Annotated in this window: 53 protein-coding genes and 4 tRNA genes (2 of these 57 only partly in view); 20 read left to right on the forward strand and 37 right to left on the reverse strand. The window is 67.6% G+C overall.

Annotated elements, in window-relative coordinates; genetic code table 11:
• The 4 genes from AB0H50_RS28805 to AB0H50_RS28820 form a co-directional block, all read left to right on the forward strand.
• Positions 1–249: the 3' portion of a MerR family transcriptional regulator gene (locus AB0H50_RS28805; protein WP_357458601.1), read on the forward strand. The gene continues 207 nt to the left of window position 1, outside the view; the window shows 249 of its 456 coding nt (coding positions 208–456); its start codon lies beyond the left edge, outside the window; the stop codon is at positions 247–249.
• Positions 246–1265 (forward strand): aldo/keto reductase, encoded by a 1020-nt coding sequence (locus tag AB0H50_RS28810; protein WP_357458604.1) that lies wholly within the window; start codon positions 246–248, stop codon positions 1263–1265. The genes AB0H50_RS28805 and AB0H50_RS28810 overlap by 4 nt, the downstream gene beginning before the upstream one ends.
• 126 nt (positions 1266–1391) lie before the next feature.
• Positions 1392–2174, forward strand: coding sequence for a GNAT family N-acetyltransferase (locus tag AB0H50_RS28815; protein WP_357458607.1), 783 nt, complete (start codon positions 1392–1394; stop codon positions 2172–2174).
• A 200-nt stretch (positions 2175–2374) separates the two neighbouring features.
• Positions 2375–3379: a pirin family protein gene (locus AB0H50_RS28820; protein WP_357458610.1), complete on the forward strand. Its 1005-nt coding sequence runs from the start codon at positions 2375–2377 to the stop codon at positions 3377–3379.
• A 54-nt stretch (positions 3380–3433) separates the two neighbouring features.
• On the opposite strand, the gene AB0H50_RS28825 is transcribed toward AB0H50_RS28820, so the two are convergent.
• Together AB0H50_RS28825 and AB0H50_RS28830 are read right to left on the reverse strand one after the other, a co-directional pair.
• A complete protein-coding gene (locus tag AB0H50_RS28825) occupies positions 3434–3913 on the reverse strand; it encodes an SRPBCC family protein (protein ID WP_357458613.1) in 480 nt (159 codons plus the stop codon).
• Complete coding sequence (locus tag AB0H50_RS28830; protein WP_357458616.1) at positions 3910–4242, reverse strand: metalloregulator ArsR/SmtB family transcription factor; 333 nt, start codon at positions 4240–4242, stop codon at positions 3910–3912. Before AB0H50_RS28830 ends, AB0H50_RS28825 begins: the two co-directional genes overlap by 4 nt.
• 121 nt (positions 4243–4363) lie before the next feature.
• Between AB0H50_RS28830 and AB0H50_RS28835 the strand changes: the two genes are divergently transcribed.
• Positions 4364–4834: a PaaI family thioesterase gene (locus AB0H50_RS28835; RefSeq protein WP_357458619.1), complete on the forward strand. Its 471-nt coding sequence runs from the start codon at positions 4364–4366 to the stop codon at positions 4832–4834.
• Positions 4835–4862: 28 nt separating this feature from the next.
• Here the strand turns inward: AB0H50_RS28835 and AB0H50_RS28840 are convergent, their stop codons facing one another.
• Positions 4863–5873 (reverse strand): aldo/keto reductase, encoded by a 1011-nt coding sequence (locus AB0H50_RS28840; RefSeq protein ID WP_357458622.1) that lies wholly within the window; start codon positions 5871–5873, stop codon positions 4863–4865.
• Positions 5874–5973: 100 nt separating this feature from the next.
• On the opposite strand from AB0H50_RS28840, the gene AB0H50_RS28845 reads away from it, so the two are divergent.
• A complete protein-coding gene (locus AB0H50_RS28845; RefSeq protein WP_357458625.1) occupies positions 5974–6834 on the forward strand; it encodes a helix-turn-helix transcriptional regulator in 861 nt (286 codons plus the stop codon).
• A gap of 1 nt (position 6835) precedes the next feature.
• Here AB0H50_RS28845 and AB0H50_RS28850 read toward each other — a convergent pair whose 3' ends face one another.
• The 17 genes from AB0H50_RS28850 to rplJ all read right to left on the reverse strand — a co-directional run bounded on the left by AB0H50_RS28850 (position 6836) and on the right by rplJ (position 29793).
• Positions 6836–7483: a hypothetical protein gene (locus AB0H50_RS28850; RefSeq protein ID WP_357458628.1), complete on the reverse strand. Its 648-nt coding sequence runs from the start codon at positions 7481–7483 to the stop codon at positions 6836–6838.
• 434 nt (positions 7484–7917) lie between these two features.
• Positions 7918–8592, reverse strand: coding sequence for a hypothetical protein (locus AB0H50_RS28855; protein WP_357458630.1), 675 nt, complete (start codon positions 8590–8592; stop codon positions 7918–7920).
• Between the two features lie 506 nt (positions 8593–9098).
• A complete protein-coding gene (locus tag AB0H50_RS28860; protein ID WP_357458632.1) occupies positions 9099–13052 on the reverse strand; it encodes a DNA-directed RNA polymerase subunit beta' in 3954 nt (1317 codons plus the stop codon).
• Between the two features lie 110 nt (positions 13053–13162).
• Complete coding sequence (locus tag AB0H50_RS28865) at positions 13163–16654, reverse strand: DNA-directed RNA polymerase subunit beta (RefSeq protein ID WP_357458634.1); 3492 nt, start codon at positions 16652–16654, stop codon at positions 13163–13165.
• A 455-nt stretch (positions 16655–17109) separates the two neighbouring features.
• On the reverse strand, positions 17110–17784 hold the full coding sequence (locus AB0H50_RS28870; RefSeq protein WP_357458637.1) for a hypothetical protein: 675 nt from the start codon (positions 17782–17784) through the stop codon (positions 17110–17112).
• On the reverse strand, positions 17781–18443 hold the full coding sequence (locus AB0H50_RS28875; RefSeq protein WP_357458639.1) for a hypothetical protein: 663 nt from the start codon (positions 18441–18443) through the stop codon (positions 17781–17783). The genes AB0H50_RS28870 and AB0H50_RS28875 overlap by 4 nt, the downstream gene beginning before the upstream one ends.
• A gap of 30 nt (positions 18444–18473) precedes the next feature.
• Entirely contained in the window at positions 18474–19715 is a 1242-nt protein-coding gene (locus AB0H50_RS28880) for an MlaD family protein (protein WP_357458641.1), read from the reverse strand.
• Positions 19712–20977 (reverse strand): MCE family protein, encoded by a 1266-nt coding sequence (locus AB0H50_RS28885; protein WP_357458643.1) that lies wholly within the window; start codon positions 20975–20977, stop codon positions 19712–19714. The genes AB0H50_RS28880 and AB0H50_RS28885 overlap by 4 nt, the downstream gene beginning before the upstream one ends.
• Positions 20974–22245: an MCE family protein gene (locus tag AB0H50_RS28890; RefSeq protein ID WP_357458646.1), complete on the reverse strand. Its 1272-nt coding sequence runs from the start codon at positions 22243–22245 to the stop codon at positions 20974–20976. The genes AB0H50_RS28885 and AB0H50_RS28890 overlap by 4 nt, the downstream gene beginning before the upstream one ends.
• A 1-nt stretch (position 22246) precedes the next feature.
• Positions 22247–23257, reverse strand: a complete 1011-nt coding sequence (locus AB0H50_RS28895; RefSeq protein WP_357458649.1) for an MCE family protein — start codon at positions 23255–23257, stop codon at positions 22247–22249.
• Positions 23257–24333 carry an MCE family protein gene (locus tag AB0H50_RS28900; protein WP_357458651.1) on the reverse strand — a complete coding sequence of 359 codons (1077 nt, stop codon included), beginning with the start codon at positions 24331–24333 and terminating at the stop codon, positions 23257–23259. The genes AB0H50_RS28895 and AB0H50_RS28900 overlap by 1 nt, the downstream gene beginning before the upstream one ends.
• On the reverse strand, positions 24330–25682 hold the full coding sequence (locus AB0H50_RS28905) for an MCE family protein (RefSeq protein ID WP_357458654.1): 1353 nt from the start codon (positions 25680–25682) through the stop codon (positions 24330–24332). The genes AB0H50_RS28900 and AB0H50_RS28905 overlap by 4 nt, the downstream gene beginning before the upstream one ends.
• A 141-nt stretch (positions 25683–25823) precedes the next feature.
• A complete protein-coding gene (locus AB0H50_RS28910; protein ID WP_357458656.1) occupies positions 25824–26690 on the reverse strand; it encodes an ABC transporter permease in 867 nt (288 codons plus the stop codon).
• 3 nt (positions 26691–26693) lie between these two features.
• Positions 26694–27401: an ABC transporter permease gene (locus tag AB0H50_RS28915; RefSeq protein ID WP_245668275.1), complete on the reverse strand. Its 708-nt coding sequence runs from the start codon at positions 27399–27401 to the stop codon at positions 26694–26696.
• 96 nt (positions 27402–27497) lie between these two features.
• Positions 27498–28574, reverse strand: coding sequence for an ABC transporter ATP-binding protein (locus tag AB0H50_RS28920; RefSeq protein ID WP_357458658.1), 1077 nt, complete (start codon positions 28572–28574; stop codon positions 27498–27500).
• 244 nt (positions 28575–28818) lie between these two features.
• The gene (gene rplL / locus AB0H50_RS28925; RefSeq protein WP_040798782.1) at positions 28819–29199 is read right to left on the reverse strand and encodes a 50S ribosomal protein L7/L12; all 381 of its coding nucleotides are present in this window, start codon (positions 29197–29199) and stop codon (positions 28819–28821) included.
• A gap of 60 nt (positions 29200–29259) precedes the next feature.
• On the reverse strand, positions 29260–29793 hold the full coding sequence (gene rplJ, locus AB0H50_RS28930) for a 50S ribosomal protein L10 (RefSeq protein WP_067791433.1): 534 nt from the start codon (positions 29791–29793) through the stop codon (positions 29260–29262).
• Between the two features lie 449 nt (positions 29794–30242).
• Between rplJ and AB0H50_RS28935 the strand changes: the two genes are divergently transcribed.
• Positions 30243–31865, forward strand: coding sequence for an MFS transporter (locus AB0H50_RS28935; protein ID WP_357458661.1), 1623 nt, complete (start codon positions 30243–30245; stop codon positions 31863–31865).
• A gap of 56 nt (positions 31866–31921) precedes the next feature.
• On the opposite strand, the gene AB0H50_RS28940 is transcribed toward AB0H50_RS28935, so the two are convergent.
• From AB0H50_RS28940 to AB0H50_RS28990, 11 genes are all read right to left on the reverse strand, one after another.
• The gene (locus AB0H50_RS28940) at positions 31922–32572 is read right to left on the reverse strand and encodes an NADPH-dependent FMN reductase (RefSeq protein ID WP_357458663.1); all 651 of its coding nucleotides are present in this window, start codon (positions 32570–32572) and stop codon (positions 31922–31924) included.
• A 143-nt stretch (positions 32573–32715) separates the two neighbouring features.
• Positions 32716–33429: a 50S ribosomal protein L1 gene (gene rplA / locus AB0H50_RS28945; protein WP_357458665.1), complete on the reverse strand. Its 714-nt coding sequence runs from the start codon at positions 33427–33429 to the stop codon at positions 32716–32718.
• Between the two features lie 110 nt (positions 33430–33539).
• Positions 33540–33974 carry a 50S ribosomal protein L11 gene (gene rplK / locus AB0H50_RS28950; RefSeq protein WP_357458668.1) on the reverse strand — a complete coding sequence of 145 codons (435 nt, stop codon included), beginning with the start codon at positions 33972–33974 and terminating at the stop codon, positions 33540–33542.
• Positions 33975–34225: 251 nt separating this feature from the next.
• Positions 34226–34948 carry a transcription termination/antitermination protein NusG gene (nusG, locus tag AB0H50_RS28955; protein ID WP_357458872.1) on the reverse strand — a complete coding sequence of 241 codons (723 nt, stop codon included), beginning with the start codon at positions 34946–34948 and terminating at the stop codon, positions 34226–34228.
• Between the two features lie 167 nt (positions 34949–35115).
• Entirely contained in the window at positions 35116–35514 is a 399-nt protein-coding gene (gene secE, locus AB0H50_RS28960; RefSeq protein WP_357458671.1) for a preprotein translocase subunit SecE, read from the reverse strand.
• Positions 35515–35613: 99 nt separating this feature from the next.
• Positions 35614–35686, reverse strand: a tRNA-Trp gene (locus AB0H50_RS28965).
• A 239-nt stretch (positions 35687–35925) separates the two neighbouring features.
• Positions 35926–36993: a fused (3R)-hydroxyacyl-ACP dehydratase subunits HadA/HadB gene (locus AB0H50_RS28970; RefSeq protein WP_357458875.1), complete on the reverse strand. Its 1068-nt coding sequence runs from the start codon at positions 36991–36993 to the stop codon at positions 35926–35928.
• Between the two features lie 188 nt (positions 36994–37181).
• Complete coding sequence (rpmG, locus tag AB0H50_RS28975) at positions 37182–37352, reverse strand: 50S ribosomal protein L33 (protein WP_011211653.1); 171 nt, start codon at positions 37350–37352, stop codon at positions 37182–37184.
• Positions 37353–37393: 41 nt separating this feature from the next.
• Positions 37394–37469: transfer RNA gene (locus AB0H50_RS28980), tRNA-Met, on the reverse strand.
• Between the two features lie 86 nt (positions 37470–37555).
• Positions 37556–37628 (reverse strand) — tRNA-Thr (locus AB0H50_RS28985).
• Between the two features lie 697 nt (positions 37629–38325).
• Positions 38326–38408, reverse strand: a tRNA-Tyr gene (locus AB0H50_RS28990).
• Positions 38409–38584: 176 nt separating this feature from the next.
• On the opposite strand from AB0H50_RS28990, the gene AB0H50_RS28995 reads away from it, so the two are divergent.
• The gene (locus AB0H50_RS28995) at positions 38585–39076 is read left to right on the forward strand and encodes a YajQ family cyclic di-GMP-binding protein (protein WP_357458674.1); all 492 of its coding nucleotides are present in this window, start codon (positions 38585–38587) and stop codon (positions 39074–39076) included.
• Between the two features lie 52 nt (positions 39077–39128).
• Here the strand turns inward: AB0H50_RS28995 and htpX are convergent, their stop codons facing one another.
• Both htpX and AB0H50_RS29005 read right to left on the reverse strand, forming a co-directional pair.
• Entirely contained in the window at positions 39129–40007 is an 879-nt protein-coding gene (gene htpX, locus AB0H50_RS29000) for a zinc metalloprotease HtpX (protein WP_357458677.1), read from the reverse strand.
• A 110-nt stretch (positions 40008–40117) separates the two neighbouring features.
• Positions 40118–41140, reverse strand: coding sequence for a polyprenyl synthetase family protein (locus AB0H50_RS29005; protein ID WP_357458680.1), 1023 nt, complete (start codon positions 41138–41140; stop codon positions 40118–40120).
• Positions 41141–41326: 186 nt separating this feature from the next.
• Here AB0H50_RS29005 and AB0H50_RS29010 point away from each other — a divergent pair, with 186 nt between their 5' ends.
• The 3 genes from AB0H50_RS29010 (at position 41327) to AB0H50_RS29020 (ending at position 43545) form a co-directional block, all read left to right on the forward strand.
• Entirely contained in the window at positions 41327–42598 is a 1272-nt protein-coding gene (locus AB0H50_RS29010) for a geranylgeranyl reductase family protein (protein ID WP_357458683.1), read from the forward strand.
• Positions 42599–42608: 10 nt separating this feature from the next.
• Positions 42609–43028 (forward strand): AraC family transcriptional regulator, encoded by a 420-nt coding sequence (locus AB0H50_RS29015; protein ID WP_357458686.1) that lies wholly within the window; start codon positions 42609–42611, stop codon positions 43026–43028.
• A 73-nt stretch (positions 43029–43101) separates the two neighbouring features.
• Positions 43102–43545 carry a VOC family protein gene (locus AB0H50_RS29020; RefSeq protein ID WP_357458688.1) on the forward strand — a complete coding sequence of 148 codons (444 nt, stop codon included), beginning with the start codon at positions 43102–43104 and terminating at the stop codon, positions 43543–43545.
• A gap of 57 nt (positions 43546–43602) precedes the next feature.
• Here AB0H50_RS29020 and AB0H50_RS29025 read toward each other — a convergent pair whose 3' ends face one another.
• Complete coding sequence (locus tag AB0H50_RS29025) at positions 43603–44109, reverse strand: DUF2505 domain-containing protein (RefSeq protein ID WP_357458691.1); 507 nt, start codon at positions 44107–44109, stop codon at positions 43603–43605.
• A 40-nt stretch (positions 44110–44149) separates the two neighbouring features.
• Between AB0H50_RS29025 and AB0H50_RS29030 the strand changes: the two genes are divergently transcribed.
• Positions 44150–44623 carry a DUF3592 domain-containing protein gene (locus tag AB0H50_RS29030; RefSeq protein WP_357458694.1) on the forward strand — a complete coding sequence of 158 codons (474 nt, stop codon included), beginning with the start codon at positions 44150–44152 and terminating at the stop codon, positions 44621–44623.
• On the opposite strand, the gene AB0H50_RS29035 is transcribed toward AB0H50_RS29030, so the two are convergent.
• Positions 44601–44966: a cupin domain-containing protein gene (locus tag AB0H50_RS29035; RefSeq protein WP_357458696.1), complete on the reverse strand. Its 366-nt coding sequence runs from the start codon at positions 44964–44966 to the stop codon at positions 44601–44603. The two genes, AB0H50_RS29030 and AB0H50_RS29035, sit on opposite strands and share 23 nt — an antisense overlap.
• 89 nt (positions 44967–45055) lie before the next feature.
• Between AB0H50_RS29035 and AB0H50_RS29040 the strand changes: the two genes are divergently transcribed.
• From AB0H50_RS29040 to AB0H50_RS29050, 3 genes are all read left to right on the forward strand, one after another.
• Positions 45056–45523, forward strand: coding sequence for a MarR family transcriptional regulator (locus tag AB0H50_RS29040; protein ID WP_357458698.1), 468 nt, complete (start codon positions 45056–45058; stop codon positions 45521–45523).
• A gap of 104 nt (positions 45524–45627) precedes the next feature.
• On the forward strand, positions 45628–46770 hold the full coding sequence (locus AB0H50_RS29045) for a glycosyltransferase family 1 protein (RefSeq protein ID WP_357458700.1): 1143 nt from the start codon (positions 45628–45630) through the stop codon (positions 46768–46770).
• An 89-nt stretch (positions 46771–46859) separates the two neighbouring features.
• The gene (locus AB0H50_RS29050) at positions 46860–47564 is read left to right on the forward strand and encodes a demethylmenaquinone methyltransferase (protein WP_357458703.1); all 705 of its coding nucleotides are present in this window, start codon (positions 46860–46862) and stop codon (positions 47562–47564) included.
• 219 nt (positions 47565–47783) lie between these two features.
• Here the strand turns inward: AB0H50_RS29050 and AB0H50_RS29055 are convergent, their stop codons facing one another.
• The gene (locus AB0H50_RS29055; protein WP_357458705.1) at positions 47784–48293 is read right to left on the reverse strand and encodes an SgcJ/EcaC family oxidoreductase; all 510 of its coding nucleotides are present in this window, start codon (positions 48291–48293) and stop codon (positions 47784–47786) included.
• A gap of 61 nt (positions 48294–48354) precedes the next feature.
• Between AB0H50_RS29055 and AB0H50_RS29060 the strand changes: the two genes are divergently transcribed.
• The 4 genes from AB0H50_RS29060 to AB0H50_RS29075 all read left to right on the forward strand — a co-directional run bounded on the left by AB0H50_RS29060 (position 48355) and on the right by AB0H50_RS29075 (position 54172).
• A complete protein-coding gene (locus tag AB0H50_RS29060) occupies positions 48355–48828 on the forward strand; it encodes a MarR family transcriptional regulator (protein ID WP_357458707.1) in 474 nt (157 codons plus the stop codon).
• A 121-nt stretch (positions 48829–48949) separates the two neighbouring features.
• A complete protein-coding gene (locus AB0H50_RS29065; protein ID WP_357458709.1) occupies positions 48950–53140 on the forward strand; it encodes a bifunctional nitrate reductase/sulfite reductase flavoprotein subunit alpha in 4191 nt (1396 codons plus the stop codon).
• A 218-nt stretch (positions 53141–53358) separates the two neighbouring features.
• Complete coding sequence (locus AB0H50_RS29070) at positions 53359–53829, forward strand: hypothetical protein (RefSeq protein WP_357458712.1); 471 nt, start codon at positions 53359–53361, stop codon at positions 53827–53829.
• 70 nt (positions 53830–53899) lie between these two features.
• Positions 53900–54172: a hypothetical protein gene (locus AB0H50_RS29075; protein ID WP_357458714.1), complete on the forward strand. Its 273-nt coding sequence runs from the start codon at positions 53900–53902 to the stop codon at positions 54170–54172.
• Between the two features lie 26 nt (positions 54173–54198).
• Here the strand turns inward: AB0H50_RS29075 and AB0H50_RS29080 are convergent, their stop codons facing one another.
• Positions 54199–55233: an aldo/keto reductase gene (locus tag AB0H50_RS29080; protein WP_357458878.1), complete on the reverse strand. Its 1035-nt coding sequence runs from the start codon at positions 55231–55233 to the stop codon at positions 54199–54201.
• A gap of 108 nt (positions 55234–55341) precedes the next feature.
• Here AB0H50_RS29080 and AB0H50_RS29085 point away from each other — a divergent pair, with 108 nt between their 5' ends.
• A protein-coding gene (locus tag AB0H50_RS29085; RefSeq protein ID WP_357458717.1) for a TetR/AcrR family transcriptional regulator crosses the window boundary here: on the forward strand, positions 55342–55650 show its 5' portion. Its footprint extends 318 nt past the window's final position; the window shows 309 of its 627 coding nt (coding positions 1–309); its start codon is at positions 55342–55344; the stop codon falls past the right edge of the window.

Consider the following 55650-nt stretch of genomic DNA (forward strand, 5'->3'; position numbering starts at 1 on the left):
CTCCGCACGACCGGGATGTCGGTCGCCGACATGCTCCGCTACGCGGAGTTGGTGCGCGCCGGTGACTCGACCTTCCCGGAGCGGCTCGCGATGTTCCGCGATACCCGCGCCGAGGTGCTCGCCAAGATCGCCGAACTGCAGAACACCGTGGCCGTGCTGGATTACAAGATCGCCATCTACGAAGGCAAATCCGCCGCGATCCAGTCGGCCGCGCTCACCACGGACGACAGCGAAGGGATCACGGCATGACCACGACCGACACGCTCCCCACCGCCGCTCTGGGCGCCGACGGCATCCAGGTCGGGACGCAGGGCTTGGGCTGCATGGGCATGAGCGAGTTCTACGGTCCTTCAGATCTCACCGAGTCGCGAGCGACTTTGGATCGGGCGCTGGAACTCGGCGTCACCCTGTTCGACACGGCCGATGTCTACGGCTCGGGCCACAACGAGGAATTCCTCGCCGATTTCGTGCGAGCCAACCGCGATCGGGTGGTGCTGGCCACCAAGTTCGGCATCGTCCGCAAGGCCGACGACCCCGCCTACCGCGGCATCGACAACTCCCCCGAGTACATCCGCTCCGCGGTGGACGCCAGCCTGCGCAGGCTGGGCATCGACGTCATCGACCTGTACTACATGCACCGCCGCGATGTGCACGTGCCGATCGAGGAAACCGTCGGCGTCATGGCCGAACTCGTCGCGGCGGGCAAGGTGCGCGCGCTCGGGCTCTCCGAGGTGACCGGTGCCGAGCTGCGCGCGGCGCACGCAGTGCACCCGATCGCCGCGGTGCAGTCGGAGTGGTCGCTGTTCTCCAGGGACGTGGAGAACACCGCGGTGCCCGCCGCCGCCGAACTCGGCGTCGCCTTCGTACCGTATTCGCCGCTCGGCCGCGGCTTCCTGACCGGATCCTTCGCGACGGCGGGCGAATTGGCCGACGCGAACGACTTCCGCAGGGTGATGCCGCGCTTCACCGGCGACAACGCGACACGCAACGCCGAACTGCTCGCCCCGGTGCGCGCCATCGCCGAGGCCCGTGGCGTGACGCCCGCGCAGGTCGCGCTGGCCTGGGTGCACAGCAGGGCGGCCGCGCACGGCCTGCCGGTGATCCCGATCCCGGGCACCCGCAGCCGCAAGCGGCTGGCCGAGAACGTGTCCGCCGCGACGCTCGCGCTGTCCGCCGACGATCTCGCGACCCTCGACCCGATCGCGGCGCAGGTGGCTGGAAACCGGTACGCGGACATGTCTTTCACCTCCGCGGGCCGGGAGTAGTCACACCCCGCCTGCGCGTCCGAGCCGGTCGGCAGCCTCCGCCGCCCGGCTCGGACGCGCAGGCGGGTAGCGTCACCCGTCACACAAGGGTGACACGTCAACCAGTTGCGACTACCATCCGTTCTCATGAACCCCGAGAATCGGGTGTGGGTCGACAAACAGACGCCCCGCGCCTACCGCGCCCTGCTCGCCACGGCGAAAGAGGTCAGGGCCGCCGCCGAGGCGGCCGGGCTCGATCGCAGGCTCGTCGAGCTGGTCAATCTCCGGGTTTCCCAGATCAACGGCTGTTCGCACTGCCTGGACGTCCACTACCGGGCCGCGCTGCGGGCAGGCGCCACCGAGCAGGAGATCGCGGTGCTGCCCGGCTGGCGCCGCGGCGGGCCATACTCGGCGCGCGACAGGGCCGCGCTGGCCATCGCCGAGGCCACCGCCGTTTTGCCGGACGAGGCGGCGCTCGAGCGTGAGTACGCTTTGGCACGAGAGCATTTGTCCGATGATCAGATGTCTACGGTCGTCTGGGTCGCGACCACCATCGGCGCGTTCAACCGCGTGTCGATCATGAGCAAGCACCCGGTGCGGGCGCACAAGGAGGAAGCAACCATGACCGATCTCGCGGAGACCAAGGTCGCGCGCAACGCCGAGCAGAACCGCTACGAGATCTACTACGGCGGCGAACTGGCCGGCTTCACCGAGTACGTCGAGCGCGACAACGACACCGATTTCGTCCACACCGAGATCGACAAGGCCTTCGGCGGCAAGGGTCTCGGCAGCACGCTCGCCAAGGAGGCACTGGACGACGTGGTCGCGCGCGGGCGCACCATCACCGCGCACTGCCCGTTCATCAAGGGCTTCGTCGACAAGCACCCGGAGTACGACCCGCACGTGGTCGGCAAGGGCATCCAGCGATGAACGCGCGAACCGGCCCCACCCTTTCCAGAACGAGCGAGGCGCAGGCATGAGCGAACGCAGTGAGCGAATCATGTGCCAGCGCGCATCGCGCATGCCGAAGCCGAGCGCCAGCGAGGCGCAGGCATGAGCGAACGCAGTGAGCGAATCATGTGCCAGCGTGCATCGCGCATGCCGGAGCCGAGCGTCAGCGAGGCGCAGGCATGAGCGATCTCGATCCGCATCCCGCGGAATCGGTGTGCCAGCCGACGCCGGGTCCCGGCCCGGTCGCCGAGCTCTACCCGGCGCGCGAGGTGCCGCTCGGCGGCGTGCGCGGGGTGTTCGTGGAACGGGTACTGCCGCAACGGGATCTGCCGACCGTCGGGGCCTGGTGCTTTCTCGATCATTTCGGCTCCCCGACGGTCACCAAGACCGGCGCGCCGCCGGATATCGATCCGCACCCGCATATCGGCTTGCAGACGGTGACCTGGCCGTTCGAGGGCCGTATCCGGCATCGGGACTCGGTGGGTTCCGACGTGGAGATCAACCCCGGCCAGCTGAACCTGATGACCTCCGGCCGCGGCATCGCGCATTCGGAGTACGGCGATCCGGACGCGCCCGCGGGTCACGGCCTGCAACTGTGGATCGCACTGCCCGGCCATCGCGCCGCAGTCGACCCGCATTTCGAGCAGCATCGCGACCTGCCGGTCTACGAGGACCACGGCGTGCGCGCCATCGTGCTGATCGGCTCCTTCGCGGGGTTGACCTCGCCCGCCACGGCCTACACGCCGATCGTGGGCGCCGATGTCCGGATCGATCCCGGCGCCGAGATCACCATTCCGCTGAACCCGGCCTTCGAGCACGCGTTGCTGGTGATCGAGGGCGAGCTCACCGCGGCCGACACCGAGGTGAAGCCGGGCCCGCTGCTCTATCTCGGCTCCGATCGGTCCGAACTACGGCTGGTCAGCGGCACCGGAGCGCATCTCGCGCTGATCGGCGGCGAGCCGTTCGGCGAGGAACTGGTGATGTGGTGGAACTTCGTGGGGCGCAGCCACGAAGAGATCGTCGCGGCCCGCGAGGATTGGGAGAACCGCCGGGTCGAGCGCTTCGCCCAGATCGCGGGACATCCGCCCGACCAACGCATTCCGGCCCCGCCGATGCCCGCGCTGCACCTGAAACCGCGCAAGCGGCGCATCGGCACGGATCGTTCCCCTGGACAAGCACTCTGAAATTACGCACCGCGCTGACCCCCGCTCCTCCGCGGGGGCCGCGGACGCCTCGGCTCAGGCAGACTTGGCGAGCAGTTCGTCCAGCGCTCGGTAGCTGGCATTGAGCCCTTCGGACATCCCGGACTGCAGCATGCCGTCGCGCTCCTGCGGCGTGTGGAACTGGCTGACGGTGACGACCTTGGTGCGGCCGTCGCCGAGGTCGACGAAGGTGGTGGCGTCGATGGCGACGTGGGCTGGCATGCCGTCCCATTCGAAGGACTGCACGATCCGCTCCTTCGGGGTGATCTCACGGAAGCGCCCCTCGAAGCCGTGCGGGCCGCCCTCCGAGTGGTCGACGAAGCGGTAGTGGCCGCCCTTGCGGAACTCCCAGCGCTCCACGTCGAAACGATTGCCCTGCGCCCACCACTGGACCAGCTGCTCGATCCGGCTGTAGGCGTTCCACACCCGGTCCAGCGGGGCGTCGAAGATCCGCTCGATGTGGATCTCCCGATCGACGGGGGTGGTGATGTCGGCATCGCGGGTTGTCGTGCTCATGTGTCTGGCTCCGTTCGTTCGAGGAATTCACCGAGACGGTCCATCCGGGCTTCCACCATCCGCCGATAACCCTGCAGCCACGCCACTTCGCGGTCGAAAACGTTGTCGCCGAGTCGGCAATACCTGACCCGGCCCCGCTTCTCCGTGACGACCATGCCCGCGTCCTCCAGCAACCGGATGTGCTTCTTGATGCCGGTGAGGGTCATCTCGAAACGCTCCGCCAGTTCGCTGACGGTCGCGGGCCCGCTGCCGAGGCGCTCGAGAATCCCACGCCGGGTGGGGTCCGCCAGCGCCCCGAACGAGGCGTCCAGGAAGTCATACTGAACCATCAGGTTCAGTATTGCGACACTGCTGCGCCCGAGTCAAGACCCGCGGAAATTCTGGACAAGCCCGCTTCGAGCCGATAAAAATGGAACACGTTTCAGTTACAGCGTCTCGGCAGGAGTTCGGATGGACAGCGCGACCATGGGTGATCTGGTGATGGCCGGATTCCAGAAGCTGGGGTTCATCCAATACGCCGGAATCGAGGGCGTGGAGTTCGACGCCGGACGCAATGTCGTGTCCATCGTCCCGCGCCGAGAACACCTCAACCACAACGGCGATCTGCACGCGGCCGTGCTCTTCGGCCTGGCCGAGACCGCAGCGATGGGCGCCGCCGTCTCGGGCATCGTCGACCTGATGGGCGAGACGTTCATCGTCGCCCGCGACGGACGGATCGAATACCTGGCGCGGGCCCAGGGCGCGTCGGGCCCTTTCCTCGCGACATCGGAATTCCCCGCGGGCACCGTCGAGCGCCTCCGCGCGGATATCGCGGGACGCGTCGCGGTGGAGCTCGAGGTGCCCGTCGAGATCGCGGACGGTTCGGGAAAGCCCGTTGCCGCGGCGACATTCACCGCGGTCATCCGGCCAAGCAGGACGTAGGCCGAGAGACGCTCATGCCCAACGGTTTTCACCGCTCGCTGTCCAGCATCTCCATTTGCACGGGCGCGTACCTCTCCCCTGCTACCTGATCCGCGGGCACTGCCGCCTCGATGCTCGCCAGTTCGTCGGCATCGAGCTGGATGTCGAGCGCGGCGAGCGCCTCCGTCCAGCGCTGCGTTCGGCGCGCGCCGATGATCGGCACGATGTCCGTGCCCCTGGTGAGCACCCAGGCGATCGCCAGCTGCGCGACCGAAACATCCTTGGCGGCCGCGATCTTCGCCAGCGCGTCGACCAATCGCAGGTTGCGCGTGAGGTTCTCGCCTTGGAAGCGGGGGCTGTGCGCTCGGAAGTCGTTCGCGCCGAAGCTGCCGCGGGTCCGCACGGTATCGCTGAGCAGGCCGCGCGACAGCACACCGTAGGCGGTGATGCCGATGCCGAGTTCCCTTGCGACGGGCAGTATCTCGGCTTCGATGCCGCGTGAGACGAGCGAGTACTCGATCTGCAGGTCGGCGATCGGGTGCACCGCGGCGGCGCGGCGCAGCGTGTCCGCGCCGACCTCGGACAGGCCGACGTGCCGGACGTAGCCCGCCTCCACCAGCTCGGCGATGGCGCCGACCGTGTCCTCGATCGGGACGGCGGGATCGAGCCGCGCGGGCCGGTAGATGTCGACATAGTCGACCCCGAGACGCTGCAACGTGTAGGTGAGGAAGTTGCGGAGCGCGACCGGGCGGTTGTCGACGCCGCCCCAGGTTCCGCCCGGCCCGCGCAGCGCGCCGAACTTCACGCTGAGCCGGATGTCCTCGCGGCGGAGGTCGGCGATGGCCCTGCCGATGAGTGCCTCATTGTGGCCGGAGCCGTAGAAGTCGCCGGTGTCGATGAGGTCGGCGCCCGAATCGAGGGCGGCGTGGATGGTGGCGATGGACTCGGCGTCGTCGGCCGCGCCGTACATGCCCGACATGCCCATGGCGCCGAGCCCGAGGCGGCCGACCGTGGGTCCGGTGGCGCCGAGCGTGGTCTTCTCGATCGTGGATTTCGTCATGTATCCACTCTGACCTGCACGTCCGGCGTCCGGCAGAGATCGCTTATCGGGGGATTGGCGATCCCTGGCCCGCCCGGCCGAAATCCGGGAAAGTGGAGTGATGGACCGTTCCGAGCTCGCCGATTTCCTGCGCCGCCGCCGCGAGCAGCTCACGCCCGCGGAAGTCGGCCTGCCGCCCGGCGTTCGCCGCCGCACCCCCGGGCTGCGCCGCGACGAGGTGGCGTTGCTGGCCGGGATGTCCACCGACTACTACACGCGGCTGGAGCAATCGCGCGGCCCACGGCCCTCCACTCAGGTGCTGGCGTCGCTGGCGCGGGCGCTGCGATTCAGCAACGACGAGCGCGACCACCTCTACCACCTGTGCGGGCACCAGCCGCCAGGCCCCGCGCTCGGCGACAAGCACGTCGGCCCCGGACTGCTGCACATGCTGGCCAAGCTCGACGACACCCCGGCGGCCGTGGTCACCGATCTGGGCGAGGTGCTCGTCCAGAACCGGATGCACACGCTGCTCGTCGGCGATCGCGCGGGCAGCCGGGGCCTGGACCGCCACTTCGCCTGGGGCTGGTTCGCCGACCCGTCCACCCGCGGGCTCTTCCCAGAGGAGGACTGGGATCGCCTGAGTCGTCAGCACGTCGCGGACCTGCGCGCCACCGCCGCCCGCCGCGCCGGGGACGCCGACGTCACCGAGTTCATCGGAGCGCTGCGCGCCGCGAGCGCCGAATTCGAGCGGCTGTGGACCGAACACGAGGTCGCGGTCCGGCTCTCGGACACCAAGCGCATCGCGCACCCCGTGGTCGGGCTGATCGACACCGTGTGCGAAACGCTGCTCACCCCGAACGCGGCGCAGCGTCTGCTGGTCTACCTGCCGCGGCCGGGGACCGACGCCGCCGAGAAGCTGGAGCTGTTGCGGGTCGTCGGGACGCAGGATCTCAGGCCCGCGCCCTCGACCGAGCGCCGGTGACTCAGGGCTGACCGGTGAGGTACGCCTGGGCCGCATCGATGGCGGGTTGACCACCCGCCTGGTAGAGCCCGGCGAACGCGCCGATCACGCCGCCGACGACCGTCGTGATCGGGACGGTGATGAAGTCGAGCACGAACAGCCCCAGCGGGAAGCCGACCAGGAAACCGATGCCCGCGCCGATCGCCGCGCCCGCCAGGATCTGCGGCATGGCCTTCTCGGCTTCGGCGAAGAAGCGCTCCTGCGAACTGATCTCACGCACCGGAGCGTCCGACATCGCGGCGGGCGCGAGGGTCAGCTCGGTGCCCGCCTCGTTCACGATCGGGGTGAGGTCGATGCTGTGACCCTCGATGTGCAGGGTCATCGGCAGGGCCGCGACGACCTGGCCGGTGCGGTCGGCGATGGTGACGATCCGGTCGTCGCCGACGAGGCCGAAGCGGCCTTCCTCGAGCGTGGTCACGGTGGACCGGCGGTCCTCGGAGACGGCGACGCGGTAGCCGATCTCGTGGAAGACGCCGCTCAGATTCAGCGCCGCCGCGGCCGCTGCGGTCTGCGCAGGCCGGTCCGCGGGTTCTGCGTGCACGACGCCCGCGCTGATTCCGGTGGCCGCCAGTGCCAGTAATGCCGTCGCCGTGATTCTGCCGATCCTCATCCTGTGCTTCCTGTCGCGCCGCCCGGTTCGCCATGTCCGGTTTGTCCGCCGACAACTTACCGGTCGCCGGGCGGCTTCAGAAGGGCGTCAAGGCAATTGGGTGTGATCTAACAATCTCGGTCGGTCGTGGAGTTCGGCGCTCGAGCGCTAGGGATAGCCCGCGAAGCAGCGGCGATCGTGGCCGGCCAGTCGGCGGTGAGCCCGGCGAAGACGGCGTGCTGCCAGTCGCGGGCGGCGGCAAGCGGCATTCGCCGCGGGCGGTGAGGGCGCAGCGCGATTCTTCGCCGAGCTCATGGAGTTGTGCGTCGGCGCGCCCACCGGTGCGATTCTTCGCCGATCTCACCTTCCGCGGGTGCCCATCGCAGCCGGTCGAAATCGTTGCCGCGCTTGGACGCCCGCGGCGAGGAGTGAGTCAGCGCGTTGTTCGCGATGGTTCACCCGGCCGCGCGCAGACGGACTTCGTTCACCAGGTGGAGCAGGGTGTCCAACGTCGCGGGTGGACCGGTCAGCCTTGCGAAGGCGAGGGTGTCGACAGGACCGTCGGCGTCGGCGGCGAAGGCGTAGGTCATCGCGACACGTAGCCTGGGCTCGCCGTCGATATCGGCCGGGAACTCGGTGAAGGCAGTCGCGGGATCGGTTGCACGCCAGCGCAATTCCGCGCCCATGAGTTCCGCACGGAAACCGGCCTGCTCGATATCGCCACAGGGTGCGAGACAGGAGTGCACGCCGATCCAGCCGCCCGCGCGGCTGCCGCCTCGTTCGTCGGCGCACGTCCACACCACGTCGGCCCGCAGCCGCTTGCTGCCGCCGATGCATCCCCAAGTCTCCGGAACGTCGAAGTCGAACGGCATGCCGCGCAGACCACGCATGGAACTGAGGCGGGCATCCGGTCCGTACGTCCGACCGGCCACCGGTCCCGGCGCACCGTCACGCACCAGACGCACCGCGTTCCGCCGTGGCAACTCCCGCTGGAGCGCGGCCGGAATCCCCTGCGGCGGCGGTCCGATCACCGACGTGACCGGCCCCGCACCGGGCTTCTCGCCTTGCCCCTCCGCCTCCCACAACGCGGCCGTCCCCACGCAGAACAGAACCGACACAACCAAACTCACCAGCGCCCCCGACGCCGTCCTTCCGCGCACGGCCCCCCGCCGCCCCCGACTCCATCTCAACGCACTGCCATCCACGAACGCGCCCCCTTACGCACACTCAGCCGTCCGGGCCGCCCCGACACCGAACCAGCGCCAAGCCGTGCCACATCCTAACTGCACCAACCTATTTCAGGCACGACATCGAAAATCACACTTGGCCGCCCAGGCCACCTTCTCGCCGTGCACCGCCATTCCCGTCAACGAACCACTACGCCACCACGACCCACATCCCGGGTCTTCGCAGACCGTCCATACACCTCACAGAGACTGCACGGCCTGCGAGGCGTATAGACGGTCTGCGAAGTCAGCGTGGCCGACCGGCTGTGGTTGCGTCTGCCACGGAGGTGGCCATCCGGCGCGGCCAGGCTCGATCTGTGGCTCGAACACAGCACCTTTCCTTGAATGCCTGACAAAACGGCCCCCGCTCCGGGAGGAGCGGGGGCCGAATGCCTATCGGTGCCTACCGATTACCGGTAGTCGCTGAAACCGTAGTCGTCCAGCGGGACCGCGGCGCCGGTGGTGGCGCCGAAGCTGTCCGGGCTGTAGTAGGTGTCGTCGTAGGACGGCACCGCGTACGCCGCGGCACGAGCCTCTTCGGTCGGCTGCACCTGGATGTTCCGGTAGCGGTTGATGCCGGTACCGGCCGGGATCAGCTTGCCGATGATCACGTTCTCCTTGAGGCCGATGAGCTTGTCGGAGCGGCAGTTGATCGCCGCGTCCGTCAGGACTCGAGTGGTCTCCTGGAAGGACGCCGCCGACAGCCACGAATCGGTGGCCAGCGATGCCTTGGTGATACCCATCAGCACCGGACGACCCGAGGCGGGCTCGCCGCCCTCGGAGACGACGCGACGGTTCGAGGACTCGAACTCGGAACGCTCGGTGAGCGAACCGGGCAGGAACTCCGTGGCGCCCGAATCGATGATCGTCACGCGACGCAGCATCTGGCGCACGATGACCTCGATGTGCTTGTCGTGGATCGACACACCCTGCGAGCGGTAGACCTCCTGGACCTCGTGGACCAGGTGGATCTGCACCTGACGGGGGCCCATCACGCGCAGCACCTCGTGCGGATCCGCCGCGCCTTCCAGCAGCTGCTGGCCGACCTCGACGTGGTCACCGTCGGAGAGCAGACGCTCGGTGCCGTCGTCGTGCTTGAACACGCGCAGACGCTGACGCTTCGAGAGCTTGTCGTAGACAACCTCTTCGCCACCGTCGTCCGGGATGATGGTGATCTTGTAGAAGCGGTCGTCGTCCTCGAGCCGCACGCGACCCGAGACCTCGGCGATCGGCGCCTTGCCCTTGGGCACGCGAGCCTCGAAGAGCTCCTGAACACGCGGCAGACCACCGGTGATGTCGTCACCTGCGACACCACCCTGGTGGAAGGTACGCATGGTCAGCTGGGTACCGGGCTCACCGATGGACTGCGCGGCGACGATGCCGACGGCCTCGCCGATGTCGACCAGCTTGCCGGTCGCCATGGAGCGGCCGTAGCAGGTCGCGCACACGCCGGTGCCGGTGGTGCAGGTCAGCACGGAGCGGACCTTCACCTCGGTGATGCCCGCGTCGAGCAGCGCCTCGATGGCCGGGTCGCCCAGGTCGGCGCCCTTGTTCACCACGACGTTGCCGGACGCGTCCAGCGCGTCGGCGGCGAGCGTGCGAGCGTACGCGGAGGTCTCCACGTGCGCGTCGCGGATGAGGGTGCCGTCGAGCTGCTTCTCGGCGATCGGCACGACGATGCCGCGCTCGGTGCCACAGTCGTGCTCGCGCACGATGACGTCCTGCGAGACGTCCACCAGACGACGGGTCAGGTAACCCGAGTCGGCGGTACGAAGCGCGGTGTCGGCCAGACCCTTACGAGCGCCGTGGGTGTTGATGAAGTACTCCAGAACCGTCAGGCCCTCGCGGAAGGAGGACTTGATCGGCCGCGGGATGAACTCACCCTTCGGGTTCGTCACCAGGCCCTTCATACCGGCGAGGGTACGGGTCTGGGTGAAGTTACCCGTGGCGCCCGAGTCGACGATCGTGATGATCGGGTTGTCGGCCGGGTAGTGCGCGCGCAGCGCCTTACCGACCTCTTCTGTCGCCTCCTGCCAGATCTTGACCAGGGCGTTGTTGCGCTCCTGGTGATCGAGCGCACCACGCTGGTACTTCTTCTCGATCTGATCCGACTGCGCCTCGTAGCGCTCCATGATCTCGGCCTTCTCCGGCGGAACGAGAACGTCCGACATGGAGACGGTGACACCCGAACGCGTGGCCCAGTAGAAGCCCGAGTCCTTGAGCTTGTCGACGGTCTGCGCGACCACGATCATCGGGTAGCGCTCGGCGAGATCGTTGATGATCGTCGCCTGCCGCTTCTTCGGCATCTGCTCGTTGATGAACGGGTAGTCCGCGGGCAGCAGCTCGTTGAACAGCACCCGGCCCAGCGTGGTCTCGGTGGTCCACGCGTCGCCGCGCTGCCAGCCCTCCGGGAACAGCTCCGCCTCGACGTCCTTCGGCGGACGCTGGGTGGTGAGCCGCACCTTGATCATGGAGCGCACGGTCAGCTCGCCGCGGTCGACCGCCATCTGCGCCTCGGCCGGCGAGGAGTACACGCCGAACTCCGGCTCGTCCTTCGTCGCGGGCTTGTACTCGCCCTTGGCGCCGTCGACCTGACGGGTCAGGTAGTACAGGCCGGTCACCATGTCCAGACGCGGCATGGCGAGCGGACGACCCGACGCGGGCGACAGGATGTTGTTCGAGGACAGCATCAGGATGCGGGCCTCGGCCTGCGCCTCCGCCGACAGCGGCAGGTGCACGGCCATCTGGTCACCGTCGAAGTCGGCGTTGAACGCCTCACAGACCAGCGGGTGCAGCTGGATGGCCTTGCCTTCCACCAGCTGCGGCTCGAAGGCCTGGATGCCGAGGCGGTGCAGGGTGGGCGCACGGTTCAGCAGCACGGGGTGTTCCGCGATGACCTCTTCGAGGACGTCCCACACCTGCGGCCGCTGCCGCTCCACCATCCGCTTGGCGGACTTGATGTTCTGCGCGTGGTTCAGGTCGACCAGGCGCTTCATCACGAACGGCTTGAACAGCTCGAGCGCCATCAGCTTCGGCAGACCGCACTGGTGCAGCTTCAGCTGCGGACCGACGACGATGACCGAACGGCCCGAGTAGTCGACGCGCTTACCGAGCAGGTTCTGACGGAAGCGGCCCTGCTTGCCCTTGAGCAGATCGGACAGCGACTTGAGCGGACGGTTGCCCGGTCCGGTGACCGGACGGCCGCGGCGGCCGTTGTCGAACAGGGCGTCGACGGACTCCTGCAGCATCCGCTTCTCGTTGTTGACGATGATCTCGGGCGCGCCGAGGTCGATCAGTCGCTTGAGGCGGTTGTTGCGGTTGATCACGCGACGGTACAGGTCGTTCAGGTCGGAGGTGGCGAAGCGGCCACCGTCGAGCTGAACCATCGGGCGCAGCTCCGGCGGGATCACCGGAACAGCGTCGAGCACCATGCCCATCGGCGAGTTGCCGTTGGCCTGGAAGGCCGCGACGACCTTGAGCCGCTTGAGCGCGCGCAGCTTCTTCTGGCCCTTACCGGTGCGAATGGTCTCGCGCAGGTTCTCGGCCTCGGCCTCGATGTCGAAGTTCTCCATCAGCTTCTGGATGGACTCCGCACCCATGGCGCCGGTGAAGTACTCGCCGTAGCGGTCGGTCAGCTCGCGGTAGAGCACCTCGTCCACGATGAGCTGCTTCGTGGCCAGCTTGGTGAAGGTGTTCCAGATCTCCTCGAGCCGGTCCAGCTCGCGCTGGGCACGGTCACGGAGCTGGCGCATCTCGCGCTCGCCGCCGTCCTTGACCTTGCGGCGCACGTCGGACTTGGCGCCCTCCGCCTCCAGCTCGGCCAGGTCGGCTTCCAGCTTCTGCGCGCGGGCCTCGAGATCGGCGTCGCGCTGATCGGCGACGGCCTTCTTCTCGACCTCCATCTCGGCTTCGAGCGTGGAGAGCTCGTTGTGACGCAGCTCCTCGTCGACGCCGACGATGACGTAGGCGGCGAAGTAGATGATCTTTTCCAGATCCTTCGGCGCCAGGTCGAGCAGGTAACCGAGGCGCGACGGCACGCCCTTGAAGTACCAGATGTGGGTGACCGGCGCGGCCAGCTCGATGTGGCCCATCCGCTCACGGCGCACCTTGGCGCGGGTGACCTCGACGCCACAGCGCTCACAGATGATGCCCTTGAAGCGGACACGCTTGTACTTACCGCAGTAGCACTCCCAGTCCCTGGTGGGACCGAAGATCTTCTCGCAGAAGAGGCCGTCCTTCTCCGGCTTCAGCGTGCGGTAGTTGATGGTCTCCGGCTTCTTCACCTCGCCATAGGACCACTGGCGGATGTCTTCGGCGGTGGCAAGGCCGATCCGGAGTTCATCGAAGAAGTTGACGTCTAGCACGTAACTTCCTTTCCCCTGTGCGGGTCTAATTCGAGCAAAAGTTCACTAGTTGGTTGTTCGCGATGGGCGCGGACGCGGTCGCCGGGGCGAGCACCTCCGCGCCCGACCGCCTAGTTCGCCAAATCGTCGACGGTGGCCGCTTCGTTCCTGGACAGGTTGATGCCCAGGTTCGCCGCGGCGCGCTCCAGGTCCTCGTCCTCGCCTTCGCGCAGCTCGATCGCGGCGCCGTCGGAAGACAGCACCTCGACGTTGAGGCACAGCGATTGGAGTTCCTTGAGGAGCACCTTGAACGACTCCGGAATGCCCGGCTCCGGAATGTTCTCGCCCTTCACGATCGCCTCGTAGACCTTCACGCGGCCAACGACGTCGTCGGACTTGATGGTGAGCAGTTCCTGCAGGGTGTACGCAGCGCCGTAGGCCTGCATCGCCCAGCACTCCATTTCACCGAAGCGCTGACCACCGAACTGCGCCTTACCACCGAGCGGCTGCTGGGTGATCATCGAGTACGGGCCGGTCGAACGCGCATGGATCTTGTCGTCGACCAGGTGGTGCAGCTTCAGGATGTACATGTAGCCAACGGCCACCGGGTACGGGAACGGCTCGCCGGAGCGGCCGTCGAACAGGGTGGCCTTGCCGTTGTCGTCGACCATGCGCTCGCCGTCGCGGTTCGGCAGGGTCGAGGCGAGCAGACCGGTCAGCTCCTCCTCGCGGGCGCCGTCGAACACCGGGGTGGCGATGTTCGAGTCGGCGGGCGCGCCGAACATCTCCTCCGGCAGGTTCGCCGCCCAGTCGGGGTTGCCATCGACCTGCCAGCCCGCCTTGCCGATCCAGCCGAGGTGGGTCTCCAGGATCTGGCCGATGTTCATACGACGCGGCACACCGTGGGTGTTCAGGATGATGTCGACCGGCGTGCCGTCCGGCAGGAACGGCATGTCCTCGGTCGGCAGGATCTTGCCGATGACGCCCTTGTTGCCGTGGCGACCGGCGAGCTTGTCGCCGTCCTGGATCTTGCGCTTCTGCGCGACGTACACGCGAACCAGCTCGTTGACGCCGGGGGGCAGATCGTCGTCGTCCTCGCGGGAGAACAAGCGGATGCCGATGACCTTGCCGGACTCACCGTGCGGCACCTTCAGCGAGGTGTCGCGGACCTCGCGCGCCTTCTCACCGAAGATCGCGCGGAGCAGCCGCTCCTCGGGGGTCAGCTCGGTCTCGCCCTTCGGGGTGACCTTGCCGACCAGGATGTCGCCGTCGCGAACCTCGGCGCCGATGCGCACGATGCCGCGCTCGTCCAGGTCGGCGAGCACCTCGTCGGAGACGTTCGGGATGTCCCTGGTGATCTCCTCGGCGCCCAGCTTGGTGTCGCGGGCGTCGATCTCGTGCTCTTCGATGTGGATCGAGGTGAGGACGTCCTCTTCCACGAGGCGCTGCGACAGGATGATCGCGTCCTCGTAGTTGTGGCCTTCCCACGGCATGATCGCCACGAGCAGGTTCTTGCCGAGGGCCATCTCACCGTTCTCGGTGCACGGACCATCGGCCAAGACCTGGCCACGCTCGACCCGCTGGCCCTCGTCCACGATCGGCCGCTGGTTGGAGCAGGTGCCCTGGTTGGAGCGGGCGAACTTGCGCATCCGGTAGGACTTGCGAGTGCCGTCGTCGGCCATGACCGTGACGTAGTCGGCGGAGACCTCCTCGACCACGCCTGCCTTCTCGTTCACCACGACGTCGCCCGCGTCGGTCGCGGCGCGCAGCTCCATGCCGGTGCCGACGATCGGCGCCTCGGAACGGATCAGCGGCACGGCCTGACGCTGCATGTTCGCGCCCATGAGGGCACGGTTGGCGTCGTCGTGTTCGAGGAACGGGATCATGGCGGTCGCGACCGACACCATCTGGCGCGGCGAGACGTCCATGTAGGTCACCTCGGTCGGGGCGACGAACTCCATCTCCTCGTTGCCGCGGCGCGCGAGCACCCGGCCCTCGAGGAAGTTGCCGTCGGCGTCCACCGGAGAGTTCGCCTGCGCGCGGACCTCGCGGTCCTCCTCGTCGGCGGTGAGGTACTTGACCTCGTCGGTGACCCGGCCCTCGACGACCTTGCGGTACGGCGTCTCGATGAAGCCGAACGGGTTGACCCGCGCGTACACCGACAGCGAGCCGATCAGGCCGATGTTCGGGCCTTCCGGGGTCTCGATCGGGCACATGCGGCCGTAGTGCGACGGGTGGACGTCTCGGACTTCCAGGCCGGCGCGCTCACGGGACAGACCACCCGGGCCCAGCGCCGAGAGGCGGCGCTTGTGGGTCAGACCCGACAGCGGGTTGTTCTGGTCCATGAACTGCGACAGCTGGGAGGTTCCGAAGAACTCCTTGATCGCGGCGACGACCGGGCGGATGTTGATCAGGGTCTGCGGCGTGATGGCCTCGACGTCCTGGGTGGTCATGCGCTCGCGGACGACGCGCTCCATGCGGGAGAGGCCGACCCGGATCTGGTTCTGGATCAGCTCGCCGACGGTGCGCAGGCGACGGTTGCCGAAGTGGTCGATGTCGTCGACCTCGACCGGCACCTCTTCGCCGCCGGGGGCGGTCATGACCTTGTCGCCGGAGTGCAGGCGCACCAGGTACTCGATGGTGCTGACGATGTCTTCCCTCGTCAGCACCGAACCGATGACCGGCTCGTTGAGGTGGATGCCCAGCTTCTTGTTGATCTTGTAGCGACCGACGCGCGCCAGGTCGTAGCGCTTCTCCTTGAAGAACAGGTTCTCCAGCAGGGTCTGCGCGGATTCCTTGGTCGGCGGCTCGCCCGGACGCAGCTTGCGGTAGATGTCCAGCAGCGCCTCGTCCTGACCGGCGGTGTTGTCCTTCTCGAGGGTGGACATCATGATCTCGGAGAAGCCGAAGCGCTCGACGATCTCCTCGGTGGTCCAGCCGAGCGCCTTCAGCAGCACGGTGACCGGCTGACGGCGCTTGCGGTCGATGCGCACGCCGACGGTGTCGCGCTTGTCGACGTCGAACTCCAGCCACGCGCCGCGCGACGGGATGACACGCACGCTGTGCAGGTCCTTCTCGGTGCCCTTGTCGATGCTGTGATCGAAGTAGACGCCCGGGGAGCGGACCAGCTGCGAAACGACGACACGCTCGGTGCCGTTGATGATGAACGTGCCCTTGTCGGTCATCATCGGGAAATCACCCATGAAGACCGTCTGGCTCTTGATCTCACCGGTGTTGTTGTTGATGAACTCCGCGGTGACGAACAACGGCGCCGCGTAGGTCATGTCCTTTTCTTTGCACTCGTCGATGGAGGCCTTGACCTCTTCGAAGCGCGGGTCCGAGAAGGACAGGGACATGGAGCCGGAGAAGTCCTCGATCGGCGACAGCTCCTCGAGCACCTCCTCGAGTCCACCGACAAGGCCGACGTCGCCGCGAGCTGCCGCGCGCTCACGCCATTCCGACGAACCGACCAACCAGGAGAACGATTCCGTTTGTAGATCGAGAAGACCCGGCACTTCCAAGGGTTCACGGATCTTCGCGAAGGAGACCCGCTTCGGGGCTCCAGGGATACCGGCAACTGCCTTGGTCTGGGTGGAGACTGCCAAGATGCGTCCTTCCAGCACCTCACGCGCGTCGCGTGGTGGTCCGCGACCGTCGCTTGCTTCTGCTACGAATTCCGCTGGTCACAACCCGAACGAAACCCGAACAGGCAACAACGGAAGTAACACCGGAAGGCGAAACTTACGTGTGCGAATCGAGGTATGGACAGGAGGCAGCCAGCGCAAAGTCCAAACCTACACTCATAGACACGGAGGTGTCAAAGTACCACCCGTGTGATCCTCCACGCCGCTGGCGCGCCGTGGGCGACGCGCCGGGGAGGCGTGGGCAAGCGGCCCGCGCGCCGACCCCGCTCGGGCGATGCCCGGCACCCGAATCGCTGGCTGCGTCGAGAGCTACGGGGCGGCTGAAACCACTTGTGACAGCTGCCGCTGTTGTGAATAGCGTGACGGGTCTTGCGAAGCTCGTCAAGTGCCGGGACCGACCCGCTTCCGGCGGAATACGGCGGCGCCGACCAAGATCACTGGTCGACGATGCCGCTGGCGAGCCAGCGACCGTCCACCTTCTGCATGCGCAGCACCACAGGACCCGCCACGCTCTGCTGGGCGACGCCGTCCTTGGTTGCGCTCACCACCAGGTTCACCAGCAGCTCCGCGCGATCCTCGGTGAGCATCGTCACCCCGATCGGGTCGGCCTCGGCATCAGCGCTGGTCTGCGCCTGCCGAATGGCGTCGACGGTGGTGGCGGCGAATTTGTCGAGGTCGGTCAGCATGGTGCCGGTGACCACCTGGCGAACCGCGGCCTCGTAGCCATCGATGGTCGCGATGTCATAGCCGTAGATGGTCCGCAGGGCATGGTCGGCGGCGGCGCGCACCTCTTCGGTCGCGCTCGTGTCGACGAAGGCCCGGTTGTCATCGGGCACGCCGGGCCGCAGCGCGGCGAGCACGGCGAACCCGGCGAGCAGCGCGACCGCGACGAGCGCGGCGGCGACCGGAGTCCAGGAACCGGCCGACGGAACGCGTCGCGGTGCCACGCGGCGCGTCGCGGCGCTCGACTGCTCGTCCCCGGCCTGGATGTCCCGGGTGGTCGCGGCCGGACGCGCGGAGGCGACCTTGGGCTTGCGGACCGGGCGCGCGGCCTGCTGCGCGGTGCGCCGCTTCGGGGTGACGCGGTTGACGGGGCGGCGCTCGTTCATCGCGGTCCCTCCTGCGCGGGCGCCCCCTGGGTCGGCGCGGGCGGTTGCGCGCCCGGCTGTCCGAGCCCGGTCGGGCCTGGACCATCCAGCAGCACCGGCTGGGTCAGCGAGGCGACCTGCTCGGCCTTCCAGATGTCGCCGTCCTTGGTCATGTCCAGGCTCCAGGTGTACCGGTAATCGGAAACCGACTTGTCCGGCTTCGACTCCGTCACTTGCAACACCACCAGCGCCGACGCCTTGTCCCGCTCACTGTTCAGCGAGGTCAGCGAGGCGCCGAGCACCTGGGACTTCATGCCGACGCCCGCCTGTGCGGCCAGCTGCTCGGACTGCTGCTGGTTCTTCGTCGCCGACTCCAGGATCGGGCCGGTCATCGAGGACCTGGCCAGCGCGAGCGAGCCGGGCACGTCGTCGAGGTTCATCGAGGTCATGTTGATCGCGGCCTGACGCGCGGCGTCCAGCGCGGAATCGCGGGCGTCGGCGCGCGGGCCGTCGGTGAAGAACGCCGCGCGGACCCAGCCGCCGCCGAACCACAGCGCGGCCACCAGGGCGACGGCGAGCGCGCCGAACACCACCGCCGTCACCGCGACCGGCGGACGGCCCGAAGCGGCCTCGGCCGAGGGCTCGGCAGCCGGGCTTTCCGCCGACAGATCAGAATTCACGACTGCCAACCATAACCTCATCCTTCCTGGTCACCGCTTCGGCGTGACCCCCATCAGGGTGGCGAGCTGCACGGCGATCGGGTTCAGGTTCAGCTTCTCCGGGTCGACCTTGGGGTTGTCGTCCCACGGTTGCGAGATGCTCGGATCGGCCAGCTCGGCCCGCTCGCCGCCGCGGACCGCGGTCGGATTGCCGAATGGCACAAGGCATTTCGCGTCCTTGTTGAACGGGAACTCGTCGCGGGTGTCGTCGAAGTCCGGGTTCTGCGCCTTCATCTGCTCGAGAATGCGCTGGGTGCCCTCGTAGCCGACGGTGCAGGCGGGGGGGTTGTTCGTCTCGAGCACCAGGCCGAAATGGCTGGTGCCGTCGCCGGGCGCGGTCGCGGACGCGCCGAGCGACAGCTGCGGCAGCATCTGCAGCAGCGGTCGCAGCGCGTAGAACTTGGGCGAGATGCTCTGCAGCAGCACGCGCAGGTTGGCCAGGTCCTCGGTGAGCGCGCCGCCGCTCTCGTCGAGTAGGGCGCCGACCTGCTCGCCCGCGTCGGTGCCGGTGCCGATCAACCTGCGTATCGCGGGGTCGCTGGCGCGCAGCTGTACGGAGAGCCGATCCAGGCCGTCGCTGAACCGCCGGATCGCGTCCCCCTGCTCGGCCTGGGTGGCGAACACCACCCTGCCGTCGCGGATCAACTGGATGGTCTGCGGCAGCGTCTCGTGGAACGTGGCGGTGAACTCGTTCAGCGACTGCAGGAGAACCTGCAGGTCGTCGCCTTTGCCGTCGAACGCCTTGCCCAGCTCGGTGACGGTGGTGTTCAGCGCCTCCAGGTCCACCGTGCTGGTGAAGTGGTCGACGCTGGAGATCAGCTCCTCCACCGAGATCGGCGTCTGCGCCCCTGAGATGGCCGAGCCGTCCTTCAGGTACGGGCCGCTGTCGTTGTCGGGCTGCAGGTCGACGTACTGCTCGCCGATGGCCGACCGGTTGGCCACCACGGCCTTCGCCGAGGCCGGGATGCGCGGCGAGTCGGAGTCGATGACCAGCGTCATGCTCACGCCCTCGTCGGTGAGCTCGACCCCGCCGACCCGGCCGACCGGGACGCCGCGATAGGTCACCTCGGCGCCCTTGTAGATGCCGCCGGTCTGCTCCGCGTCGACCCGAACGGCGTACTCGCCGAAACCGAGCAAGTGGTCGAGCCGGATGTACTTGGCGCCGACGAAGATCACGCCGACCACGGCGATCACCACGAAGACGATCAGCTGGTTGCGAACGAGGCGAGTCATCGCGGCTCACCCCCTCCTTCGGCGGCGACGGGAGGCGTCACGCCGAACTGTTCCAGCAGCGGCCCGAGCGGGTTCGGCACAGGCGCGCCGGGTGCGGGCAGTACCGCCATGGTCGGCGGCAGCGGGACCAGCGACACCGTCGGCCAGCCGGGGCGCGGACCGTTGCCGTTGTAGTACGGGTTGGACGGATCCACGTTCACCGGCGGGCCGTACGGCGGCGGGATGTACACCGGATCCGGTTTGCCGACACCGAGGTTGCTCAGCGTGACGCCGATCTGCTGGTCCACCGAGAGCCAGGTGTTGACCTGGCCGCCGAAAGTGCCCTCCAGCGAGGAGTCGGGGAACGGATAGGTCGGGATCAGCGGGAACGCGGTCACCAGGTCCGGCGCGGCGCGGCCGAGTGCTTGCAGCGTCGGCCGCAGCGAGTTCAGGTCGCGGATCAGATCGTCGTTGGCGGTATTCAGCACGTCGAAACCGGCCTGCCCCACCCGGTCCAGCTGGGCGAGCAGCGAAACCAGTTCAGGCCGTTGCTCTTCCAGGATTCTGATGCCCTCGGGGAGCTCGTCGAGGATCCTGCGGATCTGCTCGGTCTGGGTGCTCACCCGGCTGCTGAGCGTGGCGAGACCGTCGATGGCACGGGTGATGTCGTCGACCTGCTCGTTCAACCCGCCGATCAGGGTGTTGGCCTGCTCCAGCAGCGAGCGCACCCGGTCCTCGCGGCCACCGAGCGTCTTGTTCAGCTCCGTGACGATGGGTTGCAGCTGTGCGACGCCGCCGCCGTTGAGCAGCAGCGACATGGCGCCGAGCACCTGCTCGATCTCGGTGGCGTGGCGGGTGTGCTCGACCGGGATCACCGCACCGTCGGCAAGCTTCGCCGGATCCGGGTCCGCGGCGGGCGGGGAGAGCTCGATGAACTTCTCGCCGAGCAGATTCGACTGCCGCACCTCGGCCCTGGCATTGGCGGGCAGGTCGACCGAGGAGTTGATCAGCGTACGGACGCTGGCGGTCCAGCCGTCTCCCGCGAGCGCGATGCCCTCGACCCGGCCCACCGGCACGCCCTCGACCTTCACCGCGGACTGCGGCACCAGGTCGAGCACGTCGTCGAAGTGGATGTCGACGTGGATCGGATGCGGGCCGACGTCGGCGCCGCCGGGCAGCGGCACGCTGTAGATGCCGTCGGCGGCGCACGAACTGATCAGCGCGGCCGAGACGGCGAGCGCCGCCGCGGACATCCCGCGGACGATCGGCTTGGTCGTCTTCATCGCTCACCTCCCTGCTCGGACGGTGGCAATTGGTTGGACGGCGTACCGGGCACGGTGCCAGGCACAGGATCGCGCTGCTGGTTCTCGCCGGAGAGGATGCCGAACGGCAGGATCAGCGTCGGGGTCTGCACCCCGGCGGTGATCTGGTCGGTGATCTCCTTGCAGTGGTCCAGGATCGGGCGCATCTGACGTCCGAGCGCCTCGAAGCGCGGGTCGCCCGGCATCAGCTTCGACAGGTCGAGCATCCTGCAGACGGTGCCGAACGGGTCCTGCAGGTCGGTGAAATTGGCCCGCATGTCGAGGGTTCCGGACTCGGCGTTGTGGATGTTGATCAGGTTGCTCAGCGCGAGCGGGATCACCGGCAGCGCGGCGGCGAGATCGGCGCGCTGATCGGCCAGGGTCTTGGTGAGGGTGGTCAGCGCCTCGGCGTTCTCCGCGACAAGCGCGCGGTTGTCATCGATGAACCGCGCGACGTCGCCGAGAGCCACCGAGAGCAGTTGCAGCGCATCGCCGAGGTTCTGCCGCTCGTCGGCCAGGAATCCGGCCAGATCGGCCAGCTGGCTGTTGAATTGGCGCACCTGCTGATCGTTCTTCGCCAGCATGCTCACGAAGTTCTGCAGGTTCTTGACGGTCTCGAAGATGTCACCGCGCGCCTCGGACAGGTACCTTGCCGCGGCGGAGAGCTGCGTGATGCTGTTGGCCAGCGCCTCGCCGTTGCCCGCCAGGTTGGCCGCCGAGGTGCGCACGAGCTCGTTCACCGCGCCCTCTTTGTTGGCGCCGTCCGGGCCGAGCGCGTCGCTGAGCTCAGCGATGCTCTTGTAGAGCTGGTCCACCTCGACGGGGGTGACGGTACGTTCCCGCGGAATCGTCGCGTTGCGATCCATCTTCGGGCCGCCGCGATAGACCGGCGTCAGCTGGATAAAGCGGTCGGAGACGACCGACGGGGTGATCTGCGCGGCCTGCGCGTTGGCGGGCACGTCGTAACCGCGGTCGACGCCCATCACGATCTTCACCTGGTCGCCCATCGGCTCGACCGACTCGACCCGGCCCACCGGAACGCCGAGGATACGCACGTCGGAGCCCTCGTAGATGCCGACCGAGCGATCGAAGTAGGCGGTGATCCTGGTGGTGGTCAGCCGATCGAAGCCCCACCACAGCACCCACCCCGCGATCAGCACCAGGACGACGCCGAGCGCGATGCCGATCTTGGTGCCACGACCCGACTCGCGGAACGCGGTGAGCGGATCCCTGCGCCAGCTCGCGGCCACGTCAGCTACCTCCCATGTTCCGTACCGGATCCCGGTAGCCGGGGATCTCCGGCAGCGCGGGCGGCACGAGATTGACGATCACCGCGTCGAACCACCGGCCGGTGCCGAGCACGTTCGCGTACAGGCCGTAGAAGGGGCCGGCCAGCTCCAGCGTCTTGGAGATGTTCTGCTGGTTGTCGTTCAGCAACTCGATCGCGGCGGCCAGGTTGGTCAGCGCGGGACCGATTTGCTCGGAGTTGTCGGCGACCAGCGCGCTCAGCTCGGCGGAAACCGTCTTGGCCCCGGTGAGCAGCTGGCGGATTGCCTGCTGGCGAATGTTCAGCTCGGCGAGCAGCTGACCACCGGAGGCGAGCAGCCGCTCGAACTCGGCGTTGCGGTCGGCGAGCACCTCGGTGGTCTGGCGTGTGGCCTTGAACAGCCGCTTCAGTTCCTCGTCGCGCTTGGCCAACGTCTCCGAGAGCCGCGCGACACCGTCGATGGAGCCGCGGATCTCCGGCGGCGTGGTCTCGAACGCCTCGGCGAGCACCCGCATGCTGGTAGCCAGCTGGGCGGTGTCGATCTCCTCGATGGTCGCCGCCGCGTCCGAGAAGGCGTCCACCACGTCGTAGGGAGACACGGTGCGCGACAACGGGATCGGCTTGTCCGGATCGGCGGGGCCGGAACCGCGCGGATCGAGGGCCAGGTACTTCTGGCCGAGCAGCGTCTTGATCTGAATGGAGGCGGTGGTCTCGTTGCCGATCCAGGCGTCCTTGGTGCGGAAGTCGACGATCACCCGATCACCGTCCAGACGGACGTCGGAGACCGAGCCGACCTTCACGCCCGCGATGCGGACCTCGTTGCCCTTCTTCAGACCCGCGGCCTCGGAGAACTCGGCGCGGTACTTGGTGCCCGCCCCGATGATCGGCAGCCGATCGAGGGAAAACGCCGACATCGTCACCAGCACCACCATGGCGAGGCCGAGCACGCCGAGGAAGACCGGGCTGCGCTTGCCGAGGAGGATCCGATCGTCCATCAGCGGGCCTTCCCGTGGCAGCGCGGCGCGGCGTTGGTGTACAGCGGCTGGTTGATCGTCGGCAGACCCGCGGGCAGGTTGAGCTGCGGCGCGTCCACCGCGCCCGGACCGACCACGATGTCGATACCGCACAGGTAGAACTGGAACCAGGAGCCGTAACTGCCCACCCGCCCGAGCTTTTCCATCTTCACCGGCAGCGTGGCCAGCGCCTGGTTCACCTCGTCGGAGCGCTCGTTCAGCGTCCCGGTGAGCTGGTTCAGGCCCGCGATCGTGCCCTGCAGCGAGGGCCGGGTTGGCACGAGCAGGTCCGAGGTGGCCGTGGCCAGGTTGCCCAGCGAGCTGATCGAGCGGCCGACGGTCTCGCGCTCGGCGGCCAAGCCGGAGACCAGCGCCTCGGTGTTCACGATGAGCTCGTCGAACTGGTCGTCGCGCTCGTTGACCGTCTCCAGCACGGCGGTCAGGTTCTCCACCAGCTCGCCGATCACCGCGTCCTTGTCGGCGATCTTGTTGGTCAGGCTCGCGGTGCTCACCACCAGGTCGTGAATGGTGCCCTGCTCGCCTTGGAAGACCTGAATGATCTCGTAGGAGAGCTTGTTCACGTCCTCGGCGCTCAGCGTGCGGAACAGCGGACGGAAGCCGTTGAACAGCGTGGTCAGGTTCAGGGCGGGCCGGGTACGGTCCAGCGGAATGGTGCCGCCCTCGTTGAGCTTGCGGCCTTGCTCGCCGGTGCCCTGCTCGAGCGCGATGTAGCGCTGGCCGACCAGGTTGCGGTAGCGGATGGTGGCGGTGGTGGAGGCGGGCAGCCAATCGCGGTCGGTGAGTTCGAATTTCACCTCGGCCAATCGCTTGTCGACGATCGAGACGTCGGTGACCTTGCCGACCCGCACGCCCGCGATGCGCACCTCGTCACCCGGGTTCAGCGAGGTGACGTCGGTGAACCGCGCCTTGAACAGCGAGCCGCCGCCGGTGTAATTGGCGATCGACAGACCGAGCAGCGTCGTGACGAACAGCGTCACGACCGCGAAGATGATCAATTTGGTCAGCGGCCCGCCGAGCCCGCGCAGCTTTTCCTTCATCGCACGCTCACCTCGCTGCCTCGGAAGGCGGGCGCCCCGATCCTGGTCACCCAGCTCGGCACTTGTTCGGGCGAAACCCCCTGCGCCGCACCGTAGATCGCGCCGAGCGACTGCTGCTCGCGGGGCGAGCCCGCCAGCGTCGGCACCTGCCCCGCCGGGTACACGCCGAACTGCGGCACCGGCAACTTGCCGCTGTCCTGATCACCGGGGTATCGGCTGGGCACCGCGTAGGAGCCGTCGTTGTTCGGGCCGCCGGTGTACTGGCCCGGATCCACGTTCACCGGGTATTCGGGGAGGCACCACGGGCCGCGGGTGTCCAGCCAGCGCGGCTCGTCCTGGTTGGGCAGGTACTTGCCGCGGGTGTTGGTCAGCTCGATCGTCACCCGGGAGCCAGGCCGGTCGGTGCCCATGCCGAAGAGCTGGTCGATGCGCGGCTTCATCTGCGCGAAGTTGGCCAGCGCGCAGGGGTAGCTCGGCGAGTACACGGCCAGTTGCTCCAGCGCCGGTCGCGAGTCGGCGGCCACGTCGATGATGTTGTCGCGGTTGGCCAGCAGGAAGTCGGCCAGGCTCGACGAGGTCGGGGTGAGCGTGGCGTACAGGGTGTCGATGTCCGAACGACGCTGCACGATGGTGGCGTTGGTGGTGCGCAGGTTGTTCAGCGCGTCGATGAGCTGCGGCGCCGCGTCGGAGTACACCGCGGCGGTCTCGGCGAAGCCGCGCAGACCTTCTTGCAGTTCCGGCAGCACGACGTTGACGTCGCGGAAGATCGTGTCCAGCTTGTCCACGGTCTCGCCGAGGGCCAGGCCTTGACCCGACAGCGCCTGGGAGAGCGCGCCGAGGGTCGCGGCCAGATCCTGCGGCGGAATGGACTGCAGCAGCGGCAGCAGATCGTCGAGCAGCTTGCTGATCTCGATCGCGTTGCCGCTGGCGTCCTGGTACAGGGTGACGCCGTCGGTCAGATGCTGCGGGCTGGCGTCCTCGGGGATCACCAGGTCGACGTAGCGCTCGCCGAACAGCGTCTTCGGCAGCAGCCGCGCGGTCGCGTTCACCGGGATCTGCGTGGCCTTACCGGGATCGATGGCCAGGTCGAGGGTCACCTCGCCGCCCTCGGTCCGGCTCGACCGCACCTCGCCGACCAGCACTCCGCGCGCCTTCACGTCCGCGTTCTTGGTCAACGCGTTGCCGACGGTGTCGGTCACCAGATGCACGTCGACCGTCCGGACGAACTGTTTGTTGTAGATCGCGACGGTCGTCCACAGGAACAGCCCGACGATCACGAAGAACGCGATGCCCAGCAGCCGCACCCGAGTCTTCTCGGTGGACCGCCACGCCTGAGTTCCGCTACTCATGCCTCAGTCCCCTGAGGTCAGCGTGCGACGTGTTGTCGCAGGCAGGTATACGTCGATCGGGGAAGCGAAGCGCCTCCGATCGCGGAACAACGCCTGATCCGCACGGCGAAAGCCGAGTGCGGGCGAGGTGTACGAATCCCCTCATCCGGCGACCCGCACCGTCGTGGTCGTTCCCCAGATCGCGAGGCTGAGGAAGAAGTCGAGCACGTTCACCAGCACGATGGCGGCGCGCACCGCGCGACCCACCGCGACGCCGACGCCCGCGGGGCCACCGGTGGCGGTGAAGCCGTAGTAGCAGTGCACCAGGATGATCACGAACGCGAATATCAGCACCTTGAGGAACGAATAGAGCACGTCCTCCGGCGGCAGGAACAGGCTGAAGTAGTGGTCGTAGGAACCACTCGATTGGCCGTTGAACCAGATGCTGATCGCGCGCGAGGCGAAGTAGGCGCCGAGCAGGCCGACGATGTAGAGCGGGATGACCGCGAGGAATCCGGCGATCACCCTGGTGGTCACCAGGAACGGCACGCCGGGCACCGCCATCACCTCGAGCGCGTCGATCTCCTCGGAGATGCGCATGGCGCCGAGCTGCGCGGTGAAGCCGCAGCCCACCGTCGCGGAGAGGGCCAATGCCGCCACCAGCGGGGCGATTTCGCGCGTATTGATGTAGGCGGTGAGGAAGCCGGTGAGCACGGAACTGCCCAGCGCGTCGAGCGCCTTGAAGCCCTGCAGGCCGACGACGACGCCGACCGAACCGGACATGAAGATGATCACGCCGATGGTCCCGCCGATCACCGCGAGCGCGCCGGAGCCGAAGGTCACCTCGGCGAGCAGCCGCATGACCTCTTTGCGGTAGTGCACCGCGGCGCGCGGAATCCACGCGATGGCGCGCGAGTAGAACGACATCTGCTCGCCGGCGCGGTCGATCACGTTCAGCGGTCCGCGCACGATCTGATTGGCCCGGCGAGCCGTTTTGGCGAAAGCCGGGTTGCGGTAGGAGGTCGCCATCGGTCAGGCGCCCTTGGCCGGGACGACTTGCAGATAGACCAGTGTCAGAACGAGATTGACGAAGAAGAGGACCAGGAACGTGATCACCACGGATTGATTCACCGCGTCACCGACTCCTTTCGGCCCCCCTTTGGGATGCAACCCCTTGTACGCGGCGATCACCCCGGCGAGCAGCCCGAAGATCGCCGCCTTGATCTCGCCGATCCACAGGTCGGGCAGCTGAGCCAAAGCGGAGAACGACGAGAGGTACGCGCCGGGCGTTCCGCCCTGCAGCAGCACGTTGAAGAAGTAGCCGCCCGCGATGCCGACGACCGACACCAACCCGTTGAGCAGCACCGCGACCAGCGTCATGCCGAGCACCCTCGGCACCACCAGCCGCGCCACCGGGTCGACGCCGAGCACCTCCATGGCGTCGATCTCCTCGCGGATGGTGCGCGCGCCGAGGTCGGCGGCCACCGCCGACCCGGCCGCGCCCGCGATGATCAGCGCGGTCACCACCGGAGCCGCCTGCTGCACGGTGGCGAGCACGCTGGTGGCGCCCGTGAACGACTCGGCGCCGAGCTGTTTGATCAGCGAACCGGTCTGCAGCGCGACGACCGCGCCGAACGGGATGGCCACCAGCGCGCTCGGCAAGATCGAGACGCTGGCGATGAACCACGATTGCTCGATGAATTCGCGCCACTGGAAAGGCCGGCGGAACATCTTGCGCATCACGTCGACGAACAACGCAAAGACGTTGCCCGCCTGGGCAAACGCCGACTCGACTGGAGTACGCACACGCGCCAGGGTCGAGTTCACGGGCGTATGTTACCCGTTAGTTGTGTTGTGGCGCACGGTTGTGTCGAAAGCGCCGCCCTCGTAGCTGCCGACATTCGGGGCGTTGTACGACATCACTTGTGTGTCATCGTTCTCCGCCATGGATTCGCGGATCGCGACCTGCGCCGCGTGCGGCAGGGTGTGCATGATCTCGCGCACGCGCGCCCTGCGGCGGGCCACCGCCTGACGCACGGGCATGCCCGGCTGCGCCTTCATCTGCGGGATGATGCCCTCGACCTCTTCGGCGCCGCCGTGGTGGTGGCCCGCGTCCACCATCGCCTGCTCGCGCGCCATCTGGGCCTCGTCCTTCTCCTCGGACATGCCGATCGGGCCGATCATGCGGCCGTTGAGGAACTGCTTGACCACCGGCTCCTCGGAGGTGAGCAGCACCTCGCGCGGGCCGAACATGACCAGCTGGCGGCGGAACAGCATGCCGATGTTGTCGGGCACGGTGCGCGCCAGGTTGATGTTGTGCGTGACGATCAGGATCGTGGCGTCGATCTGGGCGTTGATGTCGATCAGCAGCTGGCTCAGGTAGGAGGTGCGGACCGGGTCGAGACCGGAGTCGGGCTCGTCGACCAGGATGATCTGCGGGTCGAGCACCAGAGCGCGGGCCAGACCGGCGCGCTTGCGCATACCGCCGGAGATCTCGCCGGGCAGCTTGCCCTCCGCACCGAGCAGACCGGTGAGCTCGAGCTTCTCCATGACGATCTGCTTGATCTCGGACTCGCTCTTCTTCGTGTGCTCACGAAGCGGGAACGCGACATTGTCGAAGAGGTTCATCGAACCGAACAGCGCGCCGTCCTGGAACAGCACGCCGAAAAGCTTGCGGATCTCGTAGAGCTCCTTGTTGGAGCAGGTGGTGATGTCGGTGCCGTCGATATAGATCGAGCCGCGCTCCGGGCGCAGCAGGCCGATCAGCGACTTCAGGAACACCGACTTACCGGTACCCGAGGGACCGAGTAGCGCGCTCACCTCGCCGGAGGGCAAGGTCAGACTGACATCCTGCCAAATTCGCTGTGAACCGAAGGATTTGGTTACACCCTCGGTCCTGACCTCGACGCCCACGCCAACCTCCACAATTTCTCAGCGAGCAGCCCACCGGCGAACCGCGCTCGGTCATCGCGGTGCGTCACGTCACAGTGGGTTCGGTCACTGTAACCCATGAGGGAGACGGGGCACACCCCAACCTGACTCCAGAGTAAGCCGAATGTGCTTGCGTTTTTATGCAAATCCGCTCGCCTGTCCCCGAAAATGCGAAAACGGGCGGCCCCCCGAATTTGGGGGCCGCCCGTTCGAGTAATTCGTGGAATTACTTGACCGAAACCTTGGCGCCGGCCTCTTCCAGCTTCGCCTTGGCAGCCTCGGCGGCGTCCTTGGCAACCTTCTCCAGGATCGGCTTCGGCGCGCCCTCGACCAGGTCCTTGGCTTCCTTCAGGCCCAGGCCGGAGACGATCTCGCGGACCACCTTGATGACCTGGATCTTCTTGTCGCCCGCACCCTCGAGGATGACGTCGAACTCGTCCTGCTCCTCGGCGGCCTCGGCCGGAGCGGCAGCGCCACCGACGGCGGCGACGGCGACCGGAGCGGCGGCGGTGACCTCGAACTTCTCCTCGAACTTCTTGACGAAGTCCGACAGCTCGAGCAGGGTCATGTTGCCGAAGGTCTCGAGCAGTTCGTCAACGTTGGCCATTGTTGTTTTCCTTTCGGTAGTTGGTGTCCATGGAGGGCGTGCCGCCCGCGCACGGAGGTGTTACTCGGCGGCTCCGCCTTCGGCCCGCTTCTTCTCCTCCAGCGCGGCGGCCAGGCGGGCCACCTGCGAGGCGGGAGCGTTGAAGAGGCCTGCAGCCTTGGCCAGGTTGCCCTTCAGGGCGCCGGCCAGCTTGGCCAGCAGGACCTCGCGGGTCTCCAGGTCGGCGATCTTCTCGACCTCGGCGACGGACAGCGCGGCGCCGTCCATGTAGCCGCCCTTGATGATGAGCGCCTTGTTGTCCTTGGCGAAGGTCTTGAGCGCCTTGGCCGCGTTGACCGGCTCACCCTGAATGAAGGTGATGGCGGTCGGTCCGACGAACAAGTCGTCGAGGCCCTCCACGCCCGCCTCGGCGGCAGCGCGCTTGACCAGGGTGTTCTTGGCGACGGAGTACGTGGCCTCCGCGCCGAGCGCACGCCGCAGTTCGGTGAGCTTGCCGACCGACAGGCCACGGTATTCCGTGACAACGGTGGCCGTCGAGTTCCGGAACTGTTCCGCGATCTCCTCGACCGCGGTGACCTTCTCAGCCTTTGCCATACTTCGCCTCCTCTCTGGATGTCGGTTCGTGTACACGAACTACCGATCCGAGGACCCGGCGACAAAACGAACGCCCCGGACGCAAGGCGTTCCGGGGCGCAAAGGAAAGATCAACACGAGCCGCGTGGCTCGAATCGACTCCCAGCCTCGGTTCTTCCCTGCGTGGGCCGCCGGCAATGTCGCCGGACCTTCGACCGAACCCATGTGGGATCGGCGACCAACGGTCTTCGGTAGAACGGATTGGGTAGCGATCGAACTCGTCGATAACTGCCGTCCACAGTAGCCGACGCGCCCCTCAGCTGCCAAAACGATCCCCGCTCCGAGGCGGATCGGAACCCTTCGGCAATCGAATTGTTGTGTCGCCCGTCACTTTTCACCCTCAGGTGTGGCGGATGTCGCGGCCGAAAAGTGTTACCAACAGTGACAGGTATCTGCTTGGCTGCTGAACTATGGCAATCTCCATAGTCGATCCACCGGTGTTGCTGGAACGACGCAACCAGCGCTTTCTCGCCTTGGCCGTGATCTGCCTGGCCGAACTGCTGGTCGTCCTCGACAACACCATCGTCAACGTGGCCCTCCCCTCGATCGGTGTCGAACTGGCCACCGGGGTCAGCGGCCTGCAATGGGTCGTCGACGCGTACACCCTGACCTTCGCCGGGCTGTTGCTGGCCTTCGGCAACCTCGGCGACCGCTACGGCCGCCGAAAAGTGATGGCCATCGGCCTGATCGGCGTCGCGGTCATGTCCGTCGGTGGCGCACTGTCGGATTCGATGGGCGCGGTCATCACGGCACGCGCGGCCATGGGCGTGTTCGCCGCGGCCGTCTTCCCCGCCACCCTCGCCCTGATCATCAACATCTTCACCGACCGCAGGGAGCGGGCGTTGGCCATTGCCGCGTGGACGGCCATGGCGGGCTTCGCGATAGCCATCGGCCCCATCTCCGGCGGCTGGCTGCTCGAGCACTTCAGCTGGCATTCGGTGTTCTGGATCAACGTGCCCGTGGCACTGGTCGCGCTGGTCGCCACCATGCTGTGGGTGCCGGAATCGCGATCCGCCGAGGTCGGCAGGCTGGACCTGCCCGGCATCGCGCTGTCCATCGCGGGCATCACGCTGCTGGTCTGGTCGATCATCGAGGCGCCGCGCTACGGCTGGCTCTCGGTCACCACCCTGACCGTCGGCGCGCTCGGCGTCGCGCTGCTGGCCGGATTCATCGCGTGGGAATTGCGCACCCCCGCACCGATTCTGGATATGCGATTGTTCCGCAATCGGCATTTTTCGATGCCCGCACTGTCGATAGCCGTCGGATATTTCTCGATGTTCGGCTTCCTTTTCCTGATCACCCAGTATTTCCAGGGCGTGCGCGAGTACACGCCACTCGAATTCGGTATCGCCTCATTGCCCTTCGCGTTCTCGGTGGCGATCGGTGCGCCGGTCGCGACATTGCTCGCGCAACGCTGGGGCACCACGCCGGTCATCGTGTTCGGCCTGCTGCTCACCGGCCTCGGGCTCTACCTGGGCGGGCAGGTGACGGTGGACAGCGGCTACGTCACCGACGTGCTGCCGTCGATGGTGTCGATGGCGCTGGGTCTGGCCATCGTGCAGGGCCCGGCCACCGAATCCATCATGGGTTCATTGCCATTGAACGAGGCGGGCGCTGGTTCCGCGGTCAACGACACCACCCGCGAGATCGGCGGCACCCTCGGCGTCGCAGTGCTCGGCTCGATCGTGGCCTCCTACTACACGACCCGCGTCGAGCCGCTGCTCGATCGCGTGCCGAACGCCCTGATGAACGACGATCAGAAGAGCCTGGTCGCGGCCAGCCCCCTCAGCGTGCTCGAACTCCGCAAACGCGAACTGCCCGCGTTCCTCGAATCACAGCGCGAAAACCTCATCACCGCAATGAAAACCGCGGCCCTCCAGGGCTCCCACGCCGCCTCCCTCGTCGCCGCGGGCGCGGTCGTCGTCTGCGCATTGATCGTCGCTCTCTTCCTCCCCTGGGGCGCCCAGGGCGGCGAGTCGGTCCTGCTTGGCTGGCGCAAGACCCCCGAATCCCCCAACGACCAGCAGCAATAGCCCCTACACCGTCGGGCAGCGTGACAGCCGGTCGCAGTCGACACTGCGACCGGCCGTCACCGGTGGTTCCACAGACGGTTCTCGATGTCCGGTTCCAGCGGCGCTGCGAACGCCCCCTCCTCGGCCGCGCCCACAAAGTCGCGAATCGCGCCGGTTCGAGTCTTCCCATGGCCCATCAGTGCGTCGAGAGCCTCGAGTACACCGTCGCGAAAGCCTCGAGCGGCAACGAGTCCGTCTGCACCGATGTCGGCAGACAAGACGGGGAGGCGGACGCACGCCGTGGTGACGATGTCGGCGCCGACGTAGCCGAGGACGCTCGCCAGGGTGGCGGTGGCGCCATCGCCGCGGCCCTTGGCCGCGACGGTGAGCCAGGCGGTGGGCTTTTCGTGCAGGTCGGCGGTGCCGACGGTCCAATCGAGGAGGTTCTTCAAGCTGCCGGGGAGGGTGCCCGCGTATTCGGGTGTCGAGATCAAGACTGCGTCGGCCCAGGCCAGGTCGTCGCGCAATCCGACAACTGCGGGATAGGCCGCTGGGTCCACGCCCGGCACGAAGGCCGGTAACTCCAGTAAACCTGTGTAGCGGCGCGCTTCCACACCTTTGGGCGCGATCGCACACGCGGTGCGCAAGGCCGCGGTATTGGTGGAGCCGTCGCGAGTGCTTCCGGAGATCAACAGAATTCTGGTCACGCCCGATGTAACCATCGGCATCGGAGGCTTACTCCGCCCCGTTCGCTGTGTACCGGTCGTTCGCGGCGGTCCATCGGGCGATCGGGCCGGAAATACGCCGAGGGCGGAAACGCAATTCGCGTTCCCGCCCTCGGCGGTGGTGAGGTGCGTGACCTCGGTGCTGCTTACGCGTCCTCTTCGAGGAGGTTGCGGGTGCGGTTCGGGTCCACCGGGATGCCCGGTCCGGTGTTCGTCGAGACCGTCACCTTCTTGACGTAGCGGCCCTTGGCGGTCGACGGCTTGGCACGCAGGATCTCGTCCAGCGCGGCGCCGTAGTTCTCCACCAGCTTGGCCTCTTCGAAGGAGGCCTTGCCGATCACGAAGTGCAGGTTGGCCTGCTTGTCGACGCGGAAGTTGATCTTGCCGCCCTTGATGTCGTTGACGGCCTTGGTCACATCGGGGGTGACGGTGCCCGTCTTCGGGTTCGGCATCAGACCGCGCGGGCCGAGGACACGCGCGATGCGGCCGACCTTGGCCATCTGGTCGGGGGTGGCGATCGCGGCGTCGAAGTCCAGCCAGCCGCCCTGAATCCGCTCGATCAGATCCTCGGCGCCGACGGCGTCCGCACCGGCGGCCTCGGCCTCGGCGGCCTTGTCGCCGACCGCGAACACGATGACGCGGGCGGTCTTACCGGTGCCGTGCGGCAGGTTGACGGTGCCGCGGACCATCTGGTCGGCCTTGCGGGGGTCGACACCGAGACGAACGGCGACCTCGACGGTCGCGTCGGTCTTGGCGGTGGCGGTCTCCTTCGCCAGGCGCGCGGCGGCCAGCGGCGAGTACAGCTTGGTGCGATCGACCTTCTCGGCCGCGGCGAGATACGCCTTGCTTCGCTTTGCCATGATTCTCTGTCCTTAAAGTTCTTGGTTCAGAAGTGGTTTCCGGGTCTGGCCGACCCTCCCACCGAGTTAGCGGATTACGCCGCTGCGCTCGACTGAAGCCTTCGCTTCGCTCAGGCTTCGACGGTGATACCCATCGAGCGCGCGGTGCCCGCGATGATCTTCGCCGCCTGGTCCAGGTCGTTGGCGTTGAGATCTTCCATCTTGGTCTTGGCGATCTCGCGAACCTGGTCCATGGTCACCTTGGCGACCTTGGTGCGGTGCGGCTCGGCCGAGCCCTTCTGCACACCAGCGGCCTTGAGCAGCAGCCTGGCAGCGGGCGGGGTCTTCAGCTTGAAGTCGAAGGACCGGTCTTCGTAAACGGAGATCTCGACCGGGATGACGTTGCCACGCTGCGACTCGGTCGCGGCGTTGTACGCCTTGCAGAACTCCATGATGTTGACGCCGTGCTGACCGAGGGCGGGACCAACGGGCGGAGCCGGGTTCGCCGCGCCGGCCTGGATCTGCAGCTTGATGATCCCGGCGAGCTTCTTCTTCTTGGGGGGCATCTTTCTTCCTTGGTTTCGGGTCCTTACGGTTGCCGTAAGCCTGTCGCGGGCGTGGCCCGCATCCGGGCACGCGGCCCGGCGCTCGCAAACGAATCCGGCTGACGCTGTTCGGATCCGCGCACGAACCCATACACCTTACCGGGGGGCGTGCCCTCGTCCTTCGAGTGGGGCCGGTTGCCCGGGCCCGCGCCTAGCCGGCCGAACGCACTCCGCCCTCGATCCCGGCGGCCGGGGCGAGGGCGGAGGTGGGACTAAATTTTGGCGACCTGGGTGAACGCCAGCTCGACCGGGGTCTCGCGACCGAAGATCGAGACGAGCACCTTGAGCTTCTGCTGCTCCGCGTTGACCTCGGAGATGCTGGCGGGCAGCGTCGCGAACGGGCCGTCCATGACGGTGACCGACTCGCCGACCTCGAAGTCGACCTCGATGACCGGCTTCGGGGCCACCTCGGCGGCGCTCTCGGCGGTCGCGGCGGCAGCGGCGGCCGGGGCCTTCTTCTGCTGAGACGCCGGGACCAGGAACTTCACCACGTCGTCGATGGACAGCGGCGAGGGCCGCGAGGTGGCGCCGACGAACCCGGTGACACCGGGGGTGTTGCGCACCGCGCCCCACGACTCGTCGTTGAGCTCCATGCGGACCAGGATGTAGCCGGGCAGCACCTTGCGGTTGACGTGCTTGCGCTGGCCGTTCTTGATCTCGGTGACCTCTTCGGTCGGCACCTCGACCTGGAAGATGTACTCCTCGAGGTCCAGGTTCTGCACACGGGTCTCGAGGTTGGCCTTCACCTTGTTCTCGTAACCGGCGTAGGAGTGGATGACGTACCAGTCACCGGGGGCGCGCCGCAGCGCGGCCTTCATCTCGGCGACCGGGTCGGCCGGTTCGGCATCGATCGGGGTAGCGGGTGCGGATTCCTCGACCACAGACTCTTCGACGGCCGCGGCGTCTTCCGCCTCGTTGTTGGCGGGCTCCACCACCGCGTCGTCGACCGGGAACTCGTCGTTGGTGTCGTTCTCCGGGGTGCTCACTGGGGCACTCGCTTCCTGTGTCGTCACGTACATCCTCTGCGTGCCGGGTCGGGCGCGGCGGAATACTCCCGCCGGTCCGCCCCCGGGATCGGCTACCGGCGTCGGCGTCGTAATAACTAGCCGAACAGCCAGTCGACACCCTTGACGAACGCCAGATCCATCCCGCTGATGAACGCGACCATGAAGACCACGAACACCAGAACAACGCTCGTATAGGTGACCATCTGCTTCCGGTTGGGCCAGATCACCTTGCGCAGTTCCGCGATGACCTCTCGCAGGAACTTGATCAAACGCTTGAGCGGATTACCCGCCCCTTCGCGCTTGGCCTTTCCGGCAGTCTTGTCTTTCTTCGCCGTCCGGTCGATCGTGGCGATCGAACCGGTGTCGGCCGACGTGGAGCCCGAGCGCGTCCGCCGGGCGGACCGCTTACCGCTCGGCCTGCTCACCGCGGCGGTGCCATCGCCCTCGTCGGCCGCGTGCGCGCCGCCGTGGCGAATGTCCCGCTCGTCGCTCACGCCGTCTCCTCGCTGCGCTCGAATCCGGCGTGCGCGAAGCGCGCTGTGCGAATAATTCGCTCGCTCACGTCGATCCTCTCTCGTCGCTGGCATTCAGGGCAGGGGCGACAGGACTTGAACCTGCAACCTGCGGTTTTGGAGACCGCTGCTCTGCCAATTGAGCTACGCCCCTTCGGTTGGACGGTGGAACTCGTTGTCCAACCACTGTGCTGTCTTCAGTTGTCGCGCTGGTTTCACATAACACGCGCGCTGCTTCGACGGTTGCCGGCTCCCGTGGCAGTCCGTCGGAGATTCTCCTCCGGACCGCCTGGAACCAGCCCCACAGAGCAGCGCGCAGCGGCTGGTGAACCCCAGAGACCTGAGTGTACGTTACCGCCTAGGCCAATAGCCAATCAGGGTCGATCGACCAGGTCAGGCCAGCTGCACGGTAGCCGTCGCACGGCCGAAGATCTTCTTGCCCGCCGACTTCGCCACGATGGCGACGACCGCGGTCCGAGTCTCCGGATCCATGGACTTCACCTTACCCGTGTACTCGATTTCGGCCGCCTCGTCGGAACCGACGTAGACCGGGCTGGTGAACCGGACGTTGTACTCCTTGACCGCGCCGGGATCGCCCAGCCAGGAGGTGACGAAACCGCCGCCGAGACCCATGGTGAGCATGCCGTGGGCGACCACGTTGTCCAGGCCGACGAGCTTGACCACGTTGTCGCTCCAGTGGATGGGGTTGGCGTCGCCCGAGACGCCCGCGTAGTTGACCAGATCGCCGCGGGTGAGGCGGACGATGCGAGTGGGCAGTTCGTCGCCGACGGAGATGCTCTCGAAGTCGATCGCGTGCTTGCTCGGCGCGATCTCCGGGATGACGGTGATCGGGGCGGGCGACTGGGTCTTTGCCGCGCTGCGCGGGTGGTGTTCCGGCACCTCCTCGCCGATGCCGTGCATGAGCACGTTGCGGACGGCGTCGGCGAGGTTGGGGTCGATGTCGGCGCCGCTGCGGCCGACGAGCGTGGTGTAGGTGGTGAGCACCAGCTCGTCGTTCTGTGCGGTGACGATGTTCTTGGTGACGATGATGTCGCCGCCGAACGCCTGCCGGAAGGAGTGCAGGTAGACGTCGCAGGTCAGCTGGTCGCCGACCCGGATGGGCCGGTGGAATTCCAGGATCTGGTCGGTCTGCATGATCTGGCTGAGGTCGTAGCCCGTGACGATCTGCTCGAAGAGCTTGCGCTGGGCGAGGATTCCGACCAGGGAGATGAAGGTAAGGGGCGCGAGCAGACCGTCGTAGCCGTATTCGGCGGCGACGTCCTCGTCCCAGTGCACCGGGTGATAGTCCTGCACGGCGCGGGCATATTCGCGGACCTTCTCGCGGCCGACTTCGTAGTAGTCGTCGACGCGGTAGTGGTGACCGACCATGGCCGCGGCGTGGGCGGCGGGATCGAGATCCGACTCGCTCGCCTGGACCGCTTCTTCTGTACCGGTGTTGATTGTCACGGGAGGACTGTACCTATCTGACCCCGCACCCCGGGGTCGGCGAAGCGTTCACCACCGCAACCGACCCGTAAAAAGCGCTCAGGGCCGGACATGAGTCCGGCCCTGCACAGCTTCACGGTTCCGAGATCCCGGGATCAGTGTCCCGGTTGCCCTTCACGCGGCAGTTTCACGCGTGGGTGAGATCAGCGGGATTCGCGGTGCGCCCGGTGCGTTCCGCAGTTCGGGCAGAACTTCTTCAGCTCCAGCCGGTCCGGGTCGTTGCGCCGGTTCTTCTTGGTGATGTAGTTGCGGTGCTTGCACTGCTCGCAGGCCAAGGTGATCTTTGGCCGGACATCGGTGGACTTCGCGGCCACGACTTTCCTTCTTTCCGGTACCTGATGGGCGTAATCGGTTTTGGTAGCGATGGCCGGACTTGAACCGGCGACACAACGATTATGAGTCGTTTGCTCTACCGACTGAGCTACACCGCCACGGCGTCGCATTGCAGTGGTGCGCGCGGCCCCAGCCCCACAAGAGTGGGTGCGATGCCGAGTCGGTCACCACCGGCAATCCGGCGAGCCCCCTAACGGAATCGAACCGTTGACCTTTTCCTTACCATGGAAACGCTCTGCCGACTGAGCTAAGGGGGCATGACTACTCTCGCACCGTGGTCCAGCTTCTCGACCCCGGAGCGGCGAAGTCTTGAACGAGATTACACACCCAACGCTCACACTTCCAAATTCCGAGGTCAGGAGGGTTTTTCCGACGCTCGCGAGAGGCACGAAAAGCGCCACTCGAATCCCCGCTCCGCCGAGGCCGATCTCGAGCGCAGCCCCTCGCCCCGACAGCCCCCGCACAAGCGCGCCACACGCCGCAGCCGCGGCAGGGATTTGCGTCCCCGCAGGTCGGCGCGCATCGCGGCCCTCGGACCCGACCACACCGAGAACTCCGAGGATCAGCACGCATTGCGCACCAGCCCGATCAGCACCGCCGCGATCAGAGATGAGATCAACGAATCCTGCCCCGGCACAAGATCAGCGGCCGCGCAGCGCTCACGAACCGTGGAAGAGAGGGTCGAAGATCACAGACATCCGGGCCGCAAGGCCCGCCGCTCGCCGAACAGAAGCATGGGTCGAGCCTCGCTCGCCGAGACACGCCCCGAGCGCAACCACCTGGAGAATCAACCAAGGCACAAACCGCAACGTCCCCACAAAACGCAACCGCTGCAAGGGGGGTCCGGGGGGCGAAGCCCCGCCGGGCGGGGTGTGGGGGTTGCACCCCCAAAGGGAAATACGAAGCGAGCCCTACATGCGCTTTCCAGCATGTAGGGCTCGCTTGTGAGCGGAGTGGCAGGTGTAGGATTCGAACCTACGTAGGCTTTCACCGACAGATTTACAGTCTGCTCCCATTGGCCGCTCGGGCAACCTGCCTTACGTGCGCTTTATCGGCGCGCTGAGCAGAATACAACGAACCCCGGTGTCGAATGCAAACCGGCTGGCCAACGGCCCTGCGGCGGGACTACGGTCGATCTTCCGGGTAGAACTACGATGACCGGTGGCACCCGGTGTACGTGAGCCCGTCGGACCGTCAGGAACAGGAGCGCAGTGTGGCCGATTCGTCTTTCGATGTCGTCAGCAAGGTCGACCGGCAGGAGGTCGACAACGCTCTGCATCAGGCGGAGAAGGAGCTGAACACCCGCTACGACTTCCGCGGCACCGGCGCGACGATCGAATGGTCCGGTGAGGACAAGATCGTGTTGACGGCGGAGGCCGAGGAGCGGGTGAAGGCCGCGCTCGAGGTGTTCAAGGAGAAGCTGATCCGGCGGGATATCTCGCTGAAGGCGTTCGATTCGGGCGAGCCGGTGGCGTCCGGCAAGACGTACAAGATCACTGGCAGTCTGGTGCAGGGCATCGATGCCGAGAAGGCGAAGAAGATCTCGAAGAAGATCCGCGACGAGGGCCCGAAGGGCGTGAAGGCGCAGATTCAGGGCGACGAGCTACGGGTGAGCAGCAAGAAGCGCGACGATCTGCAGGCCGTGATCGCGCTGCTGAAGGGCGAGGATTTCGGTATCGCGCTGCAGTTCGTCAACTACCGGTAGAGGTTGTGCCGCACCGAGCCCGCCGGCCACCCAGCCGGCGGGCTCGTCCGCGTCAGTAGTTGCGCGGACCGCCCGCCATCTCCTCGAGCCGGGCGATGCGATCGGCCATCGGCGGGTGCGTGGAGAACCACCGTGCGGCCCGCTCACCGGCGCGGAACGGGTTGGCGATCATAAGGTGCGACTGGGCCGTCAGCTGCGGCTCAGCGGGCAGCGGAGCGGCCTGTACGCCGCGTTCCAGCTTCCGCAGTGCCGACGCGAGCGCCAGCGGGTCGCCGGTGAGTTCGGCGCCGGACTGATCGGCTTGGTACTCGCGGGAGCGAGAGACGGCCAGCTTGATCAGGGTGGCGGCGATCGGGCCGAGCAGCGAGATCAACAACACACCGAGAATGTTGGGACCGCCGTTGCCGCGGCCGCCGAAAGCCGACGCGAAGAAGGCCAGGTTGGCCAGGCCGGAGATGACCGCGGCCAGCGCGCCCGCGATGGACGAGATGAGAATGTCGCGGTTGTAGACGTGCGAGAGCTCGTGGCCGAGCACCGCGCGCAGTTCGCGCTCGTCGAGGATCTGCAGGATGCCGCTGGTACAGCAGACCGCGGCGTGCCGCGGATTGCGGCCGGTGGCGAAGGCGTTGGGCGCGTTGGTCGGACTGATGTAGAGCCGTGGCATCGGCTGCCGCGCCGCCGTCGCCAGTTCCCGCACGATCCGGTAGATGACCGGCGCTTCCAGCTCGCTGACCGGCTGCGCGTGCATCGCCTTCAGCGCGAGCTTGTCGCTGTTGAAGTAGGCCCAGGCGTTCATGCCGACGGCCAGCAGGATGGAGATGACCAGGATCGTGGGGCTGCGGAACATAGCCCCGGCGAAAACGATTATGGCCGAGAGCCCGACCATCAGACCGAAAGTCTTCAACCCGTTCGCATACCCGTGCCCGTGCATAGGTCTCCTTGCCCACTCCCCCGTCCGTCGAGTGCGTTACGCCTGATCAACGATCGGCGCCGGGGCCAAAGTTCCTGGACGAGTCGGAGGCGCCGCGAGGGCGCGTCCGGTCACCCGACGCGTTCGATGGTGTAGCGGACGAGCTGTTCGAGTGCGTCGTTGGCCGGGCCAGCGGGCAGCGCGGACAACTCGGCGTACGCCAGGTCGGCGTAGCCCTGCAATTTCTCCTTGGCGAGCACCATGCCGCGCGAGCGGGCGAGCAGCGCCAGCGCCTCGTCGACCTCGTCGTCGGTCTCCAGCGGGCGGGCCAGCAGCGCGCGCAGCCGGTCGCCGTCGGCGCCCTCGTCGCGCAGCGCGTACAGCACCGGCAGGGTGTGCACGCCTTCGCGCAGGTCGGTGCCGGGGGTCTTGCCGGACTGTTCGGAGGCCGAGGAGATGTCGATGATGTCGTCGGAGATCTGGAAGGCGGTGCCGACCGCGTCGCCGAGCCGGGCCAGCCGCTCGATGTGCTCGGGGTCGGCGCCGGAGAAGGTGCCGCCGAAGCGTCCGGCCGCGGCGATCAGCGAGCCGGTCTTCTCCCACACGACCCGCAGGTAATGCTCGACCGGGTCCTGCGATTCGCGCGCGCCGACGGTTTCGCGCATCTGGCCGGTGACCAGTTCGGCGAAGGTCTCGGCGATGATGCGGACTGCGTCGGGGCCGAGCGTCGAGGTGAGCCGGGAGGCGTGCGCGAACAGATAGTCGCCCGCCAGGATCGCGACGTTGTTACCCCAGCGCGAGTTGACGCTCGGCGCGCCGCGGCGCATCGGGGCCTCGTCCATCACGTCGTCGTGGTACAGCGTCGCCAGGTGCACGAGTTCGACCACGGTGCCCGCGGTGATCAGGTCAGGATCGGTCGGGCGCGGGCCGAGCTGACCGGTGAGGACGGTGAACAGCGGCCGGAATCGCTTGCCGCCCGCCCGTGCCAGATGTAGTGCGGCGTCCTGGAGGAAGTCCTCGCCGTCGGAGAGCTCGGCGATCAGCAGTTTCTCGACCTCTTCCAGGCCGTTTCGCACGCTCGCCGCGAGCTCGGGGTCACCGAGTTCGACCCCGGCGACCACCGTGCTCTCATCACTAACAGCCGATGTGCTCATCTCATCTCCCAGCGCCGCGTCCGACCCCACGGTAGAGAACCTAGCGTGTCCGGCCCGCGTGGCCCATGAACACCGTCACTATGCGGTGTATCAGACACTTTTCCATATGTCGGCGGGACCGGGTACGCCGCCCGGCGTGTGGTCCGGCGTCGACACCGATCCGGCTGTCCTGCAAGTATTGAGCGCATGGGTGCACCGGATGTCACAGCCGACGACCGCGCGGAGAACCCGCTGCCCGATCGCGCCGAAGTGCTCGTCGTCGGCGCTGGTCCGGCCGGTTCCGCCGCGGCCGCCTGGGCCGCGCGCGCGGGCCGCGACGTGCTGCTCACCGATGCCGCGGTCTTCCCGAGGGACAAGACCTGCGGCGACGGCCTGACACCGCGGGCAACCAAGGAGTTGGAACACCTCGGGCTCGGCGAGTGGCTGCGCGCGCACACCGTCAACCACGGCCTTCGCATGACCGGCTTCGGCAGGGAAGCCCTGCTCAACTGGCCGGGCGGCTCCTTTCCCAGTTACGGAAGCGCCGTCGCACGAACCGAACTCGACGACAAGCTGCGCGAGACGGCGGTGAAGTCCGGCGTGCGCATGCTGGACGGCACGAAAGTGGTGGACGTCACCAGGACCGGCGACCGGGTCACCGGTGTGACGGTGCAGACGGCGGAGGGCTCGCGCGAGATCGCCTGCGACATCTTGATTGTCGCCGACGGCGTGCGCTCGCCCATCGGCAAACTGCTCGGTCGCACCTGGCATCGCCGCTTCGCCTACGGCACCGCGGCGCGCGCCTACATCAAGTCCGGCCGCAGCGACGATCAGTGGATCACCTCGCACCTCGAATTGCGCGATGCCGACGGCCAGTTGGTGCCCGGCTACGGCTGGGTGTTCCCGCTGGGCAACGGCGAGGTCAACATCGGCGTCGGCTCGCTGGCCACGGAAAAGCGGCCCTCGCACATCGCACTGAAACCGCTACTGCGCCATTACGTCTCGCAGCGTTATCAGGAGTGGCAGTTCGAGGGTGAGCCGCGCGCGGTGGCGTCGGCGCTGCTGCCGATGGGCGGCGCGGTGTCGAACGTGGCGGGCCGCAACTGGGTGCTGGTCGGCGACGCCGCCGGCTGCGTGAACCCGCTGAACGGCGAGGGCATCGACTACGGCCTGGAGGGCGGGCACATGCTCGCCGAGCTGCTGGACGCGCCCGATTTCACCGGCCTCTGGCCGGATGTGCTGCGCGCCAGCTACGGCCGCACATTCTCGGTGGCCCGCCGGATCGCGGGCCTGGCCACCCATCCGCGCATGGTGCCCGCGGGCGGTCCGCCGGTGATGCGTTCGAAGTATTTGCAGCGCACCGCGGTTCGCGTGATGGGCAACCTGGTCACCGACGAGGATCTGGACATGACCGCGCGGGCCTGGCGACTGGCGGGCCTGGCGTCCATGCGCTACGACGACCTGCCGCCCTTCACCTGAGCGCGAGCGCATGGGCGACCCCCGCGGACTGCCCGCGCTCTACCTGCTTCCGCACCTGCGAAAGGCGCGCGACCTCGCGGATCGGCACTACGCCGACCCGCTGAATCTCGACGAATTGGCCGCCGCCGCTGGCGTTTCCAAGTATCACTTCCTGCGCGCCTTCACCGCGGTGTACGGCGTGACACCGGCCGCGTATCTGGCCGAGCGCCGCATCGAGCGGGCCCAGGATCTGCTGCGCGCCACCAATCTGACGGTCACCGAGGTCTGCATGATGGTCGGCTACACCAGCCTCGGCTCGTTCAGCTCCAAGTTCCGTCAGCTCGTCGGCGTGACGCCGTCGGAGTACCAGGCGAAATTCGCCGACGGCGCGCCGCGCATTCCCGGCTGCTACGTCTTCATGCACGGCCTGTCCGACCGCAAGCGCCCATGACGACGCCGCGATTTCGGAGAAACCCGCAATTTCGGAGAAGCCCGGACGCCCGCCCCGCCCATAGCCTGGGCATATGACGACGATTACGAATATTTCCCTGGTTACCGTGTACGTCACCGATCAGGACGAGGCCAAGCGCTGGTACATCGACAAGCTCGGTTTCGTGGAGACCGGCGACGTCACCATGGGCGAGAACGGCTTCCGCTGGGTGACCGTCGCGCACCCGGATCACCGGGAACTCGAGGTCACGCTGATGATCCCGGGCCCGCCGCTCGACGAGAACATGGCCGAGGCGGTCCGGCGCGCCCTGGCCAACGGCACGCACGGTGCGTTGGGGCTGCGGACGGAGAACTGTCAGAAGGCCTTCGAGGAACTCACCGCCAAGGGGGTCGAGTTCGTCCAACCGCCTGCCGAGCGGCCATACGGCACCGAGGCGATCATCCGGGACAATTCCGGCAATTGGTTGGTGCTGGTGGAGACCAAGGAGTTCGATCCGCGGGAGTTCGCCGAGCAGTGACGAGCCGCAGACGACATCGGGCGCCCCGCTCTGGGGCGCCCGATTCGACGGATCGGATCAGGCGGTCGCCTGCGCGCCGAACCACTCCTCGAAAAACTTGCGCTCGCTGTTGAGCACGCGGTGGAACAGCTGCTCGGCCAGCGGCTCGATGGCGCGTCCGACCAGCGACACCTTCACCTCGGCGGTGCCGACCACCTCGATCTCGCTGCCTTCGGCGGTCGGGCGCAATGCGTAGGAGCCCGACATCCGGCTGGTGATGCCGGTGGTGGACGCCTCGAAGACGCCCTTGGCGATCTCGCCGTCCAACGCCTGCCAGTCGTCGGTGCGCGAGAGCACCAGTTCGTTCTCGAGTACCTTGCGGACGATCCCGGGAATCTTGTCCTGACGAGCCTTTTCGGTCATATGAATGCGAATGGTGCCCGCGCCGCCCGGATGCGACAGCTCGAGCGTCGCCGTCTCCGCCCCCGCGAAGCGGGAACGCCAGGCGTCGTCGGTGGTGAGTGCCCGGTGAAGATCTTCGACCGGGACGGTGTAGGGCACGGTGAAGCTGAATTTTCGGGACATGGGCGCACACGCTAGCCGAGTCCATCGGTAGCCTGTTGCGGTGTCGGAAACCACCCAGTCCATAAGGCGGGCCGTCCGCCTGCGGCGGGCGAGAATCGGCGTGCTCACCGCAGCGACGGTCGTCAGCGTGCTCATGGTGCTGCTGGTGCTCGCGGCCTGGCGCAACGACTACCTGATCAGTTCCGACCGTGGCGTGACCACCGGCGAGGTGCTCTCGGCGGGCAGGTTGCGCTCGGCGGTCATCTACGTCACACCCGACGGCGAGACGCACAATCCGAAGGTCGGCGTGCTGTATCCGACCAACCTGACCGCGGGCGAGCGCATCAATGTCGAGTACAGCCGCAGCGATCCCGATCTGGTCCGGGTGGCTGGCCGCGACGTGCGGGTCGCGATCCAGCCGGCCCTCTCGGTGATCGTGGTGGTGTGGGCGCTGGCCCTGCCCGCGCTGTGGCTGATCATCCGCGCCGGCAGGCGCGATCCGAAACAGCGGGTTACTGCGCCCACGGCGGGCTGAGCTTGCTGCCGTCGGCCATGGTGGCCTGGAATCCGGCGGCGATCGCGACGTGCGCGACGGCCGGTTCGTCGCCTGGGTTGGCGACCGAGATCGGCGCGCCCGCCGGCACGATGGCGACATCACCCACGGTGAGCCGCTGACCGCTGACCTCCAGCACTCCGGAGAGCACCAGGAAGATCTCGTCGCGGTCGAGTACGTGCGCGGCGTCGCTGTCGCGGTGCGGCGCGACGGTGAGGCGCCAGGTACAGACGTCCGCCGAACCGCGGCTCGGGGCCGCCATGGCGCTGAACTCGACGCCGGGAAGCTCGAACCGTTGGGCTTCGGCGGCCTTGATGACGTGCATGAATACTCCTGTACGAGATGGGCTGGTGCAGAGACGGGCAAAAAATAGACAAGCCAGCTTGATCAAGTTGGCTTGTCTATCATGACGAGATGACATCCACACCGCAAGACCCGGATCTGGGCATCCTGCTCGGCCTCGCCTGGGAGCAGTTCGTCATCGAACTGCGAGCGACCTTGGTGGAGCGGGGTTTCGACGATGTAGGCCGCTCCGACGGTTATGTGTTCCGCTGCCTGGCGAAACGGCCGATGAACGTCAGCGAACTGGCCGAACGGCTCGCGATCAGCAAGCAGGGCGCCGCGCAGATCGTCGACGACATGCAGCGGCGCGGGTACGTGGAACGTCGCCCCGATCCGGCCGACGGCCGCGCCAAACTCCTCTACCTCACCGAACGCGGCAATGCCGCCCTCGCCGCCGCGCGGCGATTCCACCGGAACAGGGAGCAGCGCCTCGTGCGCGAATTCGGCGCGGACGCGGTGAATTCGCTGCGCGCGGTGCTCGGCGCAATCGCGACCGAAGAACGACTGGCCGACCCGCAGCTGCGGGCGCCGCACGCCTGACGCGGCGAGCACTGTCTGCGACAGCGCGAGGAGTTCGCCGGAACTTTCCGCGCCCTTCATGTCCGCGTGGCTGCGGCGCGCGCTGCGCCGGTCACGCTGAGGTAGTGCGCGTAGCCATCGTTTCGGAGTCCTTCCTGCCGAACATGAACGGCGTCGTCAACTCGGTGCTCCGGGTGCTCGATCATCTGGACAAGCACGGACACGACGCGCTGGTGATCGCTCCCGACACCCCGCGCGGCCTGCCCGCAGCCGCAGGCGCGCACGGCCGCTTCCCGGTGCACCGGGTACCCGCGATGATGGTGCCCAAGGTCAGCTCGCTGCCGGTCGGGTTGCCGCAGCCCGGCATCACCGCCGCGATCGCCGAATTCGACGCCGACGTGGTGCATCTGGCCTCCCCGTTCCTGCTCGGCGCAGGCGGGCTCGGTGCGGCGCTGCGGTTGGATCTGCCGACCGTCGCGGTGTATCAGACCGATGTGGCCGGTTTCGCCAAGAGCTACGGACTCGGGCTGGCCAGCCGCGCGGCGTGGGCCTGGACCAAGCGCATCCACGAGGGTGCGACCCGCACGCTGGCGCCGTCCCGCGCGGCTGCGGAAGACCTTGTCTTACATGGCATTCCGCGCGTGCACCGGTGGGGCCGCGGCGTGGACATCGCGCGGTTCACCCCCTCCGCCCATCGCGCGGAGCTACGCGAACGCTGGCTGGGCGGGCACGAGCGACTGGTGGTCGGATTCGTGGGGCGACTGGCTCCGGAGAAGCATGTCGAGCGATTGGCCGTGCTGGCCGACGACCCCGGCGTTCAGCTGGTGATCGTCGGCGACGGTCCGGAACGCGACCGGCTGGCTCGGCTCATGCCCGGCGCGGTGTTCACCGGCGAGCTGGGCGGCGACGAACTCGCGCAGGCGTACGCGAGCCTGGATGTGATGGTGCACGCGGGCGAGCACGAGACCTTCTGCCAGGGCGTGCAGGAGGCTCTGGCCTCCGGTGTCCCGGTCATTGGACCCGACGCGGGCGGTCCGCGCGATCTCATCGCGCACTGCCGCAACGGCTATCTGCTTCCAGTCGATCGCTTCACCGAACTGCTGCCGAGCGCCGTGGCCGCGTTGCGCGACCCGGCAGTGCGCGCTCGTTTCGCCGGCGCCGCCCGCAAGTCCGTACTGCACCGAACCTGGCCTGCCGTGTGCGACGAGCTGATGGCCCACTACACCGACGTCACCGGCCGGGACTTCCGTCTGTCGAATACGGCATGAGCCTGGTCGCCCGTCCGAGCGGCATCGGATTCGGCACTGTGATCGGGCGAACGCGGGTCCGTAAGGGGTAGTCCCTTAAGGTCGTTGACGTGGCGAATACGCATGCAGGTCGAGCCTCCCTGGACAAGCGGCCGGGCGAGGTCGCAGCAATGTTCGACGAGGTCGCGAAGCGGTACGACCTCACCAACACCGTCATCTCGGCGGGCCAGGACCGCTACTGGCGCTGGGCGACCCGCAAGGCGCTCGGGCTCCGGCCTGGCGAGCGGGTGCTGGACCTGGCGGCGGGCACCGGCGTCTCGACCCTCGAATTCGGCAAGTCCGGCGCCTGGTGCGTGGCGGCCGACTTCTCCAAGGGCATGCTCGCGGCGGGGCGGTTCCGTGGCGTGCCGATGGTCGCGGGCGATGCCATGGCGCTGCCCTTCGCCGACGATTCCTTCGACGCGGTGACGATCTCCTACGGTCTGCGCAATGTCGCCGATACCGATCTGGCGCTGCGCGAGATGCTGCGCGTCACCAAGCCGGGCGGGCGGCTCGTTGTCGCCGAGTTCTCGACGCCGATCGTGCCGGTTTTCCGCACGGTGTACATGGAGTACCTGATGAAGGCGCTGCCGCAGGTGGCGCGGGCGGTCAGCAGCAACCCCGACGCGTATGTGTATCTGGCGGAATCGATTCGGGCCTGGCCGAACCAGCGGCAGCTGGCCATGCGGATCACGAAGGCGGGATGGTCGTCGGTCAAGTGGCGCAATCTCACCGGCGGCGTCGTCGCGTTGCACCGGGGCTACAAACTGGGCTGAGCACCGGATCTTTCGCCTGGGGCGGCCGCGTCGAACCGGCCGCCCTGTGGCGTTCATGGCACGGCGCTGGGGCGTTGAAGCCCCAGGCTCGAGGTGTTCTCCAGGTGTTCAGGCCACAGCGCTGAGACAGTCAGGGCACAGTCCTGAGGCGTTCAGGCCAGTGCACCTGGACATTTCAGGCCGCGGCCTCGAAGCGTTCGGGCCAGGCCCCTGAGGCGTTCAGGCTGCGGCCGGACGACGACCGAGGCTGAGGCGGAGGGCGATGCGGGTCATCAGATGCGACATCCGCGAGGGGAAGGAATCCGGGGCGGGAACGGTGACCGGGCGGACGCGGCCGTTGTGGATGGCGGCGATGCGCCAGCCGTCGGACGTGCGCGCCACCACGACGGTCTGGCGGGAGAGCCTGCGCTTCGGCAGCCGGGAACGCCACGGCATCAGTACCGACGCGGTGCCGTACAGGACGGCGACGTCGGGCGTGAGGTAGCGGATCGATTCGAGGTCGCCCACCAACGCGGAACCCGCGAGCACGCCGCGGAACAGCAGGTCGTGGTTGTACTGATGCTCAGCGCGGCCGGTGGCGCGGGTGCCGTCGTAGGACACGTAGTCGGAGTCCTCGGTGAACAGCGCGCCGAAGGCGGCGGCGTCGTTGTCGGTCCACGCCCGCATGAAGCGCTGGAACAGGTCCCGGATCAGGGTGTCGTCGCCGGTGCGATCGAGAGTGTGGTTCATGGTGCGGTGCTCCCGTGCTAATATTTTGACTATCGAACAATAAGATAACAGAAAGGTTCGAATGTCGAAAGATGAGAGGATCGACGCGGTCGGAGAACAGCTGCGACTGCTCCAGCGCAGCTTCGACACGTTCGACGAAGCCGCCGCCGCTCGCCTCGGCCTCAACCGCACCGATCTGCGCTGCCTGGACATCGTGCTCGGACGCGGCCCACTGCCCGCGGGCGAACTGAGCGCCGAGCTGAAACTCAGCCCCGGCGCCACCACGACAGTCATCGATCGGCTGCAACGCGCCGGATTCGTCACCCGCAGCCAGGACCCGGCCAGCCGCCGCAGGGTCCTGGTCGAGGCCACCGATGCCGCGCGCGCCGCCGCGGCCGACATCTTCGTACCGGTCGGCGTCGCGGGCGCGCGGGCGCTGCGCCGCTACAGCGTCGACCAGCTCGACCTCATCCTCGACTTCCTCGGGACCGCACTCGGCGTCCACCGCGCCGAGACCGAACGACTCGCGGCCGAAACCGCCGAGCAACCGCATTGAGCTGCGAATACGTGACCGACGACACAGCTCACAGCCGCGATTGTTGGCTGTGAGGAGAATTGTCATCTGGCGATAACGTCCGGTAAATCCGGCGCAATCGGGGTTCCGGATGATCGGTGACATGTCGGACGCAGCCAACAGCCCCGCGCCGGGCACAGCCAGAACGGCGTGCTCGTACTGCGGCGTGGGTTGCGGCATCACGGTCGAGACCACGCGGGGCGCCGGAGGGGCGCCGGTGATCGCCAAGGTCAGCGGCGACAAACTGCATCCATCGAACGCGGGCAGGCTCTGCACCAAGGGCGCCACCCACGCGGAGCTGATGCGGACGCCAGGCCGGATGACCACCGCCTACCGCAGGCCCGAGCGCGGGCAGGAGCCGTCGCCGGTCGCCGTGGACGCCGCGGTGCGCGAGGCGGCCGATCGGTTGCGCGCGATTCTCGACGAGCACGGGCCCGACGCCATCGCGCTGTACGTCTCCGGGCAGATGTCGCTCGAGGCGCAGTACTTGGCGACCAAACTGGCCAAGGGCTACCTGCGGACCGTGCACATCGAGGCCAATTCGCGGCTGTGCATGGCCAGCGCGGGCACCGGCTACAAACAGTCGCTCGGCGCCGACGGCCCGCCCGGCTCCTACGACGATTTCGAGCACGCCGACCTGTTCTTCGTCATCGGCGCGAACATGGCCGACTGCCACCCGATCCTCTACCTGCGCATGGCCGATCGGCTGAAGGCGGGCGCCAAGCTGATCGTCGCCGACCCGCGCCGCACCGATACCGCCGCCCGCGCCGATCTGTTTCTCCAGCTGCGCCCGGGCACCGACCTCGCGCTGCTCAACGGCCTGCTGCACCTGCTCGTCGCGAACGGCGACATCGACAAAGAGTTCATCGCCGAGCACACCGAGGGCTGGGACGCTATGCCCGAGTTCCTCGCCGACTACCCACCGGACCGGGTCGCCGAGATCACCGGCCTCGCCGAACAGGACATCCGCACCGCGGCGCGCTGGATCGGCGAGGCGGGCGAGTGGATGACGCTGTGGACGATGGGACTCAACCAGTCCACCCACGGCACCTGGAACACCAACGCGATCTGCAACCTGCACCTGGCCACCGGCGCCATCTGCCGTCCCGGCAGCGGGCCCTTCTCGCTGACCGGCCAGCCCAACGCCATGGGCGGCCGCGAGATGGGATACATGGGCCCCGGCCTGCCCGGTCAGCGCTCGCTGCTCTCCCCCGTCGACCGCACCTTCGTGGAGACCGCGTGGGGTGTGCAGCCGGGCACGATTCGCACCGAGGCGGGGCCGGGCACCATCGAGATGTTCCGCGGCATGGCCGAGGGCGAGATCAAGGCGGCGTGGATCATCTGCACCAATCCGGTTGCCTCCGTGGCCAACCGGAAGACGGTGATCGCGGGTCTGGAGGCCGCCGAGCTGGTGATCGCCCAGGACGCCTACACCGACACCGCCACCAACTCCTACGCCGACCTGCTGCTGCCCGCCACGCTCTGGGCCGAGGCCGACGCGGTGATGGTGAACTCCGAACGCAATGTCACGCTGTTGCAGCGCTCGGTCGACCCGATCGGCGACGCGCGGCCGGACTGGCTGCTGATCGCGCAGGTCGCCACGGCCATGGGCTTCGCCGGCTTCGAATACGCCTCCAGCGCCGAGGTTTTCGCCGAGATCCAGGGCTTCGCCAATCCGGCGACGGGCTACGACCTGCGCGGCATGAGCTACGACGCGCTGCGCGATGGCCCGATGCAGTGGCCGTGCGCCGAACCCGGCAAGCGCCGCAACCCGATCCGCTACCTGAACGACGGCGTCAGCCAGGATCTCTTCGTCGACGACGAGGGCCATCGCCCGCGTCTGGCCTTCGCCACCGCGAGCCGCCGCGCGATGTTCTGGCCGCGCCCGCACATGCCGCCGGAGGAAATGCCCGACGACGACTACCCGTTCGTACTGAACACCGGTCGCCTGCAACACCAGTGGCACACCATGACCAAGACCGGCAAGATCGCCAAGCTCACCAAGCTGACCGGGCAGCCATTCCTCGAGGTGCATCCGGAGGACGCCGAGCGGCTCGGCGTGCGCGCGGGTGATCAGCTCGAGATCGCTTCCCGCCGTGGCCGAGCCGTGCTGCCGGTGCAGATCAGCGATCGGGTACGCCCCGGCGACTGCTTCGCGCCATTCCACTGGAACGACGAACAGGGTGAGTATCTGACCATCAACGCCGTCACCAACGACGCCGTCGACCCGGCCTCGCTGCAACCCGAGTTCAAGCAGTGCGCCGTCTCGCTGCGCCGTGTCGCGCCGATGAAGCAGGCCGAAACACCGTTCGCCGAACCGGTTTCCGCGGCGCAGGCGGGCGCGCATCCGCTCGCGGTGATGCTCGGGCTGAACAGCGGCGTCGCGCCGACGCTCACCGACACCGAACAGATCTATCTCAGCGGGTATCTGGCCGCGCTCCATTCGCTGCCGGTGATCGGCCAGCCGGTGCTTCCGGAGACCGCGCCGCTGTCCACCCGCAGCAGGCTCTGGATCGACGGACTGCTCGCGGGCATGTACTCGCGCGGCGCGCTGAGGTCCGAGACCCCGGCTCCCGCGGCGGCGGAGCGGCCGGTCACGGTGCTGTGGGCCTCGCAGACCGGCAACGCCGAGGAGTTCGCCGCGGCGGCAGCCGAGCGCCTGGCCGAATCCGGCTTCGCGCCTCGGCTTTTCGAGATGGATTCCTGCGATCTCGGCGCGCTGACAGGCGACGCGCTGTTCATCAGCAGCACCTTCGGCGACGGCGGTCCGCCGGACAACGGCGCGGACTTCTGGGCCAGGCTCACCGACACCGCGACCCGGCTGACCGGCCTGCGCTACGCCGTCCTCGCGCTCGGCGACTCCTCCTACGACGACTTCTGCGGACACGGCCGCAAGCTGGACGAGAAGCTGGCCGAGCGCGGCGCCACCCGGCTGCTGACGCGGGTGGACTGCGAACCCGACTATGAGGAGCCCGCGGCCCGCTGGCTCGACGCGGTGCTCGGCGCCTTCGGCGGCGGGGACGACGGCGAGGGTCCGGCTCTGGACGGCGGCTCCGGCCCGCGCCCGCCGGTCCGGGCCATGAGTTCCGGCGGCACCATGCTGCTGACCAAGCCCGAGGCCCCGGCTCCGGCGCGTTCCCTGCGCGCCGCGCCCGCGCGGTTCACCCGTAACGCGCCGGTGGCCGCACCGCTCGCGCGTAACGAGCAGCTTTCGCGCGCCGGGTCGCCGAAAGAGGTGCGCCAGTTCGGTTTCGATCTGCGCGGACTCGACGTCGGCTACGAAGTGGGCGATTCGCTCGGCGTGTGGCCGTCGAACTGTCCTTCGCTGGTCGACGAGTGGCTCACCGCCACCGGCCTGGACGGCAGGCGCGTCATCGAGGCGGACGGCCTGGAGATGCCGCTGGCCGAGGCGCTGCGCACCCGATACGACATCACCAAGGTCAGCCACGACCTGCTCGGCTTCATCGGCGAACGCAACCCGAGCAACCAGCTCGCCAAGCTGCTGCGCAGGGACAACCGCAACGAGCTGGACAGCTACCTGTGGGATCGCCAGGCCGTCGACGTGCTGCGCGACTTCCCGGTGCGCGCCGACCTGGTGGAATGGCTCGGCACACTGAAAAAGCTTCAGCCGCGCCAGTATTCGATCTCGTCGAGTCCGCTGGTCAGCCCGGACGAGGTGCAGCTGACGGTCAGTGTGGTGCGCTACGGCGACCCCGGCGGCGCGGCCGTCCGGCGCGGCGGGGTGTGCTCCACCTTCCTCGCCGACCGGGTGTCGAGCGAGTCCGCCGACGCCACCGTGCCGATCTTCCTCCAGCGCGCACCGCATTTCCGGCCGCCACTGGACCCGACGGCGCCGATGATCATGGTGGGTCCCGGCACCGGCATCGCTCCGTTCCGCGGCTTCCTGCAAGAGCGCAGGGCGCTCGGCGCGATTGGCCGCAACTGGCTGTTCTTCGGCGAACAGCATGCGGCGCAGAACTTCTACTACCGCGCGGAGCTGGAGGACATGTTCCGCACCGGTTTCCTGACCCGTCTCGACCTGGCGTTCTCCCGCGACCAGCGGGAGCGGATCTACGTGCAGCACCGGATGATCGAGCACGGCGCCGAGCTGTGGTCGTGGCTGCGCGACGGCGCCCACTTCTACGTGTGCGGCGACGCGGCGCGCATGGCCAAAGACGTCGACGACACACTGCTCGCCATCGCCCGCATCCACGGCAAGCTGGACGAGGACGGCGCGCTGGCGTTCCGCAAACAGCTCGTCGCCGAAAAGCGTTACGTGCGAGACGTGTACTGACGACTCGTATCGCCGGTTCCCCGAGGTTGCGCCGCCCCTGTGATCGTGATCACGGCACGGAACCAGGCGGGGTTGAGCGCCGTCCAAACCACTGACCGGATTCGAGACTCCGTGCAACCGCGATGAAGAACGGTGGGAGGACCGACTCTGCATCAGCTCGAGTTCCGGCCCATGCATCGCCGGTTCCGGCGGGCGCTTATCGATACTAGGGGGATGTCATGAACATACGAACTTCGATCACCGTCTTCGCCACCGCTCTTGCCGTAACGGGCTTCGCTTGGGCGTCGACCTCCTCGCCAGCCCACGCGGCACAGGTCTGGGGCGCCTGCGGGAAGTCGTCCGAACAGAACAAGGTCGTCGCAACCTACAGCAAGGCGACATTGAAGTGCGGTACCGACGGCTGGGGGTTCCGCCATATCCAGGGCCGGCACCTGCAGGACTGGCAGAATCTGGCTGACATCGAGGGGAAGAACTGGCGTGATATCGCCGATCTCGCGATAGCCAAATCCCTCGACGCACCCGATCGGACGGGCCCGGCAGGAGGAGGCAAGACCTGCTATTCCGGTCAGATCTATCTCGTCAACCGCGTCACTGGACAGATCGCGAAAACAGTCGACCCGACCGTTATCGTTGGCAGTGACGGAGCGATCATCACTGCCTACCCAGGCGGAAAGGCTTGCCGTGGATGAGCCTACTTACCAGGAGTTGACGGACTCCATTGTTCGAGCCGGAACCGGGGAAGGGTTGAAGATCCTAGTAGTGGACGACATTCCGCACATCGTCGAACGTGATGGCGTGGCGCTCACTACCCCTGTCGCCATGCAATTCACTCCGGAGGCACTGCTGGGGTACTACCGGAAGATCGCGGAGGACGCTCGCCACGGCAGGCCCGAATCTCCCTGGGAGTGGTGGATGGACTTGATGTCCACCCACCTCGGCGAGGCGATGTACGACCTTGACCGCGTCGACGGTCCCGCCGTGGTCACGATCGGTAAGTTCGGCTTCACGGCGACGCCGACCCGAGCGGACTAACCGCTTGCCGTTCATCAGGCCGTCGGTTACGCGGCAGGCGGGTTGAGACGAGTGAAGTCCGGCAGGCGGTAGTACGGGTAGTAGGGATACGGCGGGGTGGCGGCGCTGGCCTTGTCCAGGCGGGCGATCTGCTCGGGGTCCAGCCGCCAGCCGACGGCGCCGAGGTTCTGGCGCAGTTGTTCCTCGTTGCGCGCGCCGACAATGACCGTCGCCACGGTGGGGCGCGTCAGCAGCCAGTTGAGCGCGATCTGCGGGACGGTCTTGCCGGTCTCGGCGGCGATTTCGTCCACCACGTCGACCACGTCGTAGAGCAGCTCGTCGTCGACGGGCGGACCGGCCTCGGCCGTCCGGTGCAGCCTGCTGCCCGCCGGAAGCGGTTGGCCGCGCCGGATCTTTCCGGTGAGCCTGCCCCAGCCGAGTGGGCTCCACACCACCGCGCCGACGCCTTGGTCCCGGCCGAGCGGCATCAGTTCCCACTCGTAGTCGCGGCCGATCAGCGAGTAGTACACCTGGTGCGCGACATGGCGAGTCAGTCCGTTGCGATCCGCGGCCGCAAGGGATTTCATCAGCTGCCAGCCCGCGAAGTTGGAGGCGCCGAGGTAGCGGATCTTGCCCGCGCGCACCAGGTCGTCGAGCGCGCCGAGCGTCTCCTCGACCGGCGTGTGCGCGTCGAAGGCGTGCAGCTGGAACAGGTCGATGTGGTCGACGCCGAGGCGGCGCAGCGAGCCTTCGACCGCGCCGATCAGCCGGGCGCGGCCCGAACCCGCGTCGTAGGGTCCCGGTCCGGTCGGCAGACCCGCCTTGGTGGACAGCAGCAGCCGATCCCTTCTTCCCTTGATCGCCGCGCCGAGCACTTCCTCCGAAGCGCCGTCGGAGTAGACGTCGGCCGTGTCGAACATCGTGACGCCCGCGTCCAGGCTGATATCGATCAGCCGCCGCGCCTGCTCGGCGTCGGTGTCGCCCCACGCGCCGAACAGCTCGCCGCGACCGCCGAAGGTGCCCGCGCCGAAGCTCAGCGCCGGGACGAGCAGACCCGAGGCACCCAGCCGCCGGTACTCCATGTGCGTGTCCTCAGTATTCACCGGACTGCCCTCCTAAGGGGTCTATAGTTCCGTTAACACTGTCGAACGGTACACCCCGCTCGGCATAAATGGAACTGGAGTCCCGTTATGACGCCCGAAGAATCCGCTCCCGGCTCGGTTCGCCCAGGTGGGCGCACCGCACGCGTCCGCGTGGCCGTCCTGCGCACGACGGGCGACCTACTCGCCGAACGCGGTTTCGCGACGCTGGATCTGGCGGAGATCGCCGCGGCGGCGGGGGTCGGCAAGACCACCGTCTACCGACGCTGGGGCACCCCGGCCGGGCTCGTCGCCGATCTGCTCGCCGATATGGCCGAGCAGTCGCTGCCCCGCGCCGACACCGGTTCGCTGCGCGGCGATCTCGCCGCCAACGCGCGCCTGGTCGCCAAGACGCTGACC

Source organism: Nocardia sp. NPDC050793 (assembly GCF_040654065.1).
Lineage (GTDB): Bacteria > Actinomycetota > Actinomycetes > Mycobacteriales > Mycobacteriaceae > Nocardia.

What these genes read in the sequence shown, in the direction of transcription:
- AB0H50_RS28810 (WP_357458604.1), top strand. Translation starts at nt 246, where the DNA reads ATGACCACGACCGACACGCTCCCCACCGCCGCTCTGGGCGCCGACGGC.
- AB0H50_RS28815 (WP_357458607.1), top strand. Translation starts at nt 1,392, where the DNA reads ATGAACCCCGAGAATCGGGTGTGGGTCGACAAACAGACGCCCCGCGCC.
- AB0H50_RS28820 (WP_357458610.1), top strand. Translation starts at nt 2,375, where the DNA reads ATGAGCGATCTCGATCCGCATCCCGCGGAATCGGTGTGCCAGCCGACG.
- AB0H50_RS28825 (WP_357458613.1), bottom strand. Translation starts at nt 3,913, where the DNA reads ATGAGCACGACAACCCGCGATGCCGACATCACCACCCCCGTCGATCGG.
- AB0H50_RS28830 (WP_357458616.1), bottom strand. Translation starts at nt 4,242, where the DNA reads ATGGTTCAGTATGACTTCCTGGACGCCTCGTTCGGGGCGCTGGCGGAC.
- AB0H50_RS28835 (WP_357458619.1), top strand. Translation starts at nt 4,364, where the DNA reads ATGGACAGCGCGACCATGGGTGATCTGGTGATGGCCGGATTCCAGAAG.
- AB0H50_RS28840 (WP_357458622.1), bottom strand. Translation starts at nt 5,873, where the DNA reads ATGACGAAATCCACGATCGAGAAGACCACGCTCGGCGCCACCGGACCC.
- AB0H50_RS28845 (WP_357458625.1), top strand. Translation starts at nt 5,974, where the DNA reads ATGGACCGTTCCGAGCTCGCCGATTTCCTGCGCCGCCGCCGCGAGCAG.
- AB0H50_RS28850 (WP_357458628.1), bottom strand. Translation starts at nt 7,483, where the DNA reads ATGAGGATCGGCAGAATCACGGCGACGGCATTACTGGCACTGGCGGCC.
- AB0H50_RS28870 (WP_357458637.1), bottom strand. Translation starts at nt 17,784, where the DNA reads ATGAACGAGCGCCGCCCCGTCAACCGCGTCACCCCGAAGCGGCGCACC.
- AB0H50_RS28880 (WP_357458641.1), bottom strand. Translation starts at nt 19,715, where the DNA reads ATGACTCGCCTCGTTCGCAACCAGCTGATCGTCTTCGTGGTGATCGCC.
- AB0H50_RS28885 (WP_357458643.1), bottom strand. Translation starts at nt 20,977, where the DNA reads ATGAAGACGACCAAGCCGATCGTCCGCGGGATGTCCGCGGCGGCGCTC.
- AB0H50_RS28895 (WP_357458649.1), bottom strand. Translation starts at nt 23,257, where the DNA reads ATGGACGATCGGATCCTCCTCGGCAAGCGCAGCCCGGTCTTCCTCGGC.
- AB0H50_RS28900 (WP_357458651.1), bottom strand. Translation starts at nt 24,333, where the DNA reads ATGAAGGAAAAGCTGCGCGGGCTCGGCGGGCCGCTGACCAAATTGATC.
- AB0H50_RS28905 (WP_357458654.1), bottom strand. Translation starts at nt 25,682, where the DNA reads ATGAGTAGCGGAACTCAGGCGTGGCGGTCCACCGAGAAGACTCGGGTG.
- AB0H50_RS28910 (WP_357458656.1), bottom strand. Translation starts at nt 26,690, where the DNA reads ATGGCGACCTCCTACCGCAACCCGGCTTTCGCCAAAACGGCTCGCCGG.
- AB0H50_RS28915 (WP_245668275.1), bottom strand. Translation starts at nt 27,401, where the DNA reads ATGCGCAAGATGTTCCGCCGGCCTTTCCAGTGGCGCGAATTCATCGAG.
- rplL (WP_040798782.1), bottom strand. Translation starts at nt 29,199, where the DNA reads ATGGCCAACGTTGACGAACTGCTCGAGACCTTCGGCAACATGACCCTG.
- rplJ (WP_067791433.1), bottom strand. Translation starts at nt 29,793, where the DNA reads ATGGCAAAGGCTGAGAAGGTCACCGCGGTCGAGGAGATCGCGGAACAG.
- AB0H50_RS28935 (WP_357458661.1), top strand. Translation starts at nt 30,243, where the DNA reads ATGGCAATCTCCATAGTCGATCCACCGGTGTTGCTGGAACGACGCAAC.
- AB0H50_RS28940 (WP_357458663.1), bottom strand. Translation starts at nt 32,572, where the DNA reads ATGCCGATGGTTACATCGGGCGTGACCAGAATTCTGTTGATCTCCGGA.
- rplA (WP_357458665.1), bottom strand. Translation starts at nt 33,429, where the DNA reads ATGGCAAAGCGAAGCAAGGCGTATCTCGCCGCGGCCGAGAAGGTCGAT.
- rplK (WP_357458668.1), bottom strand. Translation starts at nt 33,974, where the DNA reads ATGCCCCCCAAGAAGAAGAAGCTCGCCGGGATCATCAAGCTGCAGATC.
- htpX (WP_357458677.1), bottom strand. Translation starts at nt 40,007, where the DNA reads ATGCACGGGCACGGGTATGCGAACGGGTTGAAGACTTTCGGTCTGATG.
- AB0H50_RS29005 (WP_357458680.1), bottom strand. Translation starts at nt 41,140, where the DNA reads ATGAGCACATCGGCTGTTAGTGATGAGAGCACGGTGGTCGCCGGGGTC.
- AB0H50_RS29010 (WP_357458683.1), top strand. Translation starts at nt 41,327, where the DNA reads ATGGGTGCACCGGATGTCACAGCCGACGACCGCGCGGAGAACCCGCTG.
- AB0H50_RS29015 (WP_357458686.1), top strand. Translation starts at nt 42,609, where the DNA reads ATGGGCGACCCCCGCGGACTGCCCGCGCTCTACCTGCTTCCGCACCTG.
- AB0H50_RS29020 (WP_357458688.1), top strand. Translation starts at nt 43,102, where the DNA reads ATGACGACGATTACGAATATTTCCCTGGTTACCGTGTACGTCACCGAT.
- AB0H50_RS29025 (WP_357458691.1), bottom strand. Translation starts at nt 44,109, where the DNA reads ATGTCCCGAAAATTCAGCTTCACCGTGCCCTACACCGTCCCGGTCGAA.
- AB0H50_RS29035 (WP_357458696.1), bottom strand. Translation starts at nt 44,966, where the DNA reads ATGCACGTCATCAAGGCCGCCGAAGCCCAACGGTTCGAGCTTCCCGGC.
- AB0H50_RS29040 (WP_357458698.1), top strand. Translation starts at nt 45,056, where the DNA reads ATGACATCCACACCGCAAGACCCGGATCTGGGCATCCTGCTCGGCCTC.
- AB0H50_RS29055 (WP_357458705.1), bottom strand. Translation starts at nt 48,293, where the DNA reads ATGAACCACACTCTCGATCGCACCGGCGACGACACCCTGATCCGGGAC.
- AB0H50_RS29060 (WP_357458707.1), top strand. Translation starts at nt 48,355, where the DNA reads ATGTCGAAAGATGAGAGGATCGACGCGGTCGGAGAACAGCTGCGACTG.
- AB0H50_RS29065 (WP_357458709.1), top strand. Translation starts at nt 48,950, where the DNA reads ATGTCGGACGCAGCCAACAGCCCCGCGCCGGGCACAGCCAGAACGGCG.
- AB0H50_RS29070 (WP_357458712.1), top strand. Translation starts at nt 53,359, where the DNA reads ATGAACATACGAACTTCGATCACCGTCTTCGCCACCGCTCTTGCCGTA.
- AB0H50_RS29080 (WP_357458878.1), bottom strand. Translation starts at nt 55,233, where the DNA reads ATGGAGTACCGGCGGCTGGGTGCCTCGGGTCTGCTCGTCCCGGCGCTG.